We start from the raw sequence: 56,028 nt of genomic DNA, 5'->3' as shown, positions 1-56,028 counted from the left end.
CGGCAGGTTACTGGTTCGAGTCCAGTCGGGGGAGCGCGATCCCCTGTAGCTCAATTGGCAGAGCATTCGGCTGTTAACCGGAGGGTTACTGGTTCGAGTCCAGTCGGGGGAGCGGAACGGAAGAGGGCCCTGCGGGGTCCTTTTTCGCGTGCCCGAACCGGCCCTCCGGCGGTCCGGTTCGGTGGTGCGCGTGGGGCCGGCGTGACTCTTTCGCGTCAACTTCACGTCGCCCGGAACCGGGCACGGAGCAGCGCAGTCTTCATGGTCACGAGTACCCGGGCATCCGGAGCGAGAGATCGTATGACCGGCTATGCTGCGGCAGACGGCGCGCACACATGTACGCGCCAGGCCGAAAAGGGGCGGTAGCTCAGCCGGTTAGAGCAGCGGACTCATAATCCGTCGGCCGTGGGTTCGAGTCCCACCCGCCCCACCACAGCAGAAACGTTGTGACCAGTGGGAACGACGTTGCGACGCTAGCCGGGGCACGTCATGCGCCGCAGGAACGCCGCAGCGACTCGCCGCAGGCTCCTTCGGATGGCTCACGGCATGGCCGGTGAACGCCTGAGTGGTGACATCTCCCGCATCGGTTCCGGCCACCGGACGTACGCCCGTGGCGGCCGTCTTCCGCCCTGTCGCGAGCACGATGAGCTGCCACCCGCAAATGTTGGTGACATATCATGGCTATGTACATCATGGACTCATGGTGAGGGGTGACTGGTATGTCTGTGACTCAGGTCGATCTCGATGACGAGGCGCTGGCCGAGGCGATGCGGCTCATGGGTGTCTCGACGAAGAAGGACACAGTCAACGGGGCTCTACGGGACTATGTAGCGCGCATCAAGCGGCTGGAGGCCGCTGAGAAGCTGGCCGCGCGTGGTGAGCGGGGCGAGTTCGAGGCTGCGGCTGCGGCGCATGCGGCTGCCAAGCGTGTCCGGCGGGCAGCTTTCGAGTGATCACCTACCTCCTCGACACGTCCGCTCTGTGGTACCTCTTCCGTACGCCGGGTGCGTTGCGGCCCTGGGAAGGGCACATCGCCGCCGGCGTGTTCCATATCTGCGAGCCCACGAGGGCGGAGTTCCTCTGCTCGGCCACAAGCCCGGCCCATCGGGATGAGTTGGCCGAAGAGTTGGATGATCTCTGCCATCTCTCGCCGGTTCCCAAGACCGCGTGGCGCTGGGTCGACACCGCGCAGTACAAACTCACCCAGCGAGCGCAGCACCGCGCCGCCGGAGCCATCGATCTCCTGGTGTGCGCGACGGCGGTCCATCACGGTCACACGGTGCTTCACGTGGACAACCACTTCGCCACGGTGGGGGCGGTCCTGAAGGAAGTGCAGCAACGAGACGTGTGCGCCTGACTCTTCATTGAGTTCGAACAACGCTCGATCAACTCAGGTAGCCAACTTGCCTCGGTGACGGTGACGAGTTCACTGACCGTGCGGGTGGTGAACTGGAGGTCATCTCCAAGGTCGTACAGGTCGAGGGGCTCACGGATGGGCGTATCGGTTCGGCGAGCCGGTCCTCCTGCATTGGGGTTACGTACGGCTGGCCCGTCAGTACGGTGACGTCAATCCGCAGCGCTCGCGCGACGGTCGCGACGAAGTCCGCGAACGCCGGACGAGCTCCGCACGCCACCCTGAATGAGTCGGAGATGTGCGAGTACGGATTCCGCCGGGTCAGGGCGACCCGGCTACGTTCCCGTGGTGGACCGCCTTGGACGCTGTCGCGACGTCCTCGGCTCGATCTCGATCGCTCAGGTTCTTTCTTGGCCCGCGTCGGAATGGAGTGCTCGTGCCAGTTCCCGGCAGGCCTGCATCGCAGGCGACGGCATCTGGCCTCGATCCCCGATCCACGAGCTGCCCTGCGGCCCGATTTCATCGCCCGCGATGTCCAGCCCGACTCCGTTGGGCTGGACACCCCGATGCACACCGACGCAGGTGCCGACTTTCCACTTGTCTGGACCGGGGAGCGGGGGAGTGTGCACCCCATGAACTACCCCACGCAGTACGCCAAGGCCCTGGTCGTCAACTTCAACCGCTGGCCGACCACGCCTGGTCACGGAGCTGGGACCTTCCTCTACGTCAACGGCATGGGTGCCACAACGGGTTGCGTTTCGGGCGCCTCGCACGACGATGTACCGCATCATGGCCTGGATTGAACCTACGGCCCACCCGCGCATCGCCATTGGCTGTGTTGTCTATCGAGGCCGCGGGTAGGGGAGAGCGTGAACGCAGTTCTGGCCGGTTTTGCCACCACTCCGTCCCTGCCGACGGCGCAGCCGCGGATGTGCTCGGCACCGCCTGATTTCGGCCAGGGCGACAGGGAACGTTGAAACCCCTGCGCCCGCGTGGTGAGCGCGGGTCAGTTCGTAGGCGCGGCCCCCAGCAGGCGCTCGGCGAGGGCCTCTGCCTCGCGGGTCTTCGGAGCGTTGAAGAACAGCACCCTGCCGACGATCGGGTCGCCGGTGTAGTAGCGCTCGTAGAGTGCCTGGCGGGCGGCGAACGGGCTGCAGGTCATGTCCCAGACCATCCGCATCACCTGGAGGCGGCGCTCGGCGCTGATCCCCGGGCCGTGGACGTACGTCTCGACGAGGTGACCGATCTCCTCATGCCGCAGCTCGCCCTCGGTCATCACGATCGCGCCGCTGCCCGCGACCATCCGGAGCACCTCGACGGCCTTGGCGATCGCGTGCGGGAAGAAGAACGTCAACGCCGCGATGCCGACCCGCGACTCCTCACTCGGACAGCCGTGGCCACGCCGCACCGACCCGGGGTCGCGACGTTCGCCGATCCGGCGGCTCAGGTCGAGCGCGGCCCCGTCGAGGATGCCCTCGGCGACGTTCAGCAGGCCCATGACCTCGCCGAGTTCCTCCTGGTAGCGCGGCGAGGCGGCCCGGCCCGTGGTCCGTGCCGCCACGGTGGCCAGGCCGGCCAGGAACTTCAGCTTGGCGGTGCTGCGTGCCGCGCCCTGGAGCGGGCCGTAGCCGACCGCGCTGCGCACCACGTTGTTGTAGGCGTCCAGGTCGCCGGCGACGACGACCCGGTCCTGGGGGACGAAGACGTCGTCGAAGACGAGGATCGCATCGCCCTCGTCGAACCGGCCGCTCAGCGGGGTGTCGAACAGGCCGTCCCCGCGGTCGTACGCCTGCCGGCAGACGATCTTGAGGCCAGGAGCGTCGAGCGGAAGCGTGCAGACCAGGGCGTAGTCCTCCTGGCCAGGCCGGCGCGGCACGTACGGGCCGACGAAGACCTCGTCGGCCACCGGGGCGAGGGTGGACAGCAGACGCGCGCCGCGGATCACGATGCCATCCTCGCGCCGCTCCACGATCCGCACTGCCTCCGGCGGGGCGTCCCGCGTCGAGCGGTCGCTCTGCGGGTCCACCAGGGTATGGGTCACCGCGAGGTCCTCCTGGCGCAGCCGCGCGAGGTAGTCGCCCATCCGGGCCGCTTCCTCGTGCTTGCCGACATGCTCGAGGCTGCTCCTGACATCGAGCAGGTAGGCGTTCATGAAGTCGGGGAGTCGCCCCATCATGCCGTAGGTGAGCTCGGTCCTGAGCCGGTCACAGCGCTGCCGGGTCAGTACGTCCTCGTGGTCCCGCGCCTCGAGCAGGGTGGTGCTGTACCGCTCCCCCGTCGCGGTGTCTTGCACCGTCAGGACATCGGTGAACTCCGGGTCCGACTGGAGGTCGTAAAGTCCGGCGAGCGTCGCGAGCACGCCTTGGAAAGCAGGGTGGGCGGTGACGTCGTCGACCCGGACACCGTTGACGTACAGGCTGCGCCCGTCCCTCAAACCCTCCAGGTACGCGGCACCCGAACGAAGTCCCATGTCGTCACTCCTTGTGGTGAGGCTTGCTAGTGCGTCCGAGCGGGACCTGAGGTGGGCGGCCCGGTCCTGCGCCTGGGCACTCCGGGGGGCCGCCGGGTCGTTGTGGTGACTGCCCGGCCGAGGTCAGCGGCCCAGCAGGAAGTCGAGCTGGATCCTGTTGAAGACCTCGGTCTGCTCGTACTGGGGCCAGTGGCCGGCGTTCTCGATGACCGCGAGCCGGCCGCGCGGGATCAGGTCCGCGATGCGGCGCCCCTCGTCCACCGGACCCGACGGGTCCTTGGTCGTCCACACGACCAGTGCCTCGGCACGGATCGCGCGCAGGTCGTCGTCGCCGAGCATGTTGCGCTGCCGGGTCTCCAGGTCCTGCAGCGCCATGTTCATCCGGCAGGCCATCTTCCAGTCTGGCTGCTCGAAGATCGCCTGCCGGGTCCTGACCAGGTCGTCGGTGACCATCGACGGGTCGGCCATCAGCCACTCCAGACGGGCTTTGACCCGCTCCCAGGAGGGGTCCTCGGCGGCCTGCGTCGACAGCGTCAGCAACCGCTCCATCACTTGGGGGTTCGCCATCGTGCCGCCCATGGTGTTGAGCACGATCCGCTCGGTGCGCGCGGGGTGCAGCTGTGCGAACCGCGCGGTCACCCAGCCTCCCAGCGACTCCCCGCTGAAGTACGCGCGCTCGTGACCCAGTGCGTCCAGCACTCGATTGACCTGGTCGAGGTAGTGCGGGATCTCCAGCGGGTGCTCGGGCTTGGTGGAGTAGCCGTGGCCGATGAAGTCGATCGCGTAGCAGTTGAAGTGCTCCGCGTGCGCGGCCAGGTTCCGCACGTACGCCTCGGCGTGCCCGGTGATCCCGTGCAGCATCAGCAGCAACGGCTTGTCCGGGCTGCCCGACTGGAGGAACCGGGTGCGGTACGGTCCCGTCTCCAGGTACCCCTGCCGGAACTCGACCTGCGCCAGGTCCGACCACACGCTCGTGTACGTCATCTTCTTCTCCTTGGATCTCGGCCCGGCTCGGGCGGGTTCAGACGGCGGCCTGGTCGGCCGTACGCTCGGCGAGGAATCCGAGCACCAGCCGGGTGAACTCCGAGGCCCGCTCGTGGGGCACCCACAGTCCGGTGCGCTTGAACAGGTGCAGCTGGGCGTCGGGGATCTGCTTGAGCAGGAAGAGGGCGTTGTCGAAGCCCTGCACCCGGTTCTCGGTGCCCCAGACGATCAGCGTCGGCACCGCGATCCGGCCCAGCTCCTGCCACAGCGGCTCGGCCGGCACACCCGCCGACTCGGCACCGGCCCGGCGCTCCTCGCCGCCGGCGACCGATTCCTGGTACCGCTCCTCGACGAGTTCGTCGGTGACCAGCCCGGGGTCGAACATCATCATCCGCAGGTAGGCGCGCATCTTCTCCCGCGACGGGCCCTCGCCCGCGTAGTAGGAGCGGATCGCCTTCTGGCCCTCGGAGGGCATCGTGCTGAACAGCGGCACCCCGCCGGCGCTGGAGACCAGCACCAGCCGGTCCACGCGTTCGGCGTGGTGCAGGGCCATCGCGATCGCGACCGCGCCGCCGGTCGCGAGGCCGACCACGCTCGCTCGCGCGATGCCCAGCTCGGAGAGCATCGCGGCGAACACGTCGGCGTAGGGCCGGTACTTGCCGCCGGACAGCTCGATGGCGTCGGACCGGCCGTAGCCGGGCAGGTCCACGATCAGGACCCGGGCATTCCGGGACAGCTCGGCGAGATTCGTGCCGAAGTTGCCCCAGCCCGAGGCCCCGGGCGCCCCGCCGTGGACGCACAGCAGGACCTCCGGGCCGGTGCCCGCCTCGTGGTAGTGGATACGGGTGCCGTCGACCGTGACGAACCGGGACGTGGACTCCCGGGTGAGCGGTTCGGGGATGCCGACCGTCATCAGACCTTCACCGCCGCAGGCATCTCGCCGCCGAAGTAGTTCATACCGTAGGCCTGGTACAGCGGGCCGGCGTAGTTCTGCACGTGGTGCAGGGCGCTCTGGCAGTCGCGCCACATGCGCTGCATCGGGTTCTTCGCGTGCAGCTGGGAGCCGCCGCTGACCTTGAAGATCTCGTCGGCGGCCGCGGCCGCGCGGTGCGAGGCGGAGACCTGGTTGCGGCGGATCTCGGCACGCTCGGACAGGGTGAGCAGCCGTCCGGAGGAGACGATGTCGAACGCCCGGTCCATGTCGTGCAGGACGTGACCGATGCTGGCGTCGATGTCGGCGGCCGCCGGAGCCAGCACGGAGAGCTGGAACGGGTCGCGGCTGGCGGAGCCGAACCGGCTGCTGCGCTCCCGGGTCCACTTGACGTACGCGGCGAGGGTGCCCTGGGCCTGCGCGATCGTCGCCGTGGTGACCGCGCCTGAGAAGACCACGTTGCGTGGCATCGAGTACAGCGGTGCGTCACGGCCCGCGATCGACCCGGCGCTGCCGTCGGTGACCGGGTTGGTCCGGATCAGCCGGTGCTCCGGTACGAAGGCGTCCTTGACGACGATATCCTTGCTGCCCGTGCCGCGCAGCCCGATGACGTCCCAGGACTCGTGCAGGATCTCGTAGTCGCTGCGCGGGATGACGAAGTGGATCGTCTCCCGGTCGGTGACGTTGCCCTCCTGGTCGGTGATCAGGCCGCCGATCATCACCCACTGACAGTGGTCGGTGCCCGAGGAGAACGGCCAGTGGCCGTTGAAGACGTAGCCGCCCTCCACCGGCCGCGCCCGTCCCATCGGGGCGTACGGCGAGGCGACCCAGGTGTCGGGGTCCTCGCCCCAGATCTCGCGCTGCATCCGCGGGTCGCCCTGGGCGAGCTCGTGCGGGTGCACGCCCACCACGCCGGTGACCCAGCCGGCCGCACCGTTGCGCTGGCCGATCTCGTAGGCGGTGCGCAGGAAGTCGGTCGGGTGGGACTCGAAGCCGCCGAAGTCACGGGGCTGGAGCATCCGGATCACACCGGACTCGCGCAGCACGGCAGCGACCTCGTCGCTGACCCGGCCGAGTTCCTCGGACACAGGTCCGTCGCTCTCCAGCAGCTCGGCGTGTTCCATCACGCGGTCAAGCACGGCGTTCATGGCGCCTTCCTCTCTGGTGTGGCAGTCGGGTCAGTGGTGGTCGACGGAGTGGTGGCCCCAGAAGTGCGCGGTGTCGTACCGCGTGGGCGTCCACGTCTCGTCGTCGATCTTGATGCCGCCGGTGCCGAACTCGAGTCCCACGTCGGACGGGGTCAGCAGGTAGAAGCTGGTCATCCGGTCGTTGCTGTGCCGACCGAACGTCTTCAGCAGGCGGTGCGGCTCGTCCTCGATGTGCTCCATCGCCCGGCCGATCACGTCGAGGTCGGTGACCTCGAGCATGAAGTGGCCCACGCCCAGCGGGCGGCCCTCCACCTTCGGGGTGAATGCGAAGGAGTGGTGGCGCGGGTTGCAGTGCAGGAACGTCGCCGCCAGGTCAGGGGCGAGGTCGATGTGGTCGGAGAGCCGGAATCCCAGCACGTCGAGGAAGAGCGACTCGTAGCGGGCACGGTCCGAGACCACCTGCAGTACGTGTCCCAGGCCCTCGCTCCCGGCGACGAACTCCGCGCCGATCGGGGAGGCGAACCGCACCGAGGAAGTGCTCAGGCCCCAGAAGATCTCGTGGTCGTAGCAGTCGTCGGGGTCACGGAACCGGATCAGGTCCGAGACCATCCGTTCCTTGGCCACCGCCTCGCCGGGCCGGGTCACCTCGTATCCGGCGGCGACCAGGCGCGCCTCCAGTTCGGCGAGTTCGGCGGGTCCCTTGGTCTCCCAGCCGACCGCCGAGACGCCGCCCCGCTCGCCGGGGCGCACCTCGAGCCGGTAGGCCTTCTCGTCGATGCGGAACAGCAGGCGGTCGTCGCTGCGGCGGTCGGCCATCAGCCCGAGCACCCGCCGGCCGAAGTCCTGCCAGTGGTCGAGGTCGGTGGCCGTGAACTGTAGGTAGCCCAGGGCGGTGACACGGGCGGTCATGTCTCTCCTTGCAGTCGTTCTCTGAGGGTGGGTTCAGCCCAGCACACGGTCCTGGCCGAACCGGATCTGGATCAGGTCGGCGACCTCGGCGGCCCGGTCGCGTACCTGGGCGCCCCACCGGGCGACGGTCGCGCCGTCGGCCCCTCCCGGCGGGAAGGACATCCGCACCGCCAGCCGCGGGGCGCCGTCCAACGGCACCGCCACCGTGATGGAGCGGACGTCGTAGGTGTCGTCCGGATCCAGCTCGGGCTCGTAGTAGTCGAGGTGGTCCAGGTGCATGGTGAGCACCTGACGCTGGCGGTGCGGTGTCGGCTCGCCGTGGATGTACCGCGTGACGTCCTGCCAGGTCTCCTGGTCCGGGCCGTGGCCCACCAGGTTGAGCGAGTAGCCCTGGACGGCCACCCGTTCCAGGATCTCCCGGCAGCGCTCGCGCGCGGCGCCGTCCTTGCGCGGCAGCCGGTCCAGCCAGCGGGTGACGGCGGCTTCGTCCCCGGGGTCGAGGTGTACTGCGCCTGTCGGCGGCAGATGGGGCAGCCGCAGGCCGATCTCGAAATAGGTGCGCGTCGCCGAGCCGCGCTCGGTACCGATCACCACGTCGTGGTCGCCGACCAGCGCGAGCAGCGAGACATCGGCCGACTCCTCGGCGGCCAGGGCGGCCAGCGGCTCCATCGCCGCCTCGCTGAGCCGGGCGGCCCGGATCAGGTCGTGGTCGGCCGGTGCCAGGAACGACGAGGGCGCGAAGCCGCCGAAGCCTCCCTGGAAGAAGAGCAGCGGAGAGGTCGGCCGCTGCACGTCCAGAGAGCGGACCTCGCCGAGCGCGATGTAGTGGTCACCGGCGTCGACCAGCTGGTGGTAGGCGCAGTCGATCCAGGCGACCGAGTCCCTGAGGATCGGCGCGCCGGACGGCGAGGGCCGCCACTCGACGCCGGCGAACGACTCCGGACCGCGCCAGCTCGTGACGAGGTCGGCCTGGTCGGCGGCGAGCACGTTGACGCAGAAGGTGCTCGCCTCCCGCAGCCGGGCGAAGGTGCGCGAGCCGCGGTCGGGCAGGAACGCGACGAGGGGCGGGTCCAGCGAGACCGAGGTGAACGTGCCCACCACCATCCCGATGTGCTCGCCGCTGTCGAGGGCCGCGGTGATCAGGGCCACCCCGGTCGGGTAGTGCCCCAGAGCCTCGCGGAACAGGTGCGGGTCGATCGCGGTCAGGGCCGCGCCCGTGGTCGGCTCAGACATTGCGGATCAGACGGTAGACCTGGCTGCGCAGCTCGGCGAAACGAGGTAGCGCCTTGGTGGTGACCTGCTCACGCGGGCCGGGAAGATCCACGGCGAGCAGTTGCCGGATTCCGGCCGGCTTCCCGCCCAGGGCGAGCACCCGGTCGGAGAGGTAGACGGCCTCGTCGATGTCGTGGGTGACCAGCAGCACCGTGATGCCCAGGTGCTCGCGGACCCGCAGCAGCAGGTCCTCCAGGTCCGCCCGGGTCTGGGCGTCCACTGAGGCGAACGGCTCGTCCATCACCACCACGGCCGGCCGGTAGGCCAGCGCCCGTGCGATCGCGACCCGCTGCTGCATCCCGCCGGAGAGCTGCCAGGGGTAGGAGTCGGTGAAGTCGGAGAGACCGACTTCGGCGAGGGCCTCCCTGGCGGTCCGGTCCCGCTCGTCCTTGGTCACGCCCGCCGAGCGCAGCGGCAGTACGACGTTGTCGAGCACGCTGAGCCAAGGCATCAGCGACCGGCTGTAGTCCTGGAAGACGATGGCCAGCCCGCGCGGCGGTGCCTCGATCCGCTTGCCGTCGAACAGCACCTGGCCCTCGCTGGGGCGGCGGAGCCCGGTCAGGCACTCCAGGAGCGTGGTCTTGCCGACGCCCGACGGTCCGACGATGCACATGAGCTCGCCGCGGCCGACCTCGAAGTCCAGGCCCTCGAGGACCTGGCGCTCGCCGTAGCTGTGGCCCAGCCCGCGGATCTGCATGACCGGGTCGGTGACGCCGGCGCCCGGCGTATCGGTGTCCGGGGTGGTCTGCGCCTTCATCGCTGATCCTCCTTCTGCTTGGTGTAACCGCGGTGCCAGGCCAGCACCCGGGCCTCGACGAGTCCGAAGGCCTTGTTCGCCGCGTAGCCGATCAGGCCCAGCACGATCAGGCCGGTCCACATCGCGACGATGTCGAACGTGCGCTGCGAGTCGAGAACGAAGTAGCCGAGCCCGCCCGGACTGCCGACCATCTCGGTGAGCACCATCGCCACCACCGACATCGACAGCGCCACCCGGGCACCGGCGAAGACCTGGGGCATGGCGGCGGGGACGACGACGTAGCGGATCCGGTGCCAGGTGCTGAGCCGGTAGCCGGCCGCGACCTGATGCAGGACGGGGTCGACGGACCGGACGCCTTCCACGGTGTTGAGCAGGATCGGCCAAGTGGAGACGAAGGCGATGGTGATCACCTTCATGTCGTCGTCGGTGCCGAGCAGCAGCATCATGATCGGCAGCAGCGCCACGCTGGGCAGTGCCCGCATGAACTCCACCAGCGGCCGGGTCGCGTCCTCCAGCGCCGGGACGGACCCGAGCACCAGGCCGAGAACCACGGCCCCGACGAATCCGATTCCGAAGCCGACGACCAGCCGGACCACGCTGGGCAGCGCGTCCTCGATCAGGTGGTCGAAGAACCACAGGTCGACGAAACGGCCGCTGATCTCCGAGAGCGCGGGCCAGTAGAGCGAGGTACTGCCGGCACTGAGCCACCACCAGACGGCGACCAGCAGAACCGGGAGCCACACTTCCCGTGCGACCAGCGACGCGACCTTCAGCGTCCGGTTCATGCCGCACCTCCCTTGCGGACTGAGGGGTGCCACCACAGCACGCGACGCTGCAGCAGCACGAAGAACAGGTTGAGCAGCAGGCCGAGGACCGCCGCAGTGAACGAGTACACGAACGCCCGCTCGGTGTCGTTGATCTGCATCGCCTGGAGCAGGGCGTAGCCGAGACCGTCGGAACCGCCGAGGAACTCCGAGCTGATCGCCATCAGCAGGGAGAGCGTCGCGGCGATCCGCAGGCCGACGAAGACGAACGGGAACATCGACGGTGCCAGCAGATGGCGCAGCCGGTGCCACCGCGTCAGGTGGTAGGCGCGCGCGACCCGGCGCAGCTGGGGCGAGATCTCCCCGACCGCGTAGGACGTCTGGATGATGACCGGCCAGACCGCCGAGACCAGGATCAGGATCAGGCCCAGCTCGCGGGTCGCGCCGAAGAGCAGCAGGAACAGCGGCAGCAGCGCGATCGCGGGAACCGTCCGGCCGAAGTCGAGGAGCAGCTGGGTACTGTGCCGGACGCGTTCGTTGGCCCCGATCAGCAGGCCCACCGGCACGCCGACCAGGACGGCGAGTCCCAGGCCCAGCAGGGCCGTCTCGACCGAGGTGGCGATGTTCGACCAGTAGGCACCGGTCCCGGCCAGGTCGACGGCGGTCCGGAAGCTCTCCAGCGGGGTCGGGAAGCCGCTGGAGGACCCGGGCCCGCTGGCGAACACGTACCAGACGGCGAGCGCGACGAGGATCGCCAGCAGCCGGTTGGCCAGGCGCCGGATGCCGAAAGACGCGGCCCTGGGCTTCGTGCCGGTCGTCGCCGTGGGCTTCGTGCCGGTCACGGCCCGACCAGCTTCGCGGCGTCCGGGGCACCCTTCTCGAACAGGTCGTACTTGTCCATGTACTCGACCGAGAAGTCGACGTCCTCGGTGGTCAGCGGCTCCTCGGTGTAGACCGGGAACGCGGCCTTCTCCAGGAGGCCCGCGTCCGCGTCGAGGACCTCGGCGGCCGTCCTCACCAGCAGCTCACGGTCGCCGTTGACCAGCTTGTTGCCCTCCCGCACCGCTTCGCCGAACACCTTGACGGTCTCCTTGTTCGCCTCGGCGAAGTCCCGGGTGGCGACCCAGACGTACGCCATCCCGCCGCCGCCGGAGTTGACCGGCCCGAGCGCACGCAGGTCGCCCTTGGCGCGTTCCACGGTGCCCACCGGCTCGGGCGTGGTGGTCGCGTCGACCTGGCCGGACTTCAGGGCGGCCAGGGTGTCCGGGGACTCGACGAACTTGATGGAGGAGCTGTCGCCGCCGGCCTCGTCGACGGAACCGCGCAGGTCGACCCAGGGCGCGCTCTTGATCTGCGGCACGCCCACGGTTTTGCCGGTCAGGTCGGCCAGCGACTTGATCGGCGAGTCCTTCTTGACCCACACGTTGGCGAAGCTGAACTTCTCCTGGCCCTTGGGGATGCCCCCATCGGTCGCGCCGGCGACATAGACCAGGTCGACGCCCTGTCCCGCGGCGATGAGCGAGGTAGCGGTGTCCACCAGAGCGAGGTCCACCTTGCCGCCGAGCAGCTGCGGGACCATCTCGGTGGACGTTTTCGCCGTGCTGATCCTGACGTCCAGGTCGTGCTTCTCGAACACGCCCTCGTCGTCCGCGGCGAAGGCCGGGACGCCGTTGAGCGAGGCGAAGACGGCGAGATTGAGCTGCCCGTCGGCCGACGCGTCCGAGCCGGAGCTGTCGGAGGAGCAGGCGGTACACAGGGCCAGCGCCGCGACTGCGGTCGCGGCGAGAGCGCGAAAACGAGTGGAAGCCATGCGGGTCCAGTCCTTCTGTCGTGCCCGGGAGTGCGGCTCGTTGGGAAGATGCGTCCGTGGCGGGCAAGACGACAGTGGCAAAACGGGACCCTCAAGGGGGCCGATCCCTCACCAATCGGAATTTCAACTCGGCTCTCGTGGAAACCTCGACGTAACGCAGGACGTCGCGTACGTTCCGTATGCACATATGTTTTGGCTGAAAATGGTTGGCCGACGGAGAACGTCGGACGCGGGCGGGATGGAGCCGAGATGAGTGAGATCAACGGCAAGCGCGGTGTGCTGGCGCGGGCCTTCGACATCCTCGGCTGCTTCACCGGCGGCGAGCCCGAGCGCTCGGTCGCCGACATCTGCGCGGTGACCGGGCTGCCGCCGGCGACCGTGCACCGCATGCTGGCCAACCTCTCCGAGCACGGTGCCATCGAGCGGACCGGCCGTGGCCGCTACCGGCTCGGCCCACGCCTGTGGCGGCTCGGCCACGGAGTCCCGGACATCCGGGTGCTGCGCGACTGCGCCCGCCCGGCCCTTGTCGACCTGCACGCGAGTACCCGGCTGCCGGTCGCCCTGGTGACCCGCGAAGGCGACCGGCTGCACATCATCGACAAGATCGCCGGCCGCAACACGGTCCGGGTCTGGGAGCAGCTCGGATCGCCGACGCTGGACGAGCACCCCGCGGGCCTGGTCCTCCTGGCCTGGGGAAGTGACCCGGACCGCCGACCGGCGTCGCGCCCGTTGCGCAGCCAGGAGCAGTTCGCCTGGCGGCAGACACTCGCCCAGGTGCGGCAGATCGGCTTCGCACACTCTCCCACCGGCGCGCAGTACACCTCTCCGCTGGTCTGGGCCGCCGCCCCCGTCTTCGCCGAGGACCAGACGGTGAGCACCTGTGTGATGATCGGCGGTCGCCGGGGCCAGCATCCGCCGGTGTCCCTGGGACGCCAGGCCCGGACGACCGCCCGGGACATCTCCGCCGGCCTGCGCGGCACCCTGGACGCACCCACGCTCGGCGGAACGCACGCCTGGAGGGACGGTTTTCCGCCCCGACCCGGGTCAGCCGGGCAATCGGCCGCATCGTCCGCCGGGTGAGGGCGCGGGGTGCACCGGTGATGTGGGGAGCGGGGCCGGTCCGCTCGGCAGCCGGCTCCTGAGCCGGGGCAGGCGGCGGTGGGCGGCTCCTGTGCGTGTGGTGCGGAGGCGTCACCTCATGGATGACGGCTTGCCCTGCCGACCGGAGAGGGCGTCGGCCTTCATGCCCTTCGGAACGGGGGAGCGCTGGGTCCGTGTGGCTCCCCCTGGCGGCATTCATGTCCTTTCCCGGCCGTTCCCCTCCGGCCGTTCCCCTCCGGCCGGGCCCCTCCGGCCGGGCCCCTCCGGCCGGGCCCCTCCGGCCGGGCCCCTCCGGCCGGGCCCCTCCGGCCGGGCCCCTCCGGCCGGGCCCCGGCCGGACGGCGCGGTGCCCTCGGCATCCGGTGTCCGGCTGAGGGCGGCACCGCCACCGGCCGACGGACCCGGCCGTCAGCTGCCACGTGCCCCGGGTTGACACTGTCTTCCCGCGCCCCGGACGTCGAGGCGTTCCCCCCCCGGCGCGAGCGGGCCGCCGGACCGGCCGATGCGGGCCCGGGCTGTTTCGGCCAGCAGGCATGTGGTGCCGTCGTGCGGGCTGTTCCGACGGGCAGGTACGAGCCCGTCCGCGCCGTTTCGCCCGGCCGCCGAGACCTCCGTCGCACCCCGCTCACCAACTCGCTTTCCGCTGGATGCGAGCCGCGGACCGCTCGGCGCCCCGTCCTCCGAGACTGGTCACCGAGGGTCGCCGGGCGGCCCGCAGCCCACCATCGAGAGGACAGCCGTGAGCGTCGCCTCCCCCGTGCCGCAGCAGATCGGCGCGACCGCGCAGCTGGTCGACTTCGTCTGCGGACGGGACCGCCACACCACGCCCGTCACCCGCGCGGCCCTGCGCGGCCTGACGGTCGACACCGTCGGGGTCGCCGTCGCCGGGCTCACCACACCGGCGGCCGTGCTGGTGCGCGACTGGGTCGAGGACCAGGCACCCTCCTGCGCCGTCGCGCCGGCAGGGTCGGCGGCCGTGTGGGGCTCCGCGCGCAGGCTCGGGCCCGCCGACGCCGCCCTGGTCAACGGCACCGCCGCGCACGCCCTGGACTGGGACGACGCCGCTCCCTCGATGGCGATGCACCCCGCCGCCGTCCTGCTGCCGACACTCTTCGCGCTCGCTGCCCGCCGTCCGGTGACCGGAGCCGAAATCGACGTCGCCTACAGCGTCGGCTCCGCCGTCTTCCGCGCGGTTTCCGAGGCGCTCCCGCACGCCGTCCACTACGGCCGGGGCTGGCACAACACCTCCACCACCGGACGACTGGCAGCCACCGCCGCGGCCTGCCGACTGCTCGGTCTGGACGGCGATGTGACCGCCCACGCCCTGGGCCTCGCAGCCTCCCAGGCGTCCGGAAGTCTGGCGAACTTCGGCACGATGACCAAGCCGATGCACGCCGGCCTGGCAGCCCGGGACGCCGTGATGGCCGTAGGGCTGGCCGGTCGCGGTTTCACCGCCAACCCCGCCCAGCTGGAGGCGCGCGGCGGCTTCCTCGACCTCTTCGGCGACCACGACCCACAGCGCACGGCGGTCCTGGGTGAGCGGCTGGAACACTGGGCGACCGGCTGGGTCGACGACTACGCGATCAAGGCCTACCCCTCCTGCTTCGCCACCCAGCGCGCGATCGACGCGGGACTCTTCCTGCGCGAGGAACTGGGCGCCGACGTCGACCGGATCTCGCGGATCACGGTGACCCTCGAACACGGTGGCACCCGGCCACTGCGGGACACCGCTCCGGGCAACGGACTCGAGGCCAAGTTCTCCCTGGAGTACACCCTCGCCGTCGCCCTGCTGACCGGAAACGTACTGCTCGGCGACTTCACCGACGAGGCCCTGAAGCGGCAGGGTGTCGCCGAGCTGATGGACCGGATCGAACTCACCGAGCGGCCGTCGGCCGAGGAACCGGGCCACACCGTCGTCCGGCTGCACACCGGCGACGACCGGCTCCTGGTCCGCGATGTCCACCACTCCCGTGGCGACTCGCACCGGCCGCTCTCGCCCGCCGAGCTGGCCGCCAAGTTCCACCAGTGCGTGGGACGGGGACCCGCGAACGAGTCCTGGTTCGACGCGCTGCACGCCGTTCCGGACGCCGACGAGCCGCAGGACCTGCAGGCACTCCTCGCCGGGCCGTTCGCACGTGGCTGACCCGGCCTCCAGCCTCCCCCTTGGCCGCGACGCGCGTCGCGCCGTACCCGACACCAGGAGAAACCCGATCATGACCGACACCTTCACCGAGGAAGCGACCAGCCGCTTCGTGGAACTGCCGAGCGGGCGCGTCCACTACCACGAGTACGGCGAGGGCCACCCACTCGTCCTGCTGCACGGCTCCGGCCCCGGCGCGACCGGCTGGAACAACTTCGCGGCGAACATCCGCGAGCTGGGCAAGCGGTTCCGCTGCCTGGCCGTCGACATGCCCGGATGGGGCAAGTCCGACCCGGTCGGCTACGACGACCGCGACCACGCCGCGACCGCGCTGGAGTTCCTCGACGCCCTCGAGATCGAGCAGGCGGCGTTCATCGGCAACTCGATGGGCGGCGCCACCTCGGTCATGTTCGCCGCGACCCACCAGGGTCGGACCAGCCACCTCGTCACCATGGGCGCCGGAGTCGGCGGCGCCCACCTCTTCGTCCCCGGCGGCGGGCCGAGCGAGGGCGTGAAGGTGCTGCAGCGGACCTACCGTGAGCCCACCGAGGAGAACTTCCGCGACCTGGTCGACGTCATGACCTTCGACCCGACGCACGCCTCGCCGGAACTGGTCCGCCGGCGCCACCGGGCTGCGGTCGAGCGTCCTGACCACCTCGTCAACTTCGCCGACGGCATCGGCCGGCCGCGCCCGCACATGGCCACCCACGCCCAGATCGCCGGCATCACCGCACCGTCCCTGTTCGTCCACGGCCGCGACGACCGGGTCGTGCACTACGAGAGCTCACTGAAGCTCGTCTCACTGGTGCCCCGCTCGCGGATGGTGCTGCTGGCCGGCTGCGGCCACTGGGCCCAGCTCGAGCACGCCGACGAGTTCAACCGCACCGTCACCGACTTCCTTCTCCACAACTGAGGAAGAAGAGGAAGAAAGGGCTTCTGCCATGCACGAGGTACACGAGCGGATCCTGGCCCGCGCCGAGGAGATCGCCGCCGAGGCCGCACCCAGCGACGAGCTGGGCCGGCTGACCGACGAGACGGCTGAGGTGCTGCGTTCCAGCGGCGTCATCCGGATGCTTCAGCCGGCCGAGTTCGGCGGCCACGAGGCCGCTCCGGTCGACTTCTTCCGCACCCTGCGTGACATCGGCGTCCACTCCTCCTCCGCGGGCTGGGTGGCCGGTGTGGTCGGCGTTCACGCGTTCGAGGTGGCCCAGATGGACATCACCCTGCAGAAGGAGATCTGGGGAGAGGACCCGGACACCTGGATCGCTTCGCCGTACGCCCCGCTGGGGCGCGCGACCCCGGTCGAGGGCGGGTTCCGGTTCAGCGGGCGCTGGCCCTTCTCCTCGGGCACCGATCACTGCCGGTGGATCGTCCTCGGCGGCCTGATCGTGGACGAGGACGGCAAGCCGGTTCCGGGCGGACTGCGCCACTTCGTCCTTCCCCGGAAGGACTACGAGATCATGCACGACTCCTGGGACGTCGTGGGGCTGCGCGGCACCGGCAGCAAGGACATCCTGATCAAGGACAAGTTCATCCCGGCGCACCGGGTCCTCGACCCGCTGCCGATGGAGGACGGCGGCCTGGCCCACCAGGTCGGCCGCGGTGACTCGCCGCTGTACCGGATGCCGTTCCACCCGATGTTCACCGCCGGCATCACCACCGCCACGGTCGCGATGGCGCAGGGCGCCTTGGCGGCGTTCATCGCCTCGATGCGCAACCGGGTCACCGCACGCGGGGTGAAGACCGCCAACGACCCGCATCAGCTCGCCGTGCTCGGCCGGGCGATCTCCGATCTGGAGGCGGGTGAGGTCCAGCTCTTCGACGACATCGCGCGGATGTGGGAGCAGGCACAGCGTGACGAGCGGTTCTCGCCCGAGGAACGGCTCCGGGTCCGCCGCAACCAGGTCCGCATCGCCCGTCGCGCGGTCGACGCCGTCGACGAGTTGTTCCTGCACGCCGGCGGCACCGCGCTGCGCAGCGACTCCACGCTCCAGCGGTGCTGGCGTGACATCCACGCCGCGATGAACCACGCCAGCAACAACGCCGACCCGATCTACCAGGCCTACGGCCTGAACACGTTCGGTCTCCCGTTGCCGGGGTCGGTGCTCTTCTGAGGGACTCGCGGGGCCCGGCCCGCCGCCCACAGACGACGAAGCCGCCTGTGGCAGCGCGATGGGGAGGCGCACGCTGCCCTCGCGCCCCGTCCGGAGAACTTGTCACCACCACGACCATTCCTTCTTGGAGGGTAGCCCGTATGCCTGTTCCGCACCGTACTCCCGCTCATCCGCACAGGTGGCACGCGTGAGCGCCCCCGAGTCCGCCGATGCCGTGGCGGATGTGCTTGCCGTCCTGGACGAGGCCGTCCGCACCGGCGAACCGTGCTGCCCGGTGCGCTCGCTCCTGCCCGCAGGGGACATCGGGGCCGCCTACGCCGTACAACGGGCTTACGTCGAGCGCGGCGTCGCGGCCGGCCGGCGGCCGGTGGGCCGCAAGATCGGCCTGACGTCACCCGCTGTCCAGCGTCAGCTCGGCGTGGACCAGCCCGACTTCGGCGCGCTGTTCGCCGACATGGCGGTGCCCGAGGGGCGGCCGATCGAGGCCGACCGGCTGTTGCAGCCGAAGGTCGAGGCCGAGGTGGCCCTGGTGCTGGGCGCGGATCTGCAGCACCGGGACCCGACGGTCGCCGACCTGCTGCGGGCCACCGCCTTCGCACTGCCCGCACTGGAGATCGTCGACAGCCGCATCACAGGGTGGGACATCACCATCGTCGACACCGTCGCCGACAACGCCTCCAGCGGTCTGTTCGTCCTCGGCGGCACCCCCGTACCGCTGGACCGGGTCGACCTGCGTGCCGTACGGATGACGCTGACGAAGAACGGCGAGACGGTCTCACGGGGGACCGGCGCCGACTGTCTGGGCAGCCCGCTCACCGCCGCCCTCTGGCTCGCCTCGACCCTCGCAGGCCTGGGCGATCCGCTGCGTGCCGGCGACGTCGTCCTGACCGGCGCCCTCGGGCCCATGGCTGTCGCCACCGAGGGCGACGAGTTCTCGGCACACATCGAAGGACTCGGCACGGTCTCGACCGTGTTCGCGTCCGCCACCGCGGAAGGAGCGGAAGCATGACCACGAAGGTCGCCGTCATCGGGTCCGGCAACATCGGTACCGACCTGATGATCAAAGTTCTGCGGCTCTCCGACTCCCTGGAGATCGCCGCCATGGCCGGCATCGACCCCACATCGGACGGACTGGCCCGCGCCCGCCGCCTGAAGGTCGCCACCACCCACGAGGGCGTGGACGGCCTGGTGAGGATGGACGAGTTCGCCGAGGTCTCGGTCGTCTTCGACGCCACCTCCGCCGGCGCGCACCGCCGCCACGACGAGGTGCTGCGCTCGCTGGGCCGCACCGTCGTCGACCTCACCCCCGCCGCGCTGGGCCCGTACGTCGTGCCCCCGGTCAACGGCGACGCCCACCTCGACGCGCCGAACGTCAACATGGTGACCTGCGGCGGCCAGGCCACCATCCCCGTCGTCGCCGCCGTCACCGCGGTGACGCCGGTCCACTACGGGGAGATCGTCGCCTCGATCTCCTCCCGCTCGGCCGGTCCCGGCACCCGGGCCAACATCGACGAGTTCACCGAGACCACCTCCGCCGCCATCGAGAAGGTCGGCGGAGCGGCCCGCGGCAAGGCCATCATCGTCCTCAACCCGGCCGAGCCCCCGCTGATCATGCGGGACACCGTGCACTGCCTGGTCGGCGACTGCGACGACGCCGCGGTCACCGCCTCGGTGGAGGAGATGGTCGCCCGCGTCCAGGCCTACGTCCCCGGTTACCGCCTCAAGCAGAAGGTGCAGTTCGACCGGGTCGCCGCCGATGACCCGCTGCGCTCGCTGCTTCCGTCCGGCTCCCGGTCCGGCGGGGCCGCGAAGGTGTCGGTCTTCCTCGAAGTGGAGGGTGCCGCCCACTACTTGCCGGCCTACGCCGGCAACCTCGACATCATGACCTCGGCCGCCCTGCGCACCGCCGAGCGCATGGCCGCACACCGCACCCCGGAGGTGGCATCCCGATGACCACGAGCCCAGCAACCCCTCTGTACGTCCAGGACGTCACCCTCCGGGACGGCATGCACGCCGTCAGGCACCGGTACACCGTGGAGCAGGCCCGCACCATTGCCGGCGCGCTGGACGCTTCCGGCGTCGCTGCGATCGAGATCGCCCATGGCGACGGTCTGGCCGGCTCGAGCATCACCTACGGCGTCGGTGCCCACACCGACTGGGAGTGGATCGAGGCCGTCTGCGATGCCGTGACCCACGCGATCCCCACCACCCTGCTGCTGCCCGGCATCGGCACCCTGCACGAGCTGAAGCAGGCCCACTCCCTCGGTATCCGCTCGGTGCGCGTCGCCACCCACTGCACCGAGGCCGACATCTCCGCCCAGCACATCGCCGCCGCCCGCGAGATGGGCATGGACGTGGCCGGGTTCCTGATGATGTCCCATATGGCCGAGCCCGCCGAACTCGCCCGCCAGGCCAAGCTCATGGAGTCCTACGGCGCCAACTGCGTCTACGTCACCGACTCCGGTGGCCGGCTGACCATGGACGGGGTGCGCGATCGCTTCCGCGCCTACCGTGACGTCCTCGACCCGCGTACCGAGACCGGCATCCACGCCCACCACAACCTCGCTCTCGGCGTCGCCAACACTGTCGTCGCCGTGGAGGAAGGCGCCACCCGCGTGGACGCGTCACTGGCCGGACAGGGCGCAGGCGCCGGTAACTGCCCCCTGGAGGCGTTCGTCGCGGTCGCCGACCTCATGGGCTGGGAACACGGCTGCGACCTGTTCCCGCTGATGGACGCCGCCGACGACATCGTCCGTCCTCTGCAGGACCGTGACGTCCGAGTGGACCGGGAGACCCTCACCCTCGGCTACGCCGGGGTCTACTCCAGCTTCCTGCGCCACGCCGAAGCCGCCGCCGCTCGTCACGGCCTCGATACCCGTGCCGTCCTCGTAGAGGTGGGCCGTCGCAAGATGGTCGGCGGCCAGGAGGACATGATCACCGACATCGCCCTCGACCTCGCCGCGGCCCGTACCGCCTAACAGCCATGATGGTCTGTGCTCGGCCGAACTGATCCAGGGCGGCCGAGCCGATTGCGGGTGTGCCGGCGGGCGGGGGCCTTGACCCCTCCGACCTCGTGAGCGGCAGAACCGCTGGCACACATCCCGAACAGGACAGTCGAACTCAGCCAGGACTGGTCGACAGCTGACGTCTGCACTGGCACTGCTCGGTTACGTCATGTAACTGAGTGTGGCGTGCAGGGAAAGTGGTGACCGGCGGATCGCGTGGCAGCGACGGGGTGGTTGGATGGTCCGGCAGGGCAACCTCTCGGCCACGCTTTTCGAGGTCTGGGGGCGGGCGGAGCAGGGAAAGACGTGGTGTGGCGAACGCCTGACCGGCCCCCGTTCGAGCCGGATCGAGGAGGATGCAGCCGGACGGAAACGTGCTGCTTTGTCCGGCGTTTCGGCATCGTCGCAGGTGAGAGGCGTCACGCTTTTGGGTTCGAGTCCCACCCGCCCCACCACAGCAGAAACGTTGTGACCAGTGGGAACGACGTTGCGACGCTAGCCGGGGCACGTCATGCGCCGCAGGAACGCCGCAGCGACTCGCCGCAGGCTCCTTCGGATGGCTCACGGCATGGCCGGTGAACGCCTGAGCGGTGACATCTCCCGCATCGGTTCCGGCCACCGAACGTACGCCCGTGGCGGCCGTCTTCCGCCCTGTCGCGAGCACGATGAGCTGCCGCCCGCAAATGTTGGTGACATGTCATGGCTATGTACATCATGGACTCATGGTGAGGGGTGACTGGTATGTCTGTGACTCAGGTCGATCTCGATGACGAGGCGCTGGCCGAGGCGATGCGGCCCTGGGAAGGGCACATCGCCGCCGGCGTGTTCCATATCTGCGAGCCCACGAGGGCGGAGTTCCTCTGCTCGGCCACAAGCCCGGCCCATCGGGATGAGTTGGCCGAAGAGTTGGATGATCTCTGCCATCTCTCGCCGGTTCCCAAGACCGCGTGGCGCTGGGTCGACACCGCGCAGTACAAACTCACCCAGCGAGCGCAGCACCGCGCCGCCGGAGCCATCGATCTCCTGGTGTGCGCGACGGCGGTCCAGCACGGTCACACGGTGCTCCATGTGGACAACGACTTCGCCACAGTGGCGGCGGTGCTCAAGGAAGTGCAGCAACGGGACGTACGCGCCTGACCGTTGTCCATCGGCGGTCGTCGCAGGGCGGATCAGGCGGTACGGACGCTTCCAGCGGATGGACACGGCCTGTCGGAACGGAGTCCGGTCGATGACACCACCCGTGTCGCCCAGCCATCAGTCCTCGTTGGGCGCACAGACCGAGTCCGCCGCCTCCCGCGGCCTGGGGTAGCTGAGCTTCCTGACCAGTTCGACCCGGTATCAGGCCGTGCTCCGGGCCGCCGGGACCGGTCGATACCATCCTCCGTGACCGAATCCCTGATCGAGACAACGGACGAGGCCGATGAGCCCGCCCCTCGCTCCCGCATATTCGCCGACCTGACCCCGCTGCGGACGTCCCCCGACTACCGGCGGCTCTGGTTCGGGAACACGGTCTCCTGGGTGGGGCAGGGGATGACGGCGCTCGCCGTCTCGCTCCAGGTGTACGACCTCACCGGGTCCGCCTTCTCCGTCGGGCTGATCGGATTCTGCTCGCTCGTGCCCCTGGTCGTCTTCGGGCTGTACGGCGGGGCCATCGCCGACACCGTCGACCGGCGGAAGCTGGGACTGGCCAGTGCCTTCGGGTCGTTCGTCCTGTCCGTCGGGCTGGTGGCGATCACCGTCGCCGGGGTGGAGCGGGTGGGGCCGCTGTACGTGGTCGTCGCACTCCAGGCCGTCTGCTTCGCGCTCAACTCACCGGCCCGCAGTTCGATGATCGCCCGCCTCCTGCCGGCCGAACAGCTGCCCGCCGCCAACGCGCTGAACTCCATGACCAGCACCACGGGCGCGCTCGTCGGGCCGATGCTCGGCGGGCTCATCGTCGGCTGGTGGGGATACCGGGCCGCGTACGGCATCGACGCAGTCACCTTCACCGCCTCGCTGTACGCGATGTGGCGGCTGCCCTCGATGCTGCCGGACCGGGTGGAGGGCGCCGCCGACGCCGGGAAGCGGGCGTCGGTGATGGACGGCCTGCGGTTCCTGGGCACCAGGCCCAACCTGCGGATGACCTTCTTCACCGACATGTGCGCCATGGTGCTGGCCAGTCCCCGCGCACTGTTCCCCGTCGTGGCCGTCGTCTGGTACGGGGGCGATGCGAAGACCACCGGACTGCTGGTCGCGGCCCCGGCGATGGGGGCGCTGCTGGGCGGGGTGTTCTCCGGCTGGCTGGGGCGGATCCGGCGGCACGGGCTCGCCGTGCTCCTCGCGGTCGCGGGCTGGGGCACCGCCATCGCGGTGTTCGGGCTGACCCGGCAGCTCTGGCTCGGGCTGATCTTCCTGGCGCTCGCGGGGGCGGCCGACACCACCTCGATGGTCTTCCGCAACACCATGCTCCAGGCCGCCGTGCCGGACGAGATGCGGGGGCGGCTCCAGGGCGTGTTCATCGTCGTCGTCGCGGGCGGTCCCCGGCTCGGCGACTTCCTCGCCGGATCGGTCGCCGATCTCGTCTCGCCCGGCGCGGCCGTGACCGGGGGAGGGATCGCCTGCGTGGTCGCCGTGGCGGTGCTGGCCCTGCGGTGGCCCCGGTTCGCGCGGTACGACGCACGCGATCCCGAGGCCTGAAGAAACGGCCAGGGGTCTTCCGTCCGGACCGTTCCGGCCGTTCGGGCCCCGCGCCCGGACCGGGGCCGCGGTCCCGTCAGGCGACGTCCGTGAGCTTCGGCATCTCGCCGCCGGTCGTCGTGCCGTCGATCAGCGAGAACGGTGCGCCCTGCGGGTCGGTCAGCGCCGCGAACCTGCCGAACGGGATGGTCATCGGGCCGAACCGGAGCTTGGCACCGAGTGCCTTGGCCTTCTCCACGGCCGCGTCGCAGTCCGCGACGGTGAAGTACACGTTCATGTACGGCGGCACCTCCGCGGGGAAGTCCTCCGTCATCTTCATCCGGCCGAGCACCGGGTCCGCGCCCAGGTCGTAGAGCGCGAAGTCGATCGTGTCGTCCTCCACGCGCTTCAGCCCGTACCCGAAGACGCCACGGAAGAAGGGGTCCGCCTTCTCCGGGTCCCGGGTGAAGACCTCGCCCCAGCTGTAGGCGCCGGGCACATTGCGCGCACCGAATCCCTCGTGGCTGCCCGCCTGCCAGACCCCGAACGCCGTCCCGCCCGGGTCGCGGGCCAGCACCATCGTGCCGAACTCGCCCACCTGCATGGGTTCCACCAGCACCTCGCCGCCCTGCTCGCGGATCTTCGCGGTGGTGGCCGCGGCGTCCGGCGCGGCGAGATACAGGGTCCAGGCGGCCGGTACCTCATGACCGGGGACGGGCGGCATCAGGGCGGCGACCGCCTTGCCGTCCACGTACGCCTGGGTGTAGTTGCCGAACTCGGGCAGCGAGTCGCCGTAGGTCCAGCCCAGCAGCTCACCGTAGAAGCGTTTCGCACCCTCGATGTCACCGAACGTCGCATCGGCCCAGCACGGAGTGCCCTTTGTCTCTGCGGCCATGATCTGGCCTCTTCTCTTCACTGGATGATTTGCCCCTCCTGTCACGCTATCGACCCATCGCCTCCCGTGCGCGTCGAGCCCGCCCCGGCACCCGGCGGGCCGGGCCGCACGACGGAGCGGGCGACCCCCAGGTCCACCAGGTCCTGCGGACGCAGCCGCAGCTGGTCCGCCGTGGCGTGCACCTGGTCCGGGGAGCGCTTCAGGATCGCCGCCGCGAGCTCCGGGGCGATGACCGAGAAGTAGCTGTCGGCGGTGACATGGGTGTTGTCCGGTGCGGCCAGGGCCAGTGCGCCGCCCGAACCGCCCTCCCCGATCACCAGGGTCGTGACGGGGACCCGGGCGGCCGCGACCGCCGCGAAGGCGTCGGCGATGGCCGCGCCCGCGCCGGCCCGTTCCGCCTCGGCGTCGTTGGCCGCGCCCGGGGTGTCGACCAGGGTGAGGACCGGGACGCCGAGCCGGTCGGCCAGCCTGATCACCCGGGCCGCGGTGCGGTAGCCCGCCGGGCGGGTCGCGGTGCCGCACTGGGCGACGTACGCGACGGGCCGCCCCTCGCGCAGCCCGAACCCGCAGAGCAGCCCGGGGTCCGTGCCCCCGCAGCGGTCCCCGTGGAGCGGGAGCCGCATCCCGAAGTAGGCGTCCAGATATGCCTCGGCGCGCGGCCGCGACGCGGACCGGGCCCGGACCACGGCATCCCAGCCGGTCCGCGGGAGCCCGGTCACGGAGAGCACGGCGGGCACCGGCGCGGGCTGCGGTGCGGGGTCGCGGTGGGCGAGCGCCCGCAACCAGTGGCCCAGAGTGGCGGCCAGTTCCTCCGGCGGGACGATCGCGTCGATCTGGCCGGCCGCCAACTGGCCCTCGGCGGTGTACGCGAGGGGGTCGGCGCCGGGTGGCCGTACCCGGGAACCGGCGAACCCGACCTGGGCCCCCGGCAGCGCCAGGATCACATCGGCGCCCGCGCCCAGGGTCGCCCAGCCGCCGCCGGTCGTCGGGTCGCGCAGGACCGCGAGCTGCGCCGGACCGGCCGCCCGCAGCCGTGCCGACGCACGGGCCACCCGGTGCAGCTGGGTGAGCGCGATCATGCCCTCCTGCATCCGGCTGCCGCCCGTCGCGATCAGCGAGACGAGGGGGAGCCGCCGGGTCACGGCCTCCTCGTACGCCGCCTCCAGCCGGTCCCCGGTGCGCTGCCCGAGCGAGCCGCCGAGGAACCCGAACTCGAACGAGACCAGGACGCAGCGGTGGCCGCCGAGGGTGGCGAGGCCGTGCACGACGGACTCCCGCTCACCGGTGCGGGCGGTGGCCCGCGCCCGGGAGTCCGCGTATCCCGACCAGCCGAGGGGCCCGTCGGCCTCGGTGTCCTCGCGCGGGGCGGTCGACTCGGTGAAGTCGGCGGTGACGGCGGCGATCGCCGCGCGGGCCGACAGCCGGTCAGCCATGGAGCGACCGCTTCATGATCTTGCCCAGGTCGTTGCGCGGCAGCGCGTCCAGGTAGCGGACGGTGCGCGGCCGCTTGTGCGGGGAGAGCTGGGCCGCGACATGGCCGGCGAGCTCGTCGGCCGAGGGCGGGGAGGCGGGGTCGGCCGGCACGACCCAGGCGACGATGCGTTCGCCCAGGTCCGGGTCGGGTTCGCCGGTGACGGCGGCCTCGCGGACCCCTGGGTGCTCCAGGAGGGCGTTCTCGATCTCACCGGCGCCGATCTTGTAGCCGCCGCTCTTGATCAGGTCGGTGGCCTTGCGGCCGACGATCCGTACGTACCCGTCGGGGTCGAGGGTGGCCATGTCCCCGGTACGGAACCAGCCGTCGGCGGTGAGGGCCGCGGCCGTCGCGTCGGGGCGGTTGAGGTAGCCGGTGAACAGGTTCGGGCCGCGCACCTGGATCTCGCCGATGGACGCGGGGTCCGTGAGCGCGCCGCCGTCCTCCTCGACCAGGCGGAGTTCGACGCCGCGCAGCGGGGCGCCGACGGTGCCGGGGCGCGGTTCGCCGTCGGCCCGCACGCCCGTGTTCATGAGCGTCTCCGTCATGCCGTACCGCTCGATGACCCGGCGGCCGGTCGCCGCCGCGATCCGCTCGTGGTCGTGGACCGGCAGCGCGGCCGATCCGGAGACCAGCAGCCGGGCGCCCGCCAGCGCCTTCGCGAGCCCGCCGGACGTGGCGGGGTCGGCAAGCGCTTCCGCGATCCGGTGGTACATCGTCGGCACGCCGAACAGCATCGTGCCGCCCGACTCCAGCTCCCGGGCCACGCCCTCGGTGGAGAACCGGCCGAGATGGCGTACCGAACCGCCCCGCCGCAGCGGACCGAGGACGCCGAGGATCAGTCCGTGCACGTGGAACAGCGGCAGCGCGTGGACGAGGACGTCGTCGCCGGTCCACTGCCAGGCGTCCTCCAGTGCGTCCAGGGTGGCGGCGACGGCCCGGCACGGCAGCACCGCGCCCTTGGGCGGGCCGGTGGTGCCGGAGGTGTACACGATCAGGGCCGGGGACTCGGGGGAGGGCTCGGGGAAGGGGGAGGCGCTCTCCTCGGACACGGCCGGCGTCGCGGGGACCGTGTCCACGTCCACCCGGGGCAACGCGGCCAGCGCGGGCGGCAGTACGTCGCCGGCCGCGGCCAGCACCGCCGAGGGTGCGCTGTCCGCGACGATATGGGTGAGCTCCCGCTCGCCCGTCTTCGGGTTGAGCGGTACGGCGGGCACCCCGGCCCGCAGCGCGGCGACCACCGCGATCACGGTCTCCGGGGCCGGGGCGGCCCAGACCGCGACCCGGCCGGCACCGGCGATCCGGGCCGCGAGCGCATCCGCGGCTGCGGCCAACTGCGCGTAGGTCATGGACTGTTCGCCGAACCGGACGGCTTCGCGGGCAGCCGGCGGACCGGCAGGATCCTGGAGTGCAGGCAAAAGTGGCATCACACTGCGAACCCTAGAAGGGCGAAGCGCTTCCGTCCCCGGAATGTGTCCCGAACCGGCGCCGGATGGCTGTACGGGGCATCCGGCGGGAATTTGGATACGACCTTGACATATTAATTTTGCGTTGCCAGCATGCAAAAAGTTCACTCCGGTAGGGCATCTCGGCGCGGTGGGTAAGAAAGAACCTGGCTGCATCGCCGCTCGCCCGGCAGCACACGCACGTCGCAAAGCGCGACAGCGCCTTGCCTGACAACCCCACGCACCGTCAGGAAGGAAGCGTTCATGCCTCTGTCCCCACCCCTGTGGTCCAGACTCGTCACCGCACTCACCCTCGTCGCCGCCGGCGGCCTCGCCGCGGGCACCGCGGCGGCAGCGCCCGCAGCCCCCACCGCGGTCCACGCGGCGGCCGGCATCCCGGCCGCCGACTACCAGCAGGTCCAACTGGCCCTCGGCGCCGACGAGCTGGGCGAGGCCATGTCCCTGGCCGTCCTGCCGGACCGGTCCGTCGTCCACACCGCCCGGGACGGCACGGTCCGGCTCACCGACGCCTCCGGGGCGACGGGGACCGCCGCCAAGCTCAATGTCTACACGCATGACGAGGAAGGGCTGCAGGGCGTCGCCGCCGATCCGGACTTCGCCACCAACCGCTACCTCTACCTCTATTACTCACCCCCTCTGGACACCCCCGCCGGTGACGCCCCCGTCACCGGGACGGCCGCCGACTTCGAGCCGTGGAAGGGGCACCTCAACCTCTCCCGGTTCACCCTGAGGACAGACGGGACGCTGGACACCGCGAGCGAGAAGGTCGTCCTCGAAGTCCCCAACGACCGCGGCCAGTGCTGCCACGTCGGCGGTGACATCGACTTCGACGCCGCCGGGAACCTCTACCTGACCACCGGCGACGACACCAACCCGTTCGAGTCCGCCGGCTACGCACCGATCGACGAACGCACCGAGCGCAACCCGCAGTTCGACGCTCAGCGCTCCTCCGGGAACACCAACGACCTGCGCGGCAAGCTGCTGCGGATCAAGCCCACCGCCGCCGGCGGCTACACCGTCCCGGCCGGCAACCTCTTCGCCCCCGGCACCGACCGGACCCGGCCGGAGATCTACGCGATGGGCTTCCGCAACCCGTTCCGGATGTCCGTCGACAAGCCGACCGGTGTCGTATACATCGGCGACTACGGCCCCGACGCCGGCACCACCGACGCCGGCCGCGGACCCAGCGGTCAGGTCGAGTTCGACCGCGTCACCGGTCCCGGCAACTTCGGCTGGCCCTACTGCACGGGCACCAACACCGCCTCGGAGACGTACAACGAGTACACCTTCCCGGACGGCCCCTCCGGCGCGAAGTACGACTGCGCGGGCGGCCCGGCCAACAACTCCTTCCGCAACACGGGGCAGCCGACGCTGCCCGCCGTACAGCCCGCCTGGATCAGGTACGCGGGTGACGCGGGCTCCCCGCCCGAGTTCGGCGGCGGCTCCGAATCGCCGATGGCCGGCCCCGTCTACCACTACGACGCGGACCTCGACTCGGCCGTGAAGTTCCCCGCCTCGCTCGACGGCCGCTTCTTCGCCTCCGAGTACGGCCGCCAGTGGATCAAGCCGATCGAGGTGAAGGCCGACGGCTCACCCGGGACGATCGACAGCTTCCCGTGGACCGGGACCCAGGTCATGGACTCCGCGTTCGGCCCGGACGGCGCGCTGTACGTCCTGGACTACGGCACCGGCGCCAACAACCAGGCGCTGTACCGCGTCGAGTACCTGGCGGGCAGCAACCGCTCCCCGGTCGCCAGGGCCGCGGCGGACCGGACCTCGGGCCCGACCCCGCTCGACGTCGCGTTCTCGGCGGCCGGCAGCGCGGACCCCGAGGGCGGGGCACTGAGCTACGCCTGGGACTTCGGTGACGGAGCCACCTCCACCGACGCCGATCCGCACCACACCTACACCACCGCCGGGACCTTCCGGCCGACCCTGACCGTCACCGACCCCGAGGGCCTCACCGGCACCGCCAGCCTCGTCGTGACAGCGGGCAACACCGCCCCCACGGTCACCCTGACCACGCCCGCCGACGGCGGACTCTTCTCCTTCGGCGACTCCGTGCCCTTCACGGTCACCGTCACCGACCCGGAGGACGGCACCGTCGACTGTGCGAAGGTGAAGGTCACCTATCTGCTCGGCCACGACAGCCACCGCCACCAGATCACCTCGAAGAACGGCTGCTCCGGCACCATCGACGTCCCCGTCGACGGTGAGCACGACAGCGCCGCCAACATCTACGGGGTCTTCGACGCCGAGTACACCGACGCCGGCGGGCTCACCACCCACAGCGCCGACATCCTCCAGCCCCGCCACCGGCAGGCCGAGCACTTCGCGGCCCAGTCCGGCATCGAGCCCGCCCAGCACGGTACGGCCGAGGGCGGCACCACCGTCGGCTTCACCGACAACGGCGACTGGATCTCCTTCGAGCCGTACGCCCTGGCCAACGCCACCGGCATCTCGGCCCGGGTCTCCTCCGCCGGTCCCGGCGGCACGCTGGAGGTGCGCGCGGGTTCCCCCACCGGCACCCTGCTCTCCACCCTGACCGTCGCACCCACCGGCGGCTGGGAGACCTTCACCGACGTCTCGGCGGACGTGAGCGGCGCACCCGCCGGCTCCACCGAACTCTTCCTCGTCTTCAAGGGGCCCACGGGCCAGGGGAATCTGTTCGACGTCGACGCCTTCACCTTCGAGACGGAGGGGGTGACCGGCTCATGAGACGCCAACTCTCGCGGCGCGTACGCCATATCGCCTGCGCCGCCGCACTCGCACTCGGAGCCGCGTTCCTGGCCCCCGCCCCGGCCGGCGCAGCCGCGGCGGCCGACCCGTACGACGTGCTCGTCTTCTCCAGGACCGCCGGATTCCGGCACGACTCCATCCCGGCCGGCATCACCGCGATCCAGGAACTGGGCGCGGCGGACGGCTTCGGCGTCACGGTCACCGAGGACGCGAGCGCCTTCACCCCTTCGAGCCTCGCCGGGTACGAGGCGGTCGTCTTCCTCAGCACCACCGGCGACGTCCTGGACTCCGGGCAGCAGGACGCCCTGTCGGCGTACGTCGACGGCGGCGGCGGATTCGTCGGCGTCCACGCGGCCGCCGACACCGAGTACGACTGGCCGGCGTACGAACACCTCGTCGGCGCCTGGTTCAAGAGCCACCCGGCGATCCAGCAGGCGAAGGTCGTCACCGAGGACCACGCCCACCCGGCGACCGCGCACCTCGACGACGACTGGGTCCGTACCGACGAGTGGTACAACTACCGCACCGATCCCCGCGACGACGTCCATGTGCTCCAGAGCCTCGACGAAAGCAGCTACACCGGCGGCGAGATGGGCGGCGACCACCCGATCACCTGGTGCCACCCGCAGCAGCAGGGGCGGTCCTTCTACACCGGTCTCGGCCACACCATCGAGTCGTACAGCGATCCGGACTTCCGTCAACTGCTCCTCGGCGGCATCCAGTACGCGGCCGGCGCGGTGCGGGCCGACTGCGGCTCCGGAACCCCGGACCCCGGTGTCTCCTCCGTGGAGGCGGAGTCGTACACCTCCTCCTCCGGTGTGCAGATCGCCGCGCACGCCGGTGCGGGCGGCGGGGCCACCCTCGGCTACATCGACAACGGCGACTGGGCGGGCTACGCCTCTGTGGAGACGGCCGGGGCCACCTCCTTCACCGCCAAGGTCTCCTCGGCCGGGGCGGGCGGCACCATCGAGGTGCACTCCGGTTCCGCCACCGGACCCCTGCTCGGATCGGTGGACGTCGCCCCGACCGGCGGCTGGGAGACTTTCACGGAGGTGACCGGCGCCCTCACCGCCACCGGTTCCGGCCCGCTGTTCCTCCGGTTCACCGGGGGAGCGGGCTCCCTCTTCGACATCGACAGCTTCACCCTGACCAAGGAGCAGAACGCCAAGGCCACGGGCTCCTCCAACGTCCACCTCTTCTACTACCCGTGGTACGGCACCCCGGAGACGAACGGCAGCTGGCGCCACTGGGAGCAGGGCGGCCACACCCCGCCCGACGACATCGGCGCCGACCTCTACCCGAAGCTCGGCCCGTACGACTCCGGTGACGCCGCCGGGGCCGTCGAACAGCACATGAAGTGGATCGAGCAGTCGGGCGCCGGCGTCATCGTCTACAGCTGGTGGGGACGGGGCGGTTACGAGGACACGCTCGCCCCGAAGGTCCTGGACGCCGCCGCCCGGCACGGGATCAAGGTCGCCTGGCACATCGAACCGTACGGGGGCAGGACGGCGGCCTCCGTGGTCGACGACATCGCCTACCTGAACGACAAGTACGGCGACAGCCCCGCCTACTACCGGGACGCCGAGCACGGCGACCGCCCGGCGTTCTACGTCTTCGAGAGCCTGAGGATCCAGGACTGGTCGGCCCTGGACGCCGTGCGCGACAGCGCCGTCGTCCTCGCCCAGACCACTGACACCACCAAGGTCGCGCACTTCGGCGGGATCTACACCTACGACGGCATCGCCGGTGCCACCGCCCCCGGCTGGCAGCAGGCGGGGGAGTACGCCGAGGCCAACGGCCTGGTCTGGGCGCCCTCGGTGGCCCCCGGCTACATCGACGACCGGGCCGTGCCCGGCAACACCACACCCACCCTGGGCCGGGAGAACGGCGCCTCCTACGACCTGGAGTGGAGCAACGCCCTCGACCCGGCCATCGGCGGATCGCCCTCCTGGGTCTCCGTCACCTCCTTCAACGAATGGCACGAGGGCAGCCCGATCGAGCCCGCGTCGAGCACCCCGCCCGCCGGACACGGCTACCAGACGTACGAAGGGGCGTACGGAAAGACGGGGGCCGCCGCCGAGACGGCCTACCTCGACCGGACGGCGTACTGGGCGGCCCGGTTCGAGCAGCAGCGCACGGCGGCTCGCGCCGCTCGCTGATCGGGTCCACGACGAACGGCGGCGTCCCGGCGGGGACGCCGCCGTTCGTCCGTGACCGCGGACGGAAGCGGGTTACCGGCCCCTCGGCGTGCTCCCTCCGGGGCCGGGAACGGTATGCCCCCGAAGTCGTAAATGCCCGAAAGCTGAGACAATCGCGGTATGGACCGTCTGGACAGGGAAATCCTCGGCGTTCTCCAGGAGGACGCCCGGCTCTCGTACCACGATCTGGGAGCCCGGGTCGGGCTCAGCGCCAACGCCGCGGCCGACCGGGTGCGGCGGCTGCGCCGGGACGGCGTCATCCGCGGCTTCACCGTGATCGTCGACCCCGCCGCCGACACCCGGACCGGCCTCGTCGTCTTCATCGATGTGACCCTGCGGATGGACACCACCAACGAGGTCTTCGAGCGGGCGGTGCTGACGCTGCCCGGCATCACCGAAGTGGTGCACGTGACGGGCGGGCACGACTATCTCGTACGGGCCACCGCCGCCGACACCGCCGCGCTGGACGCCCTGCTGCGCAGACTCAGGCGGGAGGCGGGCGTCGCCCACTCCAGCACCAGGGTCGCGCTCAGAGCGGCGCCTGCCAAATGACGGCCGGCGGGCGCGATCCGTCCCGCTCCCGCCCGTCGTCGCCGACCGTCAGCCGGACCGCGGCCCGGCCGTCGGGCAGCACGGCGGTCACATCGACCTCCACCTCGATCTCCGATACCCCGGCCCGCCGGTGCGCGGCCGCCAGCGCCCCGCGCAGCGCGGCGAGCAGCTGCCCGCCCGCCGGCTCCCGCACGAGGGCGTCCACCGCCCCGGTGAAGTGCACCGACGGCTGGAAACCGAGCACCGCGGCCGCGCCCCGGGTCTCCCGCAGCACCTGACCTCGGAAGGTGGTGGGGGCCTCGGCGGGCGGCTGCTGGAGGGCGAAGATGGTCGTCCGCACCTCCTGGATCGTGGAGTCCAGTTCGTCCACGGCCCTGCCGAGCAGCTCGTCGGTCTCCCCGGTGCCGGCCCGGCGGCGGGTCGACTCCAGCATCATCTCGGTGGCGAACAGCCGCTGGACGACGAGATCGTGCAGGTCGCGGGCGATCCGGTCCCGGTCCTCGTACACCGCGAGCTGCTCGCGGTCGTGCTGGGCGTCCGCCAGGACCAGCGCGAGCGCGGCCTGCGAGGCGAACTGCGAGGCCAGCAGCCGGTCCACGGCCGTGTACGGGCGGGCGCCGCGCCGCCGGGGCAGGGCGAGGGTGCCGATGAGCCGCCCGCCGCTCTGCAACGGCAGCATCATGCTGGGGCCGAACCTGGACCGTACGTGGGTGGTCATCCGGGGATCGGTCGCCGAGTCCTCCAGGAAGACCGGCTCGCCGCCCAGCAGCTGGACCAGGACCGGCGCATCGGGCGCGATGGTGGTGCCCACCAGGCCGGCCGGGTCGTCGAGCGTGGAAGCGGCGACGATCTCCATCCCGCCCTCCTCGGTCGGCTGGAGGATCACCCCGGCCGCCGCGTCGCTGAGGATCCTGGCCCGTTCCGCCACGGTCATCAGGGCGTCGGCGGCGTTCTCCCCGGTCAGCAGGGTGTTGGTGACCGCGGCCGCGCCCTCGATCCAGCGTTCCCGCTGCCGGGCCGTCTCGTACAGCCGGGCGTTGCCGATCGCGATTCCGGCCTGCGAGGCGAGGACCCGCAGGAGGGCCGCGTCGGTGTCGGTGAAGTGCGCGGTGCTCTTCTCGGTGAGGTAGATGTTCCCGAAGACCTCGTCGTCCACCCGGATCGGGGCGCCGAGGAACGAGTGCATCGCGGGGTGGCCGGGCGGCACCCCGGTGGAGCGCGGGTCGGTGGTGAGGTCGTCGGAGCGCAGCGGCCGAAACTGGTCGATGAGCGCGCCGAGCATGCCCGAGTGACTGTCCGGGAAGTCGCCGATGGCCTCCCGTTCGGCGTCGCTCAGCCCGGAGACGAACAGTTCGCTGATCTTGCCGCGCTCGGGGTCCAGCACGCCCAGGGCGCCGTAGCGGGCCTCGGTGAGTGCGGTGGCGGTGTCGATGATCTGCTGGAGGGTGGCCCGCAGTTCGAGATCACTGCCGACGCTCAGCACCGCCTCCAGGAGCATCGGCAGCCGGGGCGTCTGCGGGATCCTTCCGCGGGGTGCCGCGTCGCGTGGTTCGTCGGTCATCCGCCGTACGACCCGCGGCACTCAGCAGGAGAGCGGGTCGAGGACCATCGGACGGATCTTGCCGTCCAGCATGGCGCCGAGCCCCAGTACGGAGCAGACGTCGGGCCGCTCGGCGATGTGCACAGGCATGCCGGTCGCGTCGCGCAGCATCTGGTCCAGGCCGGGCAGCAGCGCGCTGCCGCCGACCATCATGATCCCGCAGTCGGCGAGGTCGGCCACCAGGTCGGGCGGGCAGTCCCGCAGCACCTTGCCGAGGCCGTCCAGGACCGAGGTCAGCGGGCGGTGGATCGCCTGCCGCACGGCGGCGGTGTCGACCTGCACGGAGCGGGCCAGACCGGTCGCCACGTCCCGGCCGTGGATCTCGGTCACGGCGGGGCCGTGCGGGGTGAGGCCGTTGCCGCTGAGCGCCAGCTGCAAGGGGCGTACGGACTGGCTCGGCAGCATCAGCTCGTGGTACTGGCGCAGATGCTGGATCACCGCGTGGTCGATCGCGTCGCCGCCGATCGGGATGCGTACGGCGGTCACGATCGAGCCGAGCGAGAGCACCGCGATCTGGGTGGTCGCCGCCCCGCACACCATGATCATGGTGGCGGTCGGCTGCTCGACCGGCAGTCCGCACCCGACGGCCGCCGCGATCAGGGTGTCGACCAGCTCGACGCGACGGGCGCCGAGGCCGACCATGGTCTCGACGGCGGCCCGCTGGGCGAGCGGATCGCTGTCGTGCGGGGTGCAGGCGGCGGCTCGCAGCCGGGGCTTGCGGCGCAGTTGCCGGCGGAGCTTCTCGCCGAGCAGCTGGCGCAGCATGCGCTGGGCCATCTCGATGTCCACGACGGTTCCGCCGGAGACCGGACGGACCACCCGGATGTAGTCCGGGGTGCGGCCCGTCATCTGTTCGGCGAGCGCGCCGACGGCGATGAGCGATCCGGTACGGGTGTTCACGGCGGCGGCGCTCGGCTCGTCGACGACGAGTCCGAGCCCCTTGACGTACACCCGGGTCCGGGCGGCCCCGAGGTCGACGGCGACATGGCAACGGCGCAACTGATCGAGGCTGACGGTCACGGCGGGTCTCCCGAGAGCGCAGATGGGGGTACCGACGGGCAGCCGGCTCTCTCCGTATCGTGCGCCGGTGGGAGGCGTTGTGCGCGCTGGGATGCGCCGTAGGGAGTACGGAGCTGACGGCTCGTCGGCGGACGGTCTCGCGGTCCGGTCAGCGGGGGAGCAGTCGCTGGAACAGCCCCCAGGTGAACTCGGCGATGTACGGTTCGCCGGTGGCCGGGGCGGTGATCGCGAGCGCCCAGCGGGTCGGTGCGCTGCCCTCCATCGGGCGGGCCGGTGCGAAGGCCCGCGCGACCTCGTCCACGGTGCACGACCAGGGGCGCAGATCCTCGGCCGTGCCCAGGGCGGGGGCGGCCGCGCCGGGGGCCCGCACCAGCCACTCGTTCCACACGGCCCCGCCGGGTCCGGCCATCACCTCGAACCGCAGATCCGGCCAGAGCGGCACCGGCCACAGCAGCGCGTCGCACTCCAGATCGCCGACCGTGCGGCGCAGGGACGACTCCGGTTCGCCGAGCACGGACCGGTAGCGGCGCAACGAACCCCGCCCTCCCGGCGCCCGCGCCATGGCCTGCCAGCGGCGGTTGGCCTCGCGCATCTCGGCGAGCGTGGCGCTCAGTTCGTGCCGGGCGTCCTCGACGAGGCCGGGCTGATGGTCGGCCATCCGGCGCAACAGGACAAGCTGGAACTCGCGGGGGCCGAAAGGCGTGGCAGCGGTCATGGAATCCACGCTTCCACACAGGATCCTCACCTGAACCGCTTTCTCTGTTGTCCGATGGGCATCTAATCTGCGGGCGCCATGGATTACTGCCACCCCTGTCAGCGGCATCTCAACGGCGCCCTGGCCTGCGCCGGATGCGGAACCCCCGCGGAGGCGCTGAGCCACTACGCCGTGCCCGCGTCCCTCCGCCACGAACCGGACGCGCGGGACGAGAGGGCCGCGCCGTCCCGCCCCGGCGGCCGGCGCCGCCGGGAGCGCGACGCTGCCCGGACGGGGCGCGCCGCCGCCCCGGCAGGGCACGGTGGGCACGGTTCGCGTCGGCCGCCCCGGGGCGAGGAGCCGGGGACCCGGCCGCGCCGGGGCCGCCGGGCCCGCAGCCGTCGCGGCCGTACGGTGCTGCTGGCGCTGCTCGGGGTGGTCCTCGCCGCCGGAGCGCTGAGCCTGGCCGAGCTGGCGGCCGAGCCGGACGGCGGCGACGGCGCCTCGGACTACGTACGCGAATCGACGTCCGTCACGACCGCGCCCGCCCCGGAGCCCACGACGAGCGACGCCGCCGCGCCGCCCGGCCCGGTGCGGACTCCCGCGGGCAGCCCCTCGGTGGTCCCGGCCACCGACGCGCACCCCTCCGGCGCCGCCGGTACGGGCGCCCCGCGCCCCGAAGGCGTCACCTCGGCCCCGGCCGCCGCCGTGGAGGTGTCGGCCCCGCCGTCCGAGGCGCCCGTCACCCCGTCCGCCGATCCCTCGGAGCCGGACGACGGCACGGGCGGCGGCACGGGCGGCGGCACGGGCGACGCCCCGTCGCGGCCCCCGGTCCCCGAGCAGCCCACCCCGACGCCGACGCCGACACCCACCCCGGAGCCGACCCCCTCGGACTCGGGCGGCTGCTGGTTCCTGTGGTTCTGCTGAGGTTCTAGAGACTTTCAGAGACCCGGGTCCTGGGCCGGCGGGTCCATGCCCAGCATCCGGCGCAGCAGATCCCGCAGCACCGCACGGTCCGCGTCGGAGAGGCCGGCCAGCGGCTCGCGGGCGAAGTCGAGCGATTCGCGCAGTTGCCGCGCCGTTCGGGTGCCCTTCTCGGTGGGCGCGGCCAGCTTCACCCGCCGGTCGGCCGGATCGGGGCGACGCTCCACCAGACCGCGCACCTCCAGCCGGTCGACGATGCCGGTCACGTTCGACGGCTCGCACTTGAGCTTCTGCGCGATCCTGCGCATCGGCATCGGCTCCAGGGAGAGGAGCCCGAGGACCCGGGCCTGCGCACCGGTGAGGCTGTGTGCGGCCGCGGCCTCCTCGTACTCCTCGTAGTAGCGCGCCACGACGGTGCCGATGAGCTCGACGACTTCGAGGGTCAGTGGGTCTGTACGAGTGGCCATGGCGCTCAGGATAGCCGGTTACTTGACAACATGAAATATCCAGGCGCATGGTTGTTTCACATGGTGAAGCTTTTCCGCTCCGGTCGAACGGCTTCCCGTACTTCCCCCGAGACACCACCCCGAGACATCGAGGAGACACCGAGCCCATGTCTGCAGCACTTCCCACGTCCAGCCGTGAATGGCACCTCGTAGCCCGTCCGCACGGCTGGCCGAAGGCCGAGGATTTCGCGCTGCGTGAGGCACCGGTCACCGCTCCCGCCGAGGGCCGGGTCCTCGTCCGCAACCTGCACTTCTCGGTCGACCCGTACATGCGCGGCCGGATGAACGACGTGAAGTCGTACACCCCGCCGTTCAAGCTGGACCACCCCATGGAGGGCGGCGCGGTCGGCGAGGTCGTCGCCTCCAACGCCGAGGGGTTCGCCGTCGGCGACCACGTCCTGCACGGCCTCGGCTGGCGCGAGTACGCCGACGTCCCGGCCAAGCACGCCGTGAAGGTCGACGCCTCCCTCGCCCCGCTCTCCGCCTACCTCGGCGTGCTCGGCATGACCGGGCTCACCGCCTACGCGGGCCTCTTCGAGGTCGCCTCCTTCAAGGAGGGCGACGCGGTCTTCGTCTCCGGCGCGGCCGGCGCGGTCGGCAGCCAGGTCGGTCAGCTGGCGAGGCTCAAGGGCGCCTCGCGGGTCATCGGCTCCGCGGGCTCCGACGAGAAGGTCAAGCTGCTGGTCGAGGAGTACGGCTTCGACGCCGCCTTCAACTACAAGAACGGCCCCGTCGGCGAGCAGCTGCGCGAGGCCGCCCCCGACGGCATCGACGTCTACTTCGACAACGTCGGCGGCGAGCACCTCGAAGCCGCGATCTCCTCGTTCAACGTGCACGGCCGCGCGACCATCTGCGGCATGATCGCGCAGTACAACGCGACCGAGCCGACCCCGGCGCCGCGCAACCTCGCCCTGGTCATCGGCAAGCGGCTGCGCCTTCAGGGCATGCTCGTCGGCGATCACGCCGACCTCCAGGGCCAGTTCGTCCAGGAGGTCGCCGGCTGGCTGGCCTCGGGCGAGCTGAAGTACCGCGAGACCGTCGTCGAGGGCATCGAGAACGGCTTCGAGGCCTTCCTCGGGCTGCTCCGCGGCGAGAACACCGGAAAGATGATCGTTTCCCTCGGCTGACACGGCCGCAGGGGCACCCGTTAGGCTCATCCCAGGCCGTCGCGATCGTGGGCGCGAGTCGCGGCGCATCAGCAGGAGGATTCACACGTCATGACCATTCAGGACATCACCGTCGCGTACACCGCCGTCGCCACCGCCGAGAACGGCCGTGACGGCCGGGTCTCCTCGGACGACGGCAAGCTCGACGTGGTCGTCAACCCGCCGAAGGAGATGGGCGGAAGCGGCGCGGGCACCAACCCGGAGCAGCTCTTCGCGGCCGGCTACAGCGCCTGCTTCCAGGGCGCGCTGGGTGTCGTGGCCCGCCAGGAGAAGGCCGACATCTCCGGCTCCACGGTGACCGCCGCGGTCGGCATCGGCAAGACCGAGGCCGGTGGCTTCGGCCTGGAGGTCGCGATCACGGCGACCATCCCGAACGTCGACAGGGCGACCGCGCAGGCGCTCATCGAGAAGGCCCACCAGGTGTGCCCGTACTCGAACGCCACGCGCGGCAACATCAAGGTCGAGCTGTCGGTCGCCTGACCACCGGCACCACGAGCAGACGGGTTCTGCCCCCCTGGGCCTCCGCACACGGAGCCCCAGGGGGCAGCCCGCGTCGCCGGCCTTCTTGAACGCGGTGTCGACCCGGGGCGTCATGCCCTTCAGTCAGGCGGCAGCGGCTCTCGGCCCGGCACCACCGTCGCGTCACTCGTCGGAACAGGTGCCGGTCGAGGCCGCGGAGACCGGGGCCGGCTTCACCGTGTCGTAGGCAAGGAGTGGGCCGGGAATCCGCCGTGCGGCTCGCCGTTACGCTGACGCCATGCGTGATCCAGGAGCGGGCTTCGGCTATTTGATCAACGGGCAGCGCTGGGTCGCCCGGCACGGGCGCTGGTTCGGTATCGGCCTGGTCCCCGGCCTCATCACCCTGGTGGTGTACGCGGGCGCGCTCGTCGGCCTCGGCTACGGGGCCGACGACCTGGCGGCCTGGGCGACCCCCTTCGCCGACGACTGGTCATCGCCCTGGCTGGGCCTGCTCCGCACCACCCTGACCGTGCTGGTCTTCGCCTTCGGGCTGTTCCTGGCGGTGATCACGTTCACCGCCGTGACGCTGCTGGTCGGGCAGCCCTTCTACGAGTCGCTCTCCGAGGAGGTCGACCGGGCCGAGGGCGGCGAGGTGCCCGAGTCGGGGCTGCCGCTCTGGCGGGAGCTGTGGATCTCCGCCCGGGACAGCGTGCGCATCCTGGTCCGGGTCGCCCTGTACGCCGTGCTGCTCTTCGCCCTCGGATTCGTCCCGGTCGCCGGCCAGACCGTCGTTCCGCTGATCGGCTTCTGCGTCACCGGCTACTTCCTCGCCGAGGAGCTCACCGCCGTCGCGCTCCAGCGCCGCGGCATGGTGCTGAAGGACCGGCTGGCCCTGCTGCGCGGCCGCCGGCTGCTGATCCTCGGCTTCGGCGTTCCGCTGGGCCTGGCCTTCCTGGTCCCGTTCGTCGCCGTGTTCCTGATGCCGGGGGCCGTCGCCGGTGCGACCCTGCTGGCGCGCGAACTGGTGGGACAGGGCGGCGGAGCGGACGACGGCACAGCGGACGACGGGGAGGGCGAGGGAACAACCCTGCCGCTCTCCCCGCCGCACACCGCCGGCGGTTGAGCCTCAGCTCGTGTGCACCTCCAGCGCGGTACGGACCGCCGACTCCAGCGCCCCCTCGATCCAGGCGGGCTTGACCGAGGTGTGGCAGCCCGCGAAGTGCAGCGGACCCTCGGCCGAGCGCACATCGGCGAACAGTTCGGTGTGCTGGCCGGGCAGCAGCACGGACGCCTCGCCGTACGCGTACGTGTCGCGCATCCACGACTGGGTGGCGCCGGCCCCCGTGTAGAAGACCTCGACGCGCTGCCCGTACACGTCCTGCACCCCTCCCAGGGCGTGCGGGTAGCGCTCGTCGTCGTCCAGGGAGTCCCACTTCAGGGCGTCGTCGGCCCAGCTGTACGAGGCGAGGAGGACCCCGCCCTTGCTCGTGCCGACCGGGTGGGAGGGCTGGTACATGAACCGGTTGGCGTTGTCCGTGACCGATCCGCCGCCGATGACGTGCGCCGCCTCGGGCTGGTCGCGGGCGGTCGCGCGGTACGCCGCGTAGTGCACACGCTGGTTGGGCGGCAGGTGGCCCGCCGGTACGGAGGGGTGCGCGCCCAGCAGTGAACCGTCGGCCGGCGCCTTGCCGAGCCGGTACGCGTCGTACAGACCGGGCCGGATGCGGTTCAGCTCGGTCTTCCAGTCCTTCTCCTCGAACTCCCACCAGCGGCGGCTGAATTCGAGCAGCACCTTGGTGGCCGCGTCGTAGTGGATCTCGGTGATCGCGCGCCGCTTGCCGTACGAGAGCGCGGGGGTGACCGGGATGTGGCGCAGTCCGGAGAACGGCACGGTGACGATCGCCCGGTCGCCGGTGAACGTCTCCCGCACGACCTTGCCGTCACGGCCCTCGGACACCGTCTCGACGCGGACACCGTCGGCTCCGTGGCTGATCCTGGCGGCCCGGCGGTCCAGCCGCACCAGGTCCTTGACCCGTGCGTACATCGCGTCGGCCAGTGTCGCGGTGCCGTCGGGCAGTTCGTAGAACGCGGTGTCCGGGCTGATCAGGGAGGCCCCGATGAAGCTGTGCACAAAGGCGAGATGGAGGCGCGAGGTGAGGTTCTCGACGGTGCCGATGAGGTCGATCGTGCGCTCGTCGAGCTTGGCGGCCTCGGTCAGGAAGCGGAACATCGACCAGTGGCCGTAGCGCTGGATGACCCGTGCCCAGCCCTTGACGAGCTCCGAGCCCTCCTTGCCCTCGAACTCCGCGCGCACGGGGGCGAAGGCCTCGCGCACGATCGTCGAGGCCGCCTTGTCCTCGAACTCGGCGGGGACACCGAAGGAACGGTTCACCGCCTGCGGCTTCTTCGCGTAGTCCGCCTTGCGGATCCGGACGCCGTTGACGTGGATCCAGGTGTGGTTGGCGGGCCGGCCGGCCTCGTCGACGTCGACGAGGTAGAAGCGGCGGCGCTTCAGCTCGAAGCTGTCCATGAGCCCGGTGACGAGCGGGTGGCTGTCGGGGATCCGCATCGCCCCGGCCTCGGCGTACTGCTTCGGGTCGGCGAAGGGCGACTTCGCGTTCTCGTGGCCGCCGTTGCGGAAGGTCTTGATCCGGCCGCCGACCCGGTTGCCGTTGGCCTCGATCACGGTGACGGTGTGCCCGGCCTTGCGGAGCAGATGGGCGGCGGTGAGCCCGGCCGGGCCCGCGCCGATGATCAGTACCTTCTTGGGTGCCTTGCGGCTGCGCGGCAGCCCCTTGGAGAGGAGGACATCGCGGTAGTGCGGCACCAGCGGCTCGTCCTGCTCGTCGCGTACGAGGATGGCGCGGGCGACGCCCAGGCAGGCGTCCCAGTCGGAACCGGGGGCCGCCGGGGCGGGGGCGGAGAGAGAGCCGGGCGCGGCGGCGTTTGCCGGGGTCATGGCGGTCGCGGCGAGGGCGGAGGCGCCTGCGGCGGCACCGGCGATCATGGTGCGCCTGGAGGGCAGGCCGGAGTTCGGTCCGGCGGGCTTGGAAGTCATTCGGCCCACCCTGGGGGGCGCGAAACGGGGCGCACGTGCACGGACGCGCGTAGACCACCCGAAAACAACCCGGAAATCACTCGCAGGTGACGCTCAGCGATCTTGTCCTATTGGAGTAGTCGCAGCTCATGTCACCCGTGGGCGGGATCGCGGTCGGCGTCGGAGGCGTCCGTGGACTCCGGCCGCGCGGCCTGCGCGGTGTCGGGCCGCAGCAGCCGGAGGAAGTCCTGGAACGCGGCGGGCATGTCCACCGCGTCCGGGTCCAGCAGCCACTGGTACTGAAGCCCGTCCATCGTCGCGACCAGGAGCGGCGCGGCGCGCTCCGGCGTGAGCCCGCCCGGCAGCCGCTCACCGAACTCGGCGCGCAGCATCGCCGCCGTGCTCGCCCGGACCTGCGTGTAGCGGCGGGTGAAGAACTCCCGCGCCGGGTGCTCCTCCGTGACGCTCTCACCGAGCAGTGCCGAGAAGGTCTGGACGACGCCGGGGCGCATCGCGTTGTACTCGACGAGCGAGCCGAGCAGTTCGGTCCGCCAGCCGCCGTCGCTGCGGGGCCCGCCGCCGGTGTCCCACTGGTCGCGCTCCTCCAGGACGGCGACGAGCATCGCCTCCTTGGTGGGGAAGTAGTGCAGCAGCCCCTGCTGGCTCAGACCGACCCGCTCCGCGACCGCGCCCAGGGTGGCGCCCCGGTAGCCGCGTTCGGCGATCACCTCCAGGGTGGCGCGGAGAATCTCCGCCCGCCGCTCCACGCTCCTGGCCCGCACCATCTCCCGGCCCCCTTCCGGTCCACGTTCGATCCTCATACGGTCCTCCTCCAGGACCGTACGGCATGCCTGTATGTTACGTAGTGATAACGAACCCTACCGTTCTACCGGTCAAGGGTCATCATGAAGACATCCGGCAGAGGATCTCGACGAGGAGGTACGGCCGTGGCGGACGCGACCACACCCACGCACCCCGAGGCGGCCCGCGAGGCCGCCGCCGAAACGGCCCTGGCCGCACTCGGGCCCGACGACAAGGCCCGGCTGCTCGCCGGGCAGGACATGTGGTCGCTGCCCGCGCTCCCCGCCGTCGGACTGCGGTCCCTGGTCATGTCGGACGGGCCGATCGGGGTGCGCGGCGTCAGCTGGAGCGCCGACGACCCGTCCGTCGCGCTGCCCTCGCCCACCGCCCTCGCCGCGACCTGGGACCCCGCCCTGGCCCGCCGCGCCGGACACCTCCTCGCGCAGGAGGCCCGCCGCAAGGGGGTGCACGTGCTGCTCGCGCCGACCGTGAACCTGCACCGGTCCCCGCTGGGCGGGCGGCACTTCGAGGCGTACAGCGAGGACCCGTACCTCACCGGGGAGATCGGCACCGGCTATGTGCGCGGGGTGCAGGAGGGCGGGGTCGGCACGACCGTCAAGCACTTCGTCGCCAACGACGCCGAGACCGACCGCTTCACCGTCGACAACATCGTCGGCCCCCGCGCCCTGCGCGAGCTCTACCTCGCTCCCTTCGAACGGATCGTCACCAACGCCCACCCGTGGGGCATCATGGCCGCCTACAACCAGGTCAACGGCTCCACGATGACCGAGCACCGCTACCTCCAGAACGAGGTGCTGCGCGGCGAATGGGGCTTCGACGGCTTCATCGTCTCCGACTGGCTGGCCGCCCGCTCCACCGTCGCGGCCGCCACCGGCGGTCTTGACGTCGCGATGCCCGGCCCGAGGACGGTGTACGGGGCGGCGCTCGCCGCCGCGGTGCGGGCCGGTGAGGTCGAGGAGTCCGTCCTCGACACGGCGGTGCGCAACGTACTGCGGCTCGCCGCCCGCGTCGGCGTGCTGGACGGTGCCCCGCCCGTGGTCGCGGAGGCCGACCGGCCGGCCGCCGTCGACGGGGACGCGCTGGCCCGCGAGATCGCCCGCCGCTCCTTCGTCCTGCTGCGCAACGAACGCGGCGCGCTCCCCGTCGACCCGTCCGCCGTCCGGCGGATCGCGCTCAGCGGCGCCCTGGCCCGCGATGCCCGGGTGCTCGGCGGCGGCTCCGCACAGGTCTTCCCGCACCACATCGTCTCCCCGCTCGACGGTCTGCTCGCGGTGCTCCCCGAGGATGTGCTCGACTACCGGACGGGCGCCGACCCGAACGACGAACTCGCCCCGGCGGACAAGGGGTTCACCCTCAAGGCGGTCTGCCGCGACGCGGCGGGAACGGTCATCGGATCGGCCCCGCTGCACACCGGCACCGTCCAGTGGATCGGCACCGACCTGCCCGCGGGCGTGACCCACGAGACGCTGCACAGCGTCGAGATCACCGGCACCTTCACCCCGCGCGACAGCGGCGAGCACGTCTTCGGCACCCGCGGCACCGGAGCGCTGACCCTCACCGCCGCCGGCACGGCGCTCTACGACGAGGTGCACCGCGTCAGCGGCTCCGCCGACCCGGGCGAGGCGTTCTTCGGCACCCCCCAGGAGCGCGGCCGGGTCACGCTCACCGCGGGCGAACCGGTCGAGGTCTCCCTCCGGCAGCTCCCCGAGACCCTCGGCGCCGGCTCACCGATCCCCGGCGTCTCGTTCTCGCTCTGCCACCTCGGCCCGCGCCGCGACCCCGGCGAGCTGATCGCGGAGGCCGTCGAGGCGGCCCGCGCCGCGGACACCGCGATCGTCGTCGTCGGCACCACCGAACGCGTCGAGTCCGAGGGCTTCGACCGCACCGGTCTGCGGCTCCCCGGCCACCAGGACGACCTGGTGCGGGCCGTCGCCGCCGTCAACCCGAACACCGTCGTGGTCGTCAACTCCGGCTCCCCGGTGGAGCTTCCGTGGCGCGAGGACGTCGCCGCGGTGCTGCTCACCTGGTTCCCCGGGCAGGAGGGCGGCGCGGCGCTCGCCGATGTCCTGCTCGGCGCCGCCGAACCGGGCGGCCGGCTGCCCACCACCTGGCCCGCCCTCCTCGCCGACGCACCCGTCGCGGCCACCACCCCCACCGACGGCGAACTCCACTACGACGAGGGTGTCTTCATCGGCTACCGGGCCTGGGAGAAGGCCGGCACCGCACCGGCCTACCCCTTCGGCCACGGACTCGGTTACACCAGCTGGACGTACGAGGCCCTCACCGTCACCGCGGACGCCGCCACCGTCCGCGTCACCAACACCGGCACCCGGCCGGGCGCCGAGACCGTCCAGCTCTACCTGGCCCCGCGCGCCGACACCGTCGAACGCCCGGCCCGGGTCCTCGCCGGCTTCGGCCGCGTCGAGGCGGCCCCCGGACAGAGCGTCGAGGTGACGGTGCCGCTGGAGCGGCGCGCGTACGAGATCTGGGACGAGACGGCGTACGGCTGGACCGTCGTGCCCGGTACGTACGAGGTGCAGGCGGCCCACTCGCTCGGCGACGTACGGCTGACGGCGCCCGTGGAGATCAAACCGGTGGAGGTCAAGGCGCCGGAGATCAAGGCGTAACCCGCTCCCAGGTACGGAAGAGCCCCGGAGCGGTCCCTGACCCCGCTCCGGGGCTCTTCCCCGTACCGTCTCCGTCTCGTCCCGCGTCCGTCTCCCTCTCAGCGCGGCGCCGGGAACCCGTACACCGTCGTCGACACGTACTCCTCGCCCGGCCGCAGCACCGTGCTCGGGAACTCCGGCCGGTTCGGGGAGTCGGGGAAGTGCTGGGTCTCCAGCGCGATTCCGGCGCACGGCCCGAACGGCTCCCCGTCGAAGTGGTCCGCCGTGTAGAGCTGGAGACCGGGCTCCGTGGTCGTGACGGTCAGCACGCGGCCCGACACCTCGTCGTACAGCTCGGCCACCGGACCCGCCACGCCCTCGTCCAGCACGTAGTTGTGGTCGTACCCCTTGGTCACGGGCCGCGGCTCCCGGAAGTCGAACCGGGTCCCGTCCACCGGCCGGAACTCACCCGTCGGCAGCGACTCCGCGTCGGCCGGAGTGATCCGCCCGGCCGCGATCCGCAGCCGCGCGCCGAGCGCGCTGCCGCTGTCGGCGCCCGCCAGGTTCCAGTACGTGTGGTTCGTCAGGTTCACCACGGTCGGCGCGTCCGTCGTCGCCCGGTACGTGATCCGCAGCGCCCCGTCCTCGTCCAGCCTGTAGGCCACCGAGACATCGAGACGCCCCGGGAAACCCTCCTCGCCGTCCGCCGAGACCAAGGACAGCTCCAGCCCGTCCGCGACCTCCCGGGCGTCCCACACGCGCTTGTCGAAGCCGCGTGCCCCGCCGTGCACGTGGTTGCGCCCCTCGTTGCGCGTGAGGTGGCACGTCCGTCCGTCGAGCTCGAAGGCCGCGCCGCCGATCCGGTTCGCGTACCGCCCGACCACGGCGCCGAAGTAGGGCCCGGTGTACTTCAGGTACGAGGCGAGGTCCGGCAGCCCGAGCGCCACACCGGTCCGCGTGCCGTCGCGGTCCGGCACCTCGACCGACTGCACGATGCCGCCGTACGTCAGCACGCGTACCCGCGTGCCGTTCCGCTCCAGCGTCCAGCGGTGCACGGCCGTGCCGTCCCCGAGGGTGCCGAAGTCTTCCGTGCGCACTGCCGTGCTCGAACCCGTGTCCATGATCACGAACTCTAGACCGGCCGGGCCTCACACGGGGGGCCGGGCCGCCGTGACATTGCGGTACGCGATCTCGGCCAGCCGGGCCTGCCCGTTGCGCCCCGGGTGGAACCAGTCCCACTGGCTGAGCTGCTTGCCGGTGAACCGGTAGTCGAAGACCGCCCCGCCGTCGTAACGGCAGCGCACGTCCTTCGCGCACACCTCGCCCAGCACCCCGTTGTACGCCACCACACGCTCCTGGACCGCCGAGCGCCGCGCCACCGCCGAGGCGCTCATGTCGTCCGCGTCGGCCAGCATCGACTTGCAGATCCCGAGCTTCCAGATCTCCTTGCCCAGCTGGTTGCCGCGCCCCGTCGACCAGAGCCGCTTCAGGTCCGGCACGCTCGACACGTACACCTGCGTCTTCGGCGCGGCGCTGCGCAGCTGCCGCATCGACGCCTCGAACGACGCACGGAAATCGGCCACCGGTGTCATGACCCGCACCGAGTCCCGGCAGGCGTCGTTGGCGCCGATCATCACCGTGACCAGATCGGGGTCCTCCTTCGCGGCCAGCGCCATCTGCTCGGGCAACTGGGCCATCCGGGCGCCCGTCTCCGCGTGGTTCCAGCTGCGGTCCGCCGCGCCGGAGGCGCCGAGCAGCCGCACCGCGAGGCTGTTCACCTTGCTGTCGGAGCCGGTCGACCAGGAGACCTCGGGACAGTCCGCCAGCACCGAGCAGGCGTCGAACCCGCGGGTGATGGAGTCCCCGACCGCCGCGATCGATTTCGGGCTGCGGTCCCAGAGCGGGGCCGCCGCCGGGGAGGGGTGTCCGGCCGCCGCGCCCTTCGTCGTGTGGTCCGACCCGGAGTCGCAGCCGGCCAGCGCGGCCGTACCGAGACACGACAACGCGGCCAGCGCGGCCAGCGCGGTGCGCGAGCGGTGCCGTACGGCGCGATCCGGCATTCCCTGGTCCCCTCCCGTCCATGCCCCCGGCAAACCCTCTTGGCACCGGTCGGCGGGCCCGCGTGCCCCGCTGGGTGAACGCAGCGCGAATCATGGGCCCAGGACCGACGGTACGTCACACCTCGGACGCCGCAGCACGGTAGCTTTTCCCCGTCGAACCAGTGGCTCTTTCAGCCGTCCGGCTCCACTCGGGTGGCTTCCGAACATCACCTCACGTCACATACTGTCCCTTTTCCGGAGATTAACTCCCGATGCTGTTTACTGATGACAACCTCGGGAAGCGGCCGGAAAGAGATGTTACGGGCACGAGGCCGCTGGGGAAGGCGAACCTCGTCCCACACTGGAGGTCCCGGTGACGACACGTGGAGTTCTGTACGTTCACTCCGCACCGCGCGCGCTCTGCCCACACGTCGAATGGGCGGTGGCGGGTGTCCTCGGTGTGCGGGTCCAGCTCGACTGGATCAGACAGCCGGCCGCGCCCGGCACCTGGCGGTCCGAGTTCTCCTGGCAGGCCAGGCCGGGCACGGCGTCCAAGCTCGCCTCCGCGTTGCGCGGCTGGGATCTGCTGCGCTTCGAGGTGACGGCGGAGCCGTCGCCCACCGCGGAGGGCGAGCGCTACAGCTCCACGCCCGAGCTGGGCATCTTCCACGCGGTCACCGGCATGCACGGCGACATCCTGATCCCCGAGGACCGGCTGCGGGCCGCGCTGGCGCGGTCGGTGCGGGGGGAGTCGGACCTTGAGGCGGAGATCGCCAAGCTCCTGGGCAAGCCGTGGGACGACGAACTGGAGTCGTTCCGCCACGCGGGCGAGGGCGCGCCGGTCCGCTGGCTCCACCAGGTGGTGTGACCCCTCCCGGGGCTCCGCCCCGGACCCCGCGCCTCAAACGCCGGCGGGGCTGGGTTTCGGGGCTCCGCCCCGGACCCCGCTCCTCAATCGCCGGAGAGGCTTGATTCGCCTCAATCGCCGGCGGGGCTGGGATTCGGCTGGCGGTGGATCCGTCAAGCTTTCCGCGGAAAGCAGGGGATGGCCGGCCAATTCAAGCCCCTCCCGCGATCCGGAAAAGCAGGCTTCGCCGGCCAATTCAAGCCCCTCCGGCGATTGAGGAGCGGGGGTCCGGGGGCAGCGCCCCCGAAACAGCCCGCGTCACGCGTGAAGCCCGCCTCCCCACGTGAGGGAAGCGGGCTTCATCGCGTACAGCGAGAAAAAGATCACACGCTACGGAACGCCAGCACCACGTTGTGCCCGCCGAACCCGAACGAGTTGTTGATCGCCGCGATCGACCCCTCCGGCAACGGCCGCGGAGCGTCCCGCACGATGTCCGCCTCGACCGCGTCGTCGAGGTTCTCGATGTTGATGGTCGGCGGAGCCATCCGGTGGTGCAGCGCCAGGACCGTCGCCACGGTCTCGATGCCGCCCGCGCCACCGAGCAGGTGACCGGTCATCGACTTCGTCGCGGAGATCGCGACGTGGTCCAGGTCGTCGCCCAGGATCTTGCGCAGCGCCTTCAGCTCCGCGACGTCGCCCTGCGGCGTGGACGTCGCGTGCGCGTTGAGGTGCACGACCTCGGACGGCTTCAGGTCCGTCTGGTCCAGCAGGTTCTGCATCGCCGCGGCGATACCGCGCCCGGTCGGCTCGGGCTGCGCGATGTGGTGGGCGTCCGCGGACAGCCCCTGGCCCAGCACCTCGGCGTAGACCCGGGCGCCACGCGAGGCGGCGTGCTCCGCGGACTCCAGGACGACGACACCGGCGCCCTCGCCGAGGACGAAGCCGTCACGGGCGGTGTCGTACGGACGCGAGGCCTTCTCGGGCTCGTCATTGCTCTTGGACATCGCCATCATGTTGGCGAACGCGGCGATCGGCAGCGGGTGGATGGCCGCCTCGGTGCCCCCGGCGAGGACCACATCGGCGCGGCCGGTGCGGATCATCTCGACGGCGTACCCGATCGCCTCGGCGCCCGACGCGCAGGCGGAGACCGGGGTGTGGACGCCCGCCTGGGCGTTCACCTCGATACCGACGTTGGCGGCCGGACCGTTGGGCATGAGCATGGGCACGGTGTGCGGGGAGACGCGGCGTACGCCCTTCTCCTTCAGCACGTCGTACTGGTCGAGCAGGGTGATCACGCCGCCGATACCGGAGGCGATGACCGAGCCCAGTCGCTCGGGCTGGATCTTGGCGTCCTCACCGGCCTTGCCGGTGAAGCCCGCGTCCGCCCACGCCTCACGGGCCGCGATCAGCGCGAACTGCGCCGAGCGGTCCAGCTTGCGGGCGAGCGGGCGGGGCAGGACGTCCCCCGGGTCGACGGCCGCGAGGGCCGCGATCCGGACAGGCAGTTCGGCGAAACGTTCGCCCTCGAGAGGCTTGACGCCGGAACGGCCGGCCATCAGACCTTCCCAGGTCGATGCGGAATCGCCACCCAGCGGAGTGGTTGCGCCGATACCGGTGACGACCACGGTGCGATTGGTCGAGTTCACTGGAAAATCTTCTCCACGTGTAGAGGGTCGTGAATCAGCGGCGCCACCGCCGGGTGGCGACACACGAACCGGCTGGATCAGGCCTGGTGCTTGAGGATGTAGTCGGCAGCGTCGCCGACCGTCTTGAGGTTCTTGACGTCCTCGTCCGGGATCTTGACCTCGAAGCGCTCCTCGGCGGCGACGACGACCTCGACCATGGACAGCGAGTCGACGTCCAGGTCGTCGGTGAAGGACTTGTCCAGCTGGACGTCCTCGACCGGGATACCGGCGATCTCATTGACGATCTCGGCGAGACCTTCGAGGATCTCTTCCTGCGTGGCGGCCATGTTGGCGCTCCTTCGGTGTATATCTGCTGGGTTCGGGTGTCCGGGCCGAAAAGACCCGGTGTGCCTAGGGGAGGGTAACGACCGTCGCGGCGTAGACGAGACCCGCCCCGAAGCCGATGACGAGCGCGGTGTCGCCGCTCTTCGCCTGACCGGTCGCCAGAAGCCGCTCCATAGCGAGCGGAATCGAGGCGGCGGAGGTGTTGCCGGTGGTCTCCACGTCACGGGCGACCGTGACGTGCTCCGGCAGCTTCAGGGTCTTCACCATCGAGTCGATGATCCGCATGTTCGCCTGGTGCGGAATGAAGACGTCCAGGTCTTCCGGGGCGATCCCGGCCGCGTCCAGCGCCTGCTGGGCGACCTTCGCCATCTCGAAGACGGCCCAGCGGAAGACCGCCTGGCCCTCCTGCGTGATGGCCGGGAACTTCTCCGGACGCTCGGCGTGGAAGGTGTCCCACGCCACGGTCTGCTTGATCGTGTCGGCCTTGTCGCCCTCGGAGCCCCACACCGTGGGGCCGATGGCGGGCACCTTGGACGGGCCGACGATGACGGCACCGGCCCCGTCGCCGAACAGGAACGCCGTCGCGCGGTCGTTCAGGTCGGTGAGGTCGCTCAGCCGCTCCACGCCGATCACGAGCACGTACTGCGCCGAGCCCTCGACGATCATGCCCTTGGCGAGCGTCAGACCGTAGCCGAAGCCCGCGCAGCCGGCCGAGATGTCGAAGGCGGCGGGCTTGCCCGCGCCGACCTTGTGGGCGATCTCGGTGGCGATGGCCGGGGTCTGCTTGAAGTGCGACACGGTGGAGACGATGACCGCGCCGATCTGCGACGGGGTGATCCCGGCATCGGCGATGGCCTTGCCGGACGCCTCGACGGACATCGCGGCCACGGTCTCCTCGGCGGAGGCCCAGTGGCGGGTGGCGATGCCGGACCGTGAGCGGATCCACTCGTCGGACGAGTCGATGGTTTCGAGGATCACCTCGTTCGGCACGACCCGGGTCGGGCGGTAGCCGCCGACACCCATGATCCGTGCGTACGGGGCGCCCTGGCTGGGCTTGATCTTCGACATGCTCTCGGGCTCCTTAGGCGCCCGCGTGCTCAGCGATGAGCGCGCGGGCCGCGTCGAGGTCGTCGGGGGTCTTGAGCGCGAGGGTCTGTACGCCCGGCAGCGCACGCTTGGCGAGACCGGTGAGCGTGCCGCCGGGGCAGGCCTCGATCAGTGCCGTGACGCCCAGTTCCTTGAAGGTCTCCATGCACAGGTCCCAGCGGACCGGGTTGGCGACCTGGCCGACCAGGCGGGAGATGACCTCCGCACCGGTGGGGACGGCCTTCCCGTCGGCGTTCGAGACATATGTCACGGCCGGGTCGGAGACCTCCAGGCTCGCGGCGGCCTCGCGGAGCCGCTCGACCGCGGGAGCCATGTGGTGCGTGTGGAACGCGCCGGCGACCTTCAGGGGCACCACACGGCGCACCCCCTCGGGCTTGTCCTCGGCGAGCGCGGCGATCTGCGCGGCGGTGCCGGCGGCGACGATCTGACCGGCCCCGTTGACGTTCGCCGGGGTCAGGCCGAGCTTCTCCAGGTGCGCGATGGTGACCTCGGGGTCCCCGCCGAGCAGGGCCGCCATGCCGGTCTCGGTGACCGCCGCGGCCTCGGCCATGCCGAGCCCCCGGGTGCGTACGAGACGGAGGGCGGCCTCGTCGCCGATCACTCCGGCGAACACGGCTGCGGTGATTTCACCAACACTGTGACCTGCGACGACGCTAGGTGAAGCGTCGAGGGCGGCGGCGGACAGCAGACCCGCGGCGACCAGCAGTGGCTGAGCCACCGCGGTGTCGCGGATCTCGTCCGCGTCGGCCTTGGTGCCGTAGTGGGCGAGGTCGAGCCCGATGGCGTCGGACCAGGCCGCGATGCGGTCGGTGGCACCGGGGAGGTCGAGCCAGGGAGTCAGGAAGCCGGGCGTCTGAGCGCCTTGGCCGGGAGCGACGAGTACGAGCACCCTCACACTCTCTCTTGTGAACGGTCCTGAACACCCGTGGGGACAGGGACGAAGAACCGTATGGGGAATTGTTGAAGTCCGACAAAAGTCTAGGACTGGAGATCTCTGTCGGCCAGACGCCCCAGGATGAGGGCGATCCGCAGCGTGAACGCCGAGCGGACATCCGACGGGGACCACCCGGTGACGTCTGTCACACGTCGGAGCCGGTAGCGCACGGTGTTGGGGTGGACGAAGAGCATCCTGGCGGCTCCTTCGAGGCTGCTCGCCTGTTCCAGATACACACTCAGCGTCTCCAGGAGGGCAGATCCCGCTTCTTCGAGCGGTCTGTAGATCTCCTCTACCAACTGGTCCCGCGCGGCCGGGTCTCCCGCCATCGCGCGCTCCGGCAGCAGATCGTCCGCGAGCACCGGACGGGGGGCGTCCTGCCAGGCGCTGCACGCCTTGAGCCCGGCGGCCGCCGCCTGTGCGGACCGGGTGGCCGCCAGCAGGTCGGGCACCACGGGACCGGCGACGACCGGCCCCGCCGCGTACGGACCGATCAGCGCCTTGGCGACCTGGAGCGGGTTGTCGCTGCCGCCCGCGATGACGACGAGGCGGTTGCCGAGCACCCCGGTCAGCACCTGGAGCTTGGCGTGCCGGGCGGCCCGCCTGATCGCCTCCACGGTCAGCTCGCTGTCGCCGTCCGGAGCCGTCCCGAGCAGCACGCAGACATGCTCGGGGGAGTTCCAGCCGAGAGCGGCGGCCCGGGAGACGGCGCCCTCGTCGGCCTCCCCGGACAGCACCGCGTTCACCACGAGCGATTCGAGCCGGGCGTCCCAGGCGCCCCGCGCCTCGGCGGCCTGGGCGTACACCTGGGCGGTCGCGAAGGCGATCTCCCGCGCGTAGACGAGCAGCGCCTCGCGCAGCACCGACTCGTCGCCGGGCGCGGCGACTTCGTCGATCGCGGCCTCCATGACCTCGATCGTCGTACGCACCATCTCGACGGTCTGCCGCAGCGTGATCGCCCGGGTCAGCTCGCGCGGAGCCGTACCGAAGACATCGGTCGAGATGGCCTGCGGGGTCTCCGGATGCCGGAACCACTCGGTGAACGCGGCGATACCGGCCTGGGCGACCAGGCCGATCCAGGACCGGTTCTCCGGTGGCATGGCCCGGTACCACGGCAGTGACTCGTCCATGCGGGCGATCGCGTTCGCGGCCAGCCGTCCGGAGGACTGCTCCAGCCGCTTCAGGGTCGCGGCATGGAGATGGGCGTCGTTCGCAGGGGACTGCTCAGGATCGGGTCGGGGCACGGACACAAGACTGCCCTATCCGGACGGCTGCCCGGAGGGGTGGGGCGGTCCGCGGGTCGTACCGCCGGGTAGTGGCCGGGCGGACCAGGGCCCCGGCCCGCCGGTGCGGGCTACCGTGGGGCGGGTGATTTCCGTACGTCGCTCGGGCGACCGCTTCAGGGGCGGGGACGAGGCGGCCGGCATCGAGTCCCGGCACTCCTTCTCCTTCGGCACCTTCTACGACCCGGACAACCTCCGCTTCGGCCCCGTCCTGGCCTGCAACGAGGAACGCCTCGCCCCCGGCGCGGGCTTCGACGAGCACCCGCACAGCCACACGGAGATCGTGACCTGGGTGGTGGAGGGGGAGCTGACCCACCGTGATTCCACCGGCCGCGCCACGGTCGTACGGGCCGGGGACGTCCAGCACCTCAGCGCGGCGGCCGGCGTCCGGCACGTGGAACGCAACGACGGGGACGCCCCGCTGACCTTCCTCCAGATCTGGCTCGCCCCGCTGGAGCCGGGCGGCGAGCCCTCGTACACGACCGTCCCCGGCATCGCGGACTCCACCCCGTACGCCCTCCCGGAGGCGGGCGCGATGCTCCATGTGCGCCGGCTGGGGGAGGGCGGGCGCACGGCGGTGCCGGACGCGCCCGGCGTGTACGTCCATGTGGTGCGGGGCGGGGTGCGGCTCGGCGACGAGGAACTGGCGGCGGGCGACGCGGTACGGATCACCGGGGAAACGGGTCTTGAACTGGTCGCGGCGGGGGCGGCGGCGGAAGTGCTGGTGTGGGAGTTCAGCGCCGTCTGAGGGCCTTCACCGGGCCGCGTCAGCCGAGCAGGAGCGCGGCGACCGCCTCCGGGTCCTCGTGCATGGCGTCGTGGCCGGTGGGGAGGTCGTGGACCTGCCAGCCGGGATCGGCCCTCAGCCGGGTACGGAGTCCGGCGAACGGCGTCCGGTCCTCCCAGCCCGAGCAGTGGACGAACTCGCGGCGGGGGACCCGGTCGAGCGCGCCGGTGAGCCGGACCGTCTGGAGGAACGAGGCGAGGGGGTGGGGGCGGGTGCGGGAATCCATGCCGTCCGGCGGCCGGACCGCGTAGCCGGTGCTCGCGGCGCCGGCGGCGAACGCCTCCCGGTAGCGCTCGGTCGTTGCCGACCAGCACGACTCGCCGTCGCGCGGTACGTAGGCGTCGATGTGCACGAGCCGTGCGATCCGGCCGCCGGCGCGATCGGCGGCGGCGGCGGTCACCATTCCGCCGTAGCTGTGGCCGACCAGCGTCGCCCCGGTGGTGCGGGTGCGGTCGAGGAGCCGCAGTACGTCGTCGGCGTGCGTGTCGAGGTTGGCGGTCGCGACCGTCGAGGCGTCGTCGTCCGGCCGCAGACCGGTCAGGGTCAGGGCGTGAACGGTGTGACCGGCACGCTCCAGCAGCGGAACCACCGTCTCGAACGACCAGGCGCCGTGCCAGCCGCCGGGCACGAGGACGAACGTCGCCATGCGTTTCTCCTTCGCTCAGGCCGCCGCGTCGGGGCGCGCCGCCTCGGATGACATGTGCGGGGACGGAGGCAAGTGTCACCGGAACAAGGTGCGGCTGCCACCGATTTGATGCGCCGCCGGCCTCGGCCGGCCGCCGGTCGGCGTCTACCGCTCGGCGTCCCGACGCCACATCGACCACATCGGCGGCCCGGACCGGAACGCCATCTCCTCGTGCACGACGAAACCGTGCCGCTCGTAGAACGTCAGATTGCGGCGATTGCTCGACTCCAGGAACACCGGCCGCCCGTCCGCGTCCGCCTGCGCCAGCAGCCCGCCCAGCACCTGCGACCCGCGCCCCGTCCCGCGCGCGTCGGCGTGGGTGCCGATGTACTCGACGTACCAGTGCGCCGGGTCGGCCGGATGGCGGTGCTCCAGCGCGAGCAACCGCAGTCCGGTCCTGGGCAGCTGAGCCCGCCCGGCTCGCAGCAGCGTGCCCGCGTTGCGCAGCAGGTAGCTCGCCGGGAGCTTCCACTGTCCGGGCTCCGCCCACACCGCCGCCACCGTGCGGTCCGGGTCGGTCCACACCCGCCCCGCCGGGACCTGCTGGGCGAGGTGCGCGGTGAACAGGAGCCGCAGCCGCCGGTCCCGGTCGTGCGGCATCAGCCAGGACCAGACGGGGTCCTCGGCGTAGGCGCTGGCGAGTACGCCGGCGAGCGCCGGGACGTCGGATGCGGCGGCACGCGCTATCTCGGTCATGGCCGGGGAGACTAGCTGTTCTGTCCATGGAGGTTGGTGACGGATCCCACGGCTTGGGGATCTTGAACGAGTGAGGGCCTTCCGGGTTCGGTGTGGATTGCGACATCTGCA

General features: G+C 71.3%; 50 protein-coding genes, 3 tRNA genes and 1 pseudogene (1 of these 54 only partly in view). 25 read left to right on the top strand and 29 right to left on the bottom strand.

Translation table 11 applies throughout. The features are described 5' to 3' along the window. The 5 genes from AB0I52_RS14565 to AB0I52_RS14545 form a co-directional block, all read left to right on the top strand. Positions 1–34: transfer RNA gene (locus tag AB0I52_RS14565), tRNA-Asn, on the top strand; it begins 39 nt to the left of the window's first position. Positions 35–39: 5 nt separating this feature from the next. Next, positions 40–112 (top strand) — tRNA-Asn (locus AB0I52_RS14560). A 244-nt stretch (positions 113–356) separates the two neighbouring features. Beyond that, positions 357–433, top strand: a tRNA-Ile gene (locus AB0I52_RS14555). A 286-nt stretch (positions 434–719) separates the two neighbouring features. Beyond that, entirely contained in the window at positions 720–953 is a 234-nt protein-coding gene (locus tag AB0I52_RS14550; protein WP_363072392.1) for a type II toxin-antitoxin system VapB family antitoxin, read from the top strand. Beyond that, positions 950–1,357 (top strand): PIN domain-containing protein, encoded by a 408-nt coding sequence (locus AB0I52_RS14545; protein ID WP_363072390.1) that lies wholly within the window; start codon positions 950–952, stop codon positions 1,355–1,357. The genes AB0I52_RS14550 and AB0I52_RS14545 overlap by 4 nt, the downstream gene beginning before the upstream one ends. Before the next feature lie 62 nt (positions 1,358–1,419). Here AB0I52_RS14545 and AB0I52_RS14540 read toward each other — a convergent pair. Beyond that, positions 1,420–1,670, bottom strand: a pseudogene (locus AB0I52_RS14540) (transcriptional regulator); the annotation flags it as partial. Between the two features lie 316 nt (positions 1,671–1,986). Here AB0I52_RS14540 and AB0I52_RS14535 point away from each other — a divergent pair. Beyond that, the gene (locus AB0I52_RS14535) at positions 1,987–2,157 is read left to right on the top strand and encodes a hypothetical protein (RefSeq protein WP_363072388.1); all 171 of its coding nucleotides are present in this window, start codon (positions 1,987–1,989) and stop codon (positions 2,155–2,157) included. A gap of 203 nt (positions 2,158–2,360) precedes the next feature. Here the strand turns inward: AB0I52_RS14535 and AB0I52_RS14530 are convergent, their stop codons facing one another. From AB0I52_RS14530 to AB0I52_RS14485, 10 genes are all read right to left on the bottom strand, one after another. Continuing rightward, positions 2,361–3,824, bottom strand: a complete 1,464-nt coding sequence (locus tag AB0I52_RS14530; RefSeq protein ID WP_363072386.1) for a 4-hydroxyphenylacetate 3-hydroxylase N-terminal domain-containing protein — start codon at positions 3,822–3,824, stop codon at positions 2,361–2,363. Between the two features lie 123 nt (positions 3,825–3,947). Next, a complete protein-coding gene (locus tag AB0I52_RS14525; protein ID WP_363072384.1) occupies positions 3,948–4,808 on the bottom strand; it encodes an alpha/beta hydrolase in 861 nt (286 codons plus the stop codon). Positions 4,809–4,845: 37 nt separating this feature from the next. Continuing rightward, positions 4,846–5,721 carry an alpha/beta hydrolase gene (locus tag AB0I52_RS14520; protein ID WP_363072382.1) on the bottom strand — a complete coding sequence of 292 codons (876 nt, stop codon included), beginning with the start codon at positions 5,719–5,721 and terminating at the stop codon, positions 4,846–4,848. Then, the gene (locus AB0I52_RS14515; RefSeq protein WP_363072380.1) at positions 5,721–6,887 is read right to left on the bottom strand and encodes a hydroxylase; all 1,167 of its coding nucleotides are present in this window, start codon (positions 6,885–6,887) and stop codon (positions 5,721–5,723) included. Before AB0I52_RS14515 ends, AB0I52_RS14520 begins: the two co-directional genes overlap by 1 nt. A 30-nt stretch (positions 6,888–6,917) precedes the next feature. Next, positions 6,918–7,796 carry a VOC family protein gene (locus AB0I52_RS14510; protein ID WP_363072378.1) on the bottom strand — a complete coding sequence of 293 codons (879 nt, stop codon included), beginning with the start codon at positions 7,794–7,796 and terminating at the stop codon, positions 6,918–6,920. 33 nt (positions 7,797–7,829) lie between these two features. Beyond that, the gene (locus AB0I52_RS14505) at positions 7,830–9,029 is read right to left on the bottom strand and encodes a flavin reductase family protein (RefSeq protein ID WP_363072376.1); all 1,200 of its coding nucleotides are present in this window, start codon (positions 9,027–9,029) and stop codon (positions 7,830–7,832) included. Continuing rightward, complete coding sequence (locus tag AB0I52_RS14500; RefSeq protein ID WP_363072374.1) at positions 9,022–9,825, bottom strand: ABC transporter ATP-binding protein; 804 nt, start codon at positions 9,823–9,825, stop codon at positions 9,022–9,024. The genes AB0I52_RS14505 and AB0I52_RS14500 overlap by 8 nt, the downstream gene beginning before the upstream one ends. After that, positions 9,822–10,610: an ABC transporter permease gene (locus AB0I52_RS14495; protein WP_363072372.1), complete on the bottom strand. Its 789-nt coding sequence runs from the start codon at positions 10,608–10,610 to the stop codon at positions 9,822–9,824. The genes AB0I52_RS14500 and AB0I52_RS14495 overlap by 4 nt, the downstream gene beginning before the upstream one ends. Continuing rightward, positions 10,607–11,431 (bottom strand): ABC transporter permease subunit, encoded by an 825-nt coding sequence (locus AB0I52_RS14490; protein ID WP_363072370.1) that lies wholly within the window; start codon positions 11,429–11,431, stop codon positions 10,607–10,609. The genes AB0I52_RS14495 and AB0I52_RS14490 overlap by 4 nt, the downstream gene beginning before the upstream one ends. Beyond that, positions 11,428–12,399, bottom strand: coding sequence for an ABC transporter substrate-binding protein (locus AB0I52_RS14485; RefSeq protein WP_363072368.1), 972 nt, complete (start codon positions 12,397–12,399; stop codon positions 11,428–11,430). The genes AB0I52_RS14490 and AB0I52_RS14485 overlap by 4 nt, the downstream gene beginning before the upstream one ends. 249 nt (positions 12,400–12,648) lie before the next feature. Here AB0I52_RS14485 and AB0I52_RS14480 point away from each other — a divergent pair, with 249 nt between their 5' ends. From AB0I52_RS14480 to AB0I52_RS14440, 9 genes are all read left to right on the top strand, one after another. Then, positions 12,649–13,479 (top strand): helix-turn-helix domain-containing protein, encoded by an 831-nt coding sequence (locus AB0I52_RS14480; protein WP_363072366.1) that lies wholly within the window; start codon positions 12,649–12,651, stop codon positions 13,477–13,479. Positions 13,480–14,239: 760 nt separating this feature from the next. Next, positions 14,240–15,643, top strand: coding sequence for an MmgE/PrpD family protein (locus AB0I52_RS14475; protein WP_363072364.1), 1,404 nt, complete (start codon positions 14,240–14,242; stop codon positions 15,641–15,643). 70 nt (positions 15,644–15,713) lie between these two features. Beyond that, positions 15,714–16,553, top strand: coding sequence for an alpha/beta hydrolase (locus AB0I52_RS14470; RefSeq protein WP_363072362.1), 840 nt, complete (start codon positions 15,714–15,716; stop codon positions 16,551–16,553). Between the two features lie 28 nt (positions 16,554–16,581). After that, positions 16,582–17,754, top strand: coding sequence for a hydroxylase (locus tag AB0I52_RS14465; protein ID WP_363072360.1), 1,173 nt, complete (start codon positions 16,582–16,584; stop codon positions 17,752–17,754). Between the two features lie 187 nt (positions 17,755–17,941). After that, positions 17,942–18,763 carry a fumarylacetoacetate hydrolase family protein gene (locus AB0I52_RS14460; RefSeq protein ID WP_363072358.1) on the top strand — a complete coding sequence of 274 codons (822 nt, stop codon included), beginning with the start codon at positions 17,942–17,944 and terminating at the stop codon, positions 18,761–18,763. Continuing rightward, complete coding sequence (locus AB0I52_RS14455) at positions 18,760–19,707, top strand: acetaldehyde dehydrogenase (acetylating) (protein WP_363072355.1); 948 nt, start codon at positions 18,760–18,762, stop codon at positions 19,705–19,707. Before AB0I52_RS14460 ends, AB0I52_RS14455 begins: the two co-directional genes overlap by 4 nt. After that, the gene (gene dmpG / locus AB0I52_RS14450) at positions 19,704–20,732 is read left to right on the top strand and encodes a 4-hydroxy-2-oxovalerate aldolase (RefSeq protein ID WP_363072353.1); all 1,029 of its coding nucleotides are present in this window, start codon (positions 19,704–19,706) and stop codon (positions 20,730–20,732) included. Before AB0I52_RS14455 ends, dmpG begins: the two co-directional genes overlap by 4 nt. A 768-nt stretch (positions 20,733–21,500) precedes the next feature. Beyond that, positions 21,501–21,896 carry a PIN domain-containing protein gene (locus tag AB0I52_RS14445; protein ID WP_363072351.1) on the top strand — a complete coding sequence of 132 codons (396 nt, stop codon included), beginning with the start codon at positions 21,501–21,503 and terminating at the stop codon, positions 21,894–21,896. A 261-nt stretch (positions 21,897–22,157) separates the two neighbouring features. Beyond that, positions 22,158–23,435 carry an MFS transporter gene (locus AB0I52_RS14440; RefSeq protein ID WP_363072525.1) on the top strand — a complete coding sequence of 426 codons (1,278 nt, stop codon included), beginning with the start codon at positions 22,158–22,160 and terminating at the stop codon, positions 23,433–23,435. 76 nt (positions 23,436–23,511) lie between these two features. Here the strand turns inward: AB0I52_RS14440 and AB0I52_RS14435 are convergent, their stop codons facing one another. The 3 genes from AB0I52_RS14435 to AB0I52_RS14425 are packed head-to-tail and all read right to left on the bottom strand — an operon-like array spanning position 23,512 to position 27,207. Beyond that, positions 23,512–24,309, bottom strand: a complete 798-nt coding sequence (locus tag AB0I52_RS14435; protein WP_363072349.1) for a VOC family protein — start codon at positions 24,307–24,309, stop codon at positions 23,512–23,514. Positions 24,310–24,350: 41 nt separating this feature from the next. Beyond that, the gene (locus tag AB0I52_RS14430) at positions 24,351–25,742 is read right to left on the bottom strand and encodes a carboxyl transferase domain-containing protein (protein ID WP_363072347.1); all 1,392 of its coding nucleotides are present in this window, start codon (positions 25,740–25,742) and stop codon (positions 24,351–24,353) included. Then, positions 25,735–27,207 carry an acyl-CoA synthetase gene (locus tag AB0I52_RS14425; RefSeq protein WP_363072345.1) on the bottom strand — a complete coding sequence of 491 codons (1,473 nt, stop codon included), beginning with the start codon at positions 27,205–27,207 and terminating at the stop codon, positions 25,735–25,737. The genes AB0I52_RS14430 and AB0I52_RS14425 overlap by 8 nt, the downstream gene beginning before the upstream one ends. 282 nt (positions 27,208–27,489) lie before the next feature. On the opposite strand from AB0I52_RS14425, the gene AB0I52_RS14420 reads away from it, so the two are divergent. From AB0I52_RS14420 to AB0I52_RS14410, 3 genes are all read left to right on the top strand, one after another. Then, positions 27,490–29,964 (top strand): carbohydrate-binding protein, encoded by a 2,475-nt coding sequence (locus tag AB0I52_RS14420; RefSeq protein ID WP_363072343.1) that lies wholly within the window; start codon positions 27,490–27,492, stop codon positions 29,962–29,964. Beyond that, positions 29,961–32,144, top strand: coding sequence for a ThuA domain-containing protein (locus AB0I52_RS14415; protein WP_363072341.1), 2,184 nt, complete (start codon positions 29,961–29,963; stop codon positions 32,142–32,144). Before AB0I52_RS14420 ends, AB0I52_RS14415 begins: the two co-directional genes overlap by 4 nt. Positions 32,145–32,303: 159 nt before the next feature. Beyond that, complete coding sequence (locus AB0I52_RS14410; RefSeq protein WP_363072339.1) at positions 32,304–32,735, top strand: Lrp/AsnC family transcriptional regulator; 432 nt, start codon at positions 32,304–32,306, stop codon at positions 32,733–32,735. Here AB0I52_RS14410 and AB0I52_RS14405 read toward each other — a convergent pair. The 3 genes from AB0I52_RS14405 to AB0I52_RS14395 all read right to left on the bottom strand — a co-directional run bounded on the left by AB0I52_RS14405 (position 32,713) and on the right by AB0I52_RS14395 (position 36,070). Continuing rightward, positions 32,713–34,296 carry a GAF domain-containing protein gene (locus AB0I52_RS14405; RefSeq protein ID WP_363072337.1) on the bottom strand — a complete coding sequence of 528 codons (1,584 nt, stop codon included), beginning with the start codon at positions 34,294–34,296 and terminating at the stop codon, positions 32,713–32,715. The genes AB0I52_RS14410 and AB0I52_RS14405 overlap by 23 nt on opposite strands. Positions 34,297–34,317: 21 nt before the next feature. After that, positions 34,318–35,355 (bottom strand): rod shape-determining protein, encoded by a 1,038-nt coding sequence (locus AB0I52_RS14400; protein ID WP_362964501.1) that lies wholly within the window; start codon positions 35,353–35,355, stop codon positions 34,318–34,320. A gap of 148 nt (positions 35,356–35,503) precedes the next feature. Further along, a complete protein-coding gene (locus tag AB0I52_RS14395) occupies positions 35,504–36,070 on the bottom strand; it encodes a hypothetical protein (protein WP_363072334.1) in 567 nt (188 codons plus the stop codon). A gap of 78 nt (positions 36,071–36,148) precedes the next feature. Here AB0I52_RS14395 and AB0I52_RS14390 point away from each other — a divergent pair, with 78 nt between their 5' ends. Continuing rightward, positions 36,149–36,976: a hypothetical protein gene (locus AB0I52_RS14390; RefSeq protein ID WP_363072332.1), complete on the top strand. Its 828-nt coding sequence runs from the start codon at positions 36,149–36,151 to the stop codon at positions 36,974–36,976. 14 nt (positions 36,977–36,990) lie between these two features. On the opposite strand, the gene AB0I52_RS14385 is transcribed toward AB0I52_RS14390, so the two are convergent. After that, the gene (locus AB0I52_RS14385; RefSeq protein ID WP_363072330.1) at positions 36,991–37,440 is read right to left on the bottom strand and encodes a MarR family transcriptional regulator; all 450 of its coding nucleotides are present in this window, start codon (positions 37,438–37,440) and stop codon (positions 36,991–36,993) included. A gap of 146 nt (positions 37,441–37,586) precedes the next feature. On the opposite strand from AB0I52_RS14385, the gene AB0I52_RS14380 reads away from it, so the two are divergent. The 3 genes from AB0I52_RS14380 to AB0I52_RS14370 all read left to right on the top strand — a co-directional run bounded on the left by AB0I52_RS14380 (position 37,587) and on the right by AB0I52_RS14370 (position 40,227). Beyond that, a complete protein-coding gene (locus tag AB0I52_RS14380; protein ID WP_363072328.1) occupies positions 37,587–38,606 on the top strand; it encodes an NADP-dependent oxidoreductase in 1,020 nt (339 codons plus the stop codon). 90 nt (positions 38,607–38,696) lie between these two features. After that, positions 38,697–39,125 (top strand): organic hydroperoxide resistance protein, encoded by a 429-nt coding sequence (locus AB0I52_RS14375; RefSeq protein ID WP_363072327.1) that lies wholly within the window; start codon positions 38,697–38,699, stop codon positions 39,123–39,125. Between the two features lie 277 nt (positions 39,126–39,402). Continuing rightward, positions 39,403–40,227 (top strand): EI24 domain-containing protein, encoded by an 825-nt coding sequence (locus AB0I52_RS14370; RefSeq protein ID WP_363072325.1) that lies wholly within the window; start codon positions 39,403–39,405, stop codon positions 40,225–40,227. Positions 40,228–40,230: 3 nt separating this feature from the next. Here AB0I52_RS14370 and AB0I52_RS14365 read toward each other — a convergent pair whose 3' ends face one another. Continuing rightward, positions 40,231–42,162: an FAD-dependent oxidoreductase gene (locus tag AB0I52_RS14365; protein ID WP_363072323.1), complete on the bottom strand. Its 1,932-nt coding sequence runs from the start codon at positions 42,160–42,162 to the stop codon at positions 40,231–40,233. Between the two features lie 131 nt (positions 42,163–42,293). Beyond that, entirely contained in the window at positions 42,294–42,926 is a 633-nt protein-coding gene (locus AB0I52_RS14360; RefSeq protein ID WP_363072523.1) for a TetR/AcrR family transcriptional regulator, read from the bottom strand. Positions 42,927–43,088: 162 nt separating this feature from the next. Here AB0I52_RS14360 and AB0I52_RS14355 point away from each other — a divergent pair, with 162 nt between their 5' ends. Continuing rightward, complete coding sequence (locus AB0I52_RS14355) at positions 43,089–45,590, top strand: glycoside hydrolase family 3 C-terminal domain-containing protein (RefSeq protein ID WP_363072321.1); 2,502 nt, start codon at positions 43,089–43,091, stop codon at positions 45,588–45,590. A gap of 98 nt (positions 45,591–45,688) precedes the next feature. On the opposite strand, the gene AB0I52_RS14350 is transcribed toward AB0I52_RS14355, so the two are convergent. Next, positions 45,689–46,690, bottom strand: a complete 1,002-nt coding sequence (locus AB0I52_RS14350; protein WP_363072319.1) for an aldose epimerase family protein — start codon at positions 46,688–46,690, stop codon at positions 45,689–45,691. Between the two features lie 27 nt (positions 46,691–46,717). Then, positions 46,718–47,629 carry an SGNH/GDSL hydrolase family protein gene (locus AB0I52_RS14345; protein ID WP_363072317.1) on the bottom strand — a complete coding sequence of 304 codons (912 nt, stop codon included), beginning with the start codon at positions 47,627–47,629 and terminating at the stop codon, positions 46,718–46,720. Positions 47,630–47,981: 352 nt separating this feature from the next. Here AB0I52_RS14345 and AB0I52_RS14340 point away from each other — a divergent pair, with 352 nt between their 5' ends. Continuing rightward, positions 47,982–48,476, top strand: coding sequence for a DUF3145 domain-containing protein (locus AB0I52_RS14340; RefSeq protein WP_363072315.1), 495 nt, complete (start codon positions 47,982–47,984; stop codon positions 48,474–48,476). Positions 48,477–48,838: 362 nt separating this feature from the next. On the opposite strand, the gene fabF is transcribed toward AB0I52_RS14340, so the two are convergent. The 5 genes from fabF to AB0I52_RS14315 form a co-directional block, all read right to left on the bottom strand. Continuing rightward, complete coding sequence (fabF, locus tag AB0I52_RS14335; protein ID WP_363072313.1) at positions 48,839–50,101, bottom strand: beta-ketoacyl-ACP synthase II; 1,263 nt, start codon at positions 50,099–50,101, stop codon at positions 48,839–48,841. A gap of 77 nt (positions 50,102–50,178) precedes the next feature. Beyond that, a complete protein-coding gene (locus AB0I52_RS14330) occupies positions 50,179–50,427 on the bottom strand; it encodes an acyl carrier protein (protein WP_362958562.1) in 249 nt (82 codons plus the stop codon). A 64-nt stretch (positions 50,428–50,491) separates the two neighbouring features. Then, positions 50,492–51,493: a ketoacyl-ACP synthase III gene (locus AB0I52_RS14325; protein WP_363072311.1), complete on the bottom strand. Its 1,002-nt coding sequence runs from the start codon at positions 51,491–51,493 to the stop codon at positions 50,492–50,494. Positions 51,494–51,506: 13 nt separating this feature from the next. Continuing rightward, complete coding sequence (locus AB0I52_RS14320; protein WP_363072309.1) at positions 51,507–52,421, bottom strand: ACP S-malonyltransferase; 915 nt, start codon at positions 52,419–52,421, stop codon at positions 51,507–51,509. An 89-nt stretch (positions 52,422–52,510) separates the two neighbouring features. Next, a complete protein-coding gene (locus AB0I52_RS14315) occupies positions 52,511–53,710 on the bottom strand; it encodes a helix-turn-helix domain-containing protein (protein WP_363072307.1) in 1,200 nt (399 codons plus the stop codon). Between the two features lie 124 nt (positions 53,711–53,834). On the opposite strand from AB0I52_RS14315, the gene AB0I52_RS14310 reads away from it, so the two are divergent. Then, the gene (locus AB0I52_RS14310) at positions 53,835–54,497 is read left to right on the top strand and encodes a pirin family protein (RefSeq protein WP_363072305.1); all 663 of its coding nucleotides are present in this window, start codon (positions 53,835–53,837) and stop codon (positions 54,495–54,497) included. Positions 54,498–54,516: 19 nt separating this feature from the next. On the opposite strand, the gene AB0I52_RS14305 is transcribed toward AB0I52_RS14310, so the two are convergent. Together AB0I52_RS14305 and AB0I52_RS14300 are read right to left on the bottom strand one after the other, a co-directional pair. Next, entirely contained in the window at positions 54,517–55,182 is a 666-nt protein-coding gene (locus tag AB0I52_RS14305; RefSeq protein WP_363072303.1) for an alpha/beta hydrolase family protein, read from the bottom strand. Positions 55,183–55,326: 144 nt separating this feature from the next. Continuing rightward, positions 55,327–55,917 (bottom strand): GNAT family N-acetyltransferase, encoded by a 591-nt coding sequence (locus tag AB0I52_RS14300; protein WP_363072301.1) that lies wholly within the window; start codon positions 55,915–55,917, stop codon positions 55,327–55,329. Positions 55,918–56,028 lie beyond the last annotated feature (111 nt).

The sequence above is a fragment of the Streptomyces sp. NPDC050423 genome (assembly GCF_040655445.1).
Taxonomy (GTDB): Bacteria; Actinomycetota; Actinomycetes; order Streptomycetales; family Streptomycetaceae; genus Streptomyces.
This window is presented reverse-complemented; position numbering and strand designations above follow the sequence as displayed.

Coding starts and splice junctions, on each gene's coding strand:
- AB0I52_RS14550 (WP_363072392.1), top strand. CDS start 720: ATGTCTGTGACTCAGGTCGATCTCGATGACGAGGCGCTGGCCGAGGCG.
- AB0I52_RS14535 (WP_363072388.1), top strand. CDS start 1,987: ATGAACTACCCCACGCAGTACGCCAAGGCCCTGGTCGTCAACTTCAAC.
- AB0I52_RS14530 (WP_363072386.1), bottom strand. CDS start 3,824: ATGGGACTTCGTTCGGGTGCCGCGTACCTGGAGGGTTTGAGGGACGGG.
- AB0I52_RS14525 (WP_363072384.1), bottom strand. CDS start 4,808: ATGACGTACACGAGCGTGTGGTCGGACCTGGCGCAGGTCGAGTTCCGG.
- AB0I52_RS14520 (WP_363072382.1), bottom strand. CDS start 5,721: ATGACGGTCGGCATCCCCGAACCGCTCACCCGGGAGTCCACGTCCCGG.
- AB0I52_RS14515 (WP_363072380.1), bottom strand. CDS start 6,887: ATGAACGCCGTGCTTGACCGCGTGATGGAACACGCCGAGCTGCTGGAG.
- AB0I52_RS14510 (WP_363072378.1), bottom strand. CDS start 7,796: ATGACCGCCCGTGTCACCGCCCTGGGCTACCTACAGTTCACGGCCACC.
- AB0I52_RS14505 (WP_363072376.1), bottom strand. CDS start 9,029: ATGTCTGAGCCGACCACGGGCGCGGCCCTGACCGCGATCGACCCGCAC.
- AB0I52_RS14500 (WP_363072374.1), bottom strand. CDS start 9,825: ATGAAGGCGCAGACCACCCCGGACACCGATACGCCGGGCGCCGGCGTC.
- AB0I52_RS14495 (WP_363072372.1), bottom strand. CDS start 10,610: ATGAACCGGACGCTGAAGGTCGCGTCGCTGGTCGCACGGGAAGTGTGG.
- AB0I52_RS14485 (WP_363072368.1), bottom strand. CDS start 12,399: ATGGCTTCCACTCGTTTTCGCGCTCTCGCCGCGACCGCAGTCGCGGCG.
- AB0I52_RS14480 (WP_363072366.1), top strand. CDS start 12,649: ATGAGTGAGATCAACGGCAAGCGCGGTGTGCTGGCGCGGGCCTTCGAC.
- AB0I52_RS14470 (WP_363072362.1), top strand. CDS start 15,714: ATGACCGACACCTTCACCGAGGAAGCGACCAGCCGCTTCGTGGAACTG.
- AB0I52_RS14465 (WP_363072360.1), top strand. CDS start 16,582: ATGCACGAGGTACACGAGCGGATCCTGGCCCGCGCCGAGGAGATCGCC.
- AB0I52_RS14455 (WP_363072355.1), top strand. CDS start 18,760: ATGACCACGAAGGTCGCCGTCATCGGGTCCGGCAACATCGGTACCGAC.
- dmpG (WP_363072353.1), top strand. CDS start 19,704: ATGACCACGAGCCCAGCAACCCCTCTGTACGTCCAGGACGTCACCCTC.
- AB0I52_RS14445 (WP_363072351.1), top strand. CDS start 21,501: ATGTCTGTGACTCAGGTCGATCTCGATGACGAGGCGCTGGCCGAGGCG.
- AB0I52_RS14435 (WP_363072349.1), bottom strand. CDS start 24,309: ATGGCCGCAGAGACAAAGGGCACTCCGTGCTGGGCCGATGCGACGTTC.
- AB0I52_RS14430 (WP_363072347.1), bottom strand. CDS start 25,742: ATGGCTGACCGGCTGTCGGCCCGCGCGGCGATCGCCGCCGTCACCGCC.
- AB0I52_RS14425 (WP_363072345.1), bottom strand. CDS start 27,207: ATGCCACTTTTGCCTGCACTCCAGGATCCTGCCGGTCCGCCGGCTGCC.
- AB0I52_RS14420 (WP_363072343.1), top strand. CDS start 27,490: ATGCCTCTGTCCCCACCCCTGTGGTCCAGACTCGTCACCGCACTCACC.
- AB0I52_RS14415 (WP_363072341.1), top strand. CDS start 29,961: ATGAGACGCCAACTCTCGCGGCGCGTACGCCATATCGCCTGCGCCGCC.
- AB0I52_RS14410 (WP_363072339.1), top strand. CDS start 32,304: ATGGACCGTCTGGACAGGGAAATCCTCGGCGTTCTCCAGGAGGACGCC.
- AB0I52_RS14405 (WP_363072337.1), bottom strand. CDS start 34,296: ATGACCGACGAACCACGCGACGCGGCACCCCGCGGAAGGATCCCGCAG.
- AB0I52_RS14395 (WP_363072334.1), bottom strand. CDS start 36,070: ATGACCGCTGCCACGCCTTTCGGCCCCCGCGAGTTCCAGCTTGTCCTG.
- AB0I52_RS14390 (WP_363072332.1), top strand. CDS start 36,149: ATGGATTACTGCCACCCCTGTCAGCGGCATCTCAACGGCGCCCTGGCC.
- AB0I52_RS14385 (WP_363072330.1), bottom strand. CDS start 37,440: ATGGCCACTCGTACAGACCCACTGACCCTCGAAGTCGTCGAGCTCATC.
- AB0I52_RS14380 (WP_363072328.1), top strand. CDS start 37,587: ATGTCTGCAGCACTTCCCACGTCCAGCCGTGAATGGCACCTCGTAGCC.
- AB0I52_RS14375 (WP_363072327.1), top strand. CDS start 38,697: ATGACCATTCAGGACATCACCGTCGCGTACACCGCCGTCGCCACCGCC.
- AB0I52_RS14370 (WP_363072325.1), top strand. CDS start 39,403: ATGCGTGATCCAGGAGCGGGCTTCGGCTATTTGATCAACGGGCAGCGC.
- AB0I52_RS14365 (WP_363072323.1), bottom strand. CDS start 42,162: ATGACTTCCAAGCCCGCCGGACCGAACTCCGGCCTGCCCTCCAGGCGC.
- AB0I52_RS14360 (WP_363072523.1), bottom strand. CDS start 42,926: ATGGTGCGGGCCAGGAGCGTGGAGCGGCGGGCGGAGATTCTCCGCGCC.
- AB0I52_RS14350 (WP_363072319.1), bottom strand. CDS start 46,690: ATGGACACGGGTTCGAGCACGGCAGTGCGCACGGAAGACTTCGGCACC.
- AB0I52_RS14345 (WP_363072317.1), bottom strand. CDS start 47,629: ATGCCGGATCGCGCCGTACGGCACCGCTCGCGCACCGCGCTGGCCGCG.
- AB0I52_RS14330 (WP_362958562.1), bottom strand. CDS start 50,427: ATGGCCGCCACGCAGGAAGAGATCCTCGAAGGTCTCGCCGAGATCGTC.
- AB0I52_RS14325 (WP_363072311.1), bottom strand. CDS start 51,493: ATGTCGAAGATCAAGCCCAGCCAGGGCGCCCCGTACGCACGGATCATG.
- AB0I52_RS14305 (WP_363072303.1), bottom strand. CDS start 55,182: ATGGCGACGTTCGTCCTCGTGCCCGGCGGCTGGCACGGCGCCTGGTCG.
- AB0I52_RS14300 (WP_363072301.1), bottom strand. CDS start 55,917: ATGACCGAGATAGCGCGTGCCGCCGCATCCGACGTCCCGGCGCTCGCC.